This window comes from Parabacteroides faecis, from assembly GCF_014647375.1.
In the GTDB taxonomy this organism is placed as follows: domain Bacteria; phylum Bacteroidota; class Bacteroidia; order Bacteroidales; family Tannerellaceae; genus Parabacteroides; species Parabacteroides faecis.
Genome location: NZ_BMPB01000007.1, coordinates 172,781 through 230,451 on the forward strand (window position 1 = coordinate 172,781; position 57,671 = coordinate 230,451).

Annotated in this window: 39 protein-coding genes (2 of these 39 running past the window's edge); 9 read left to right on the top strand and 30 right to left on the bottom strand. The window is 43.6% G+C overall.

Annotated elements, in window-relative coordinates; all coding sequences use genetic code 11:
* The 3 genes from IEY67_RS11455 to IEY67_RS11465 form a co-directional block, all read right to left on the bottom strand.
* Positions 1-1,429: the start of an efflux RND transporter permease subunit gene (locus tag IEY67_RS11455; RefSeq protein ID WP_183671447.1), read on the bottom strand. Its footprint begins 1,682 nt before the window's first position; the window shows 1,429 of its 3,111 coding nt (coding positions 1-1,429); it begins with the start codon at positions 1,427-1,429; its stop codon lies off the left edge, out of view.
* A 15-nt stretch (positions 1,430-1,444) separates the two neighbouring features.
* Positions 1,445-2,683 carry an efflux RND transporter periplasmic adaptor subunit gene (locus IEY67_RS11460; protein ID WP_183671446.1) on the bottom strand — a complete coding sequence of 413 codons (1,239 nt, stop codon included), beginning with the start codon at positions 2,681-2,683 and terminating at the stop codon, positions 1,445-1,447.
* Positions 2,684-2,776: 93 nt separating this feature from the next.
* Positions 2,777-3,166, bottom strand: a complete 390-nt coding sequence (locus IEY67_RS11465) for a DUF6769 family protein (RefSeq protein WP_183671445.1) — start codon at positions 3,164-3,166, stop codon at positions 2,777-2,779.
* A 528-nt stretch (positions 3,167-3,694) separates the two neighbouring features.
* Here IEY67_RS11465 and IEY67_RS11470 point away from each other — a divergent pair.
* Complete coding sequence (locus tag IEY67_RS11470; protein ID WP_122373433.1) at positions 3,695-4,657, top strand: hypothetical protein; 963 nt, start codon at positions 3,695-3,697, stop codon at positions 4,655-4,657.
* 91 nt (positions 4,658-4,748) lie between these two features.
* Here IEY67_RS11470 and IEY67_RS11475 read toward each other — a convergent pair whose 3' ends face one another.
* From IEY67_RS11475 to IEY67_RS11485, 3 genes are all read right to left on the bottom strand, one after another.
* On the bottom strand, positions 4,749-5,519 hold the full coding sequence (locus tag IEY67_RS11475) for a sulfide-dependent adenosine diphosphate thiazole synthase (protein WP_122373434.1): 771 nt from the start codon (positions 5,517-5,519) through the stop codon (positions 4,749-4,751).
* Between the two features lie 173 nt (positions 5,520-5,692).
* Entirely contained in the window at positions 5,693-6,334 is a 642-nt protein-coding gene (locus IEY67_RS11480; protein ID WP_122351505.1) for a cytidylate kinase-like family protein, read from the bottom strand.
* A 45-nt stretch (positions 6,335-6,379) separates the two neighbouring features.
* Complete coding sequence (locus tag IEY67_RS11485; protein WP_183671444.1) at positions 6,380-7,732, bottom strand: MATE family efflux transporter; 1,353 nt, start codon at positions 7,730-7,732, stop codon at positions 6,380-6,382.
* A 76-nt stretch (positions 7,733-7,808) separates the two neighbouring features.
* On the opposite strand from IEY67_RS11485, the gene msrC reads away from it, so the two are divergent.
* Positions 7,809-8,276: a free L-methionine (R)-S-oxide reductase MsrC gene (gene msrC / locus IEY67_RS11490; protein WP_122351507.1), complete on the top strand. Its 468-nt coding sequence runs from the start codon at positions 7,809-7,811 to the stop codon at positions 8,274-8,276.
* A gap of 119 nt (positions 8,277-8,395) precedes the next feature.
* Here the strand turns inward: msrC and IEY67_RS11495 are convergent, their stop codons facing one another.
* The 13 genes from IEY67_RS11495 to IEY67_RS11555 all read right to left on the bottom strand — a co-directional run bounded on the left by IEY67_RS11495 (position 8,396) and on the right by IEY67_RS11555 (position 31,382).
* Positions 8,396-11,377: a glycoside hydrolase family 2 protein gene (locus IEY67_RS11495; protein WP_183671443.1), complete on the bottom strand. Its 2,982-nt coding sequence runs from the start codon at positions 11,375-11,377 to the stop codon at positions 8,396-8,398.
* Positions 11,378-11,412: 35 nt separating this feature from the next.
* Positions 11,413-12,966 carry a sodium/sugar symporter gene (locus IEY67_RS11500; protein WP_183671442.1) on the bottom strand — a complete coding sequence of 518 codons (1,554 nt, stop codon included), beginning with the start codon at positions 12,964-12,966 and terminating at the stop codon, positions 11,413-11,415.
* 115 nt (positions 12,967-13,081) lie between these two features.
* Complete coding sequence (locus tag IEY67_RS11505) at positions 13,082-13,873, bottom strand: SDR family NAD(P)-dependent oxidoreductase (protein WP_122373438.1); 792 nt, start codon at positions 13,871-13,873, stop codon at positions 13,082-13,084.
* Between the two features lie 5 nt (positions 13,874-13,878).
* Positions 13,879-15,048 (bottom strand): mandelate racemase/muconate lactonizing enzyme family protein, encoded by a 1,170-nt coding sequence (locus IEY67_RS11510; RefSeq protein ID WP_122351512.1) that lies wholly within the window; start codon positions 15,046-15,048, stop codon positions 13,879-13,881.
* A 17-nt stretch (positions 15,049-15,065) separates the two neighbouring features.
* A complete protein-coding gene (locus IEY67_RS11515; RefSeq protein ID WP_183671441.1) occupies positions 15,066-15,758 on the bottom strand; it encodes an RraA family protein in 693 nt (230 codons plus the stop codon).
* Positions 15,759-15,900: 142 nt separating this feature from the next.
* Positions 15,901-16,767, bottom strand: coding sequence for an AraC family transcriptional regulator (locus IEY67_RS11520; protein ID WP_075557960.1), 867 nt, complete (start codon positions 16,765-16,767; stop codon positions 15,901-15,903).
* A 140-nt stretch (positions 16,768-16,907) separates the two neighbouring features.
* Positions 16,908-19,595, bottom strand: coding sequence for a glycoside hydrolase domain-containing protein (locus IEY67_RS11525; protein ID WP_183671440.1), 2,688 nt, complete (start codon positions 19,593-19,595; stop codon positions 16,908-16,910).
* The gene (locus IEY67_RS11530; RefSeq protein ID WP_183671439.1) at positions 19,576-21,795 is read right to left on the bottom strand and encodes an alpha-N-acetylglucosaminidase; all 2,220 of its coding nucleotides are present in this window, start codon (positions 21,793-21,795) and stop codon (positions 19,576-19,578) included. Before IEY67_RS11530 ends, IEY67_RS11525 begins: the two co-directional genes overlap by 20 nt.
* A 27-nt stretch (positions 21,796-21,822) precedes the next feature.
* On the bottom strand, positions 21,823-24,270 hold the full coding sequence (locus IEY67_RS11535; RefSeq protein WP_183671438.1) for a hypothetical protein: 2,448 nt from the start codon (positions 24,268-24,270) through the stop codon (positions 21,823-21,825).
* An 86-nt stretch (positions 24,271-24,356) separates the two neighbouring features.
* Positions 24,357-26,081 carry a RagB/SusD family nutrient uptake outer membrane protein gene (locus tag IEY67_RS11540; protein ID WP_183671437.1) on the bottom strand — a complete coding sequence of 575 codons (1,725 nt, stop codon included), beginning with the start codon at positions 26,079-26,081 and terminating at the stop codon, positions 24,357-24,359.
* A 16-nt stretch (positions 26,082-26,097) separates the two neighbouring features.
* Positions 26,098-29,403 carry a TonB-dependent receptor gene (locus tag IEY67_RS11545; protein ID WP_229801038.1) on the bottom strand — a complete coding sequence of 1,102 codons (3,306 nt, stop codon included), beginning with the start codon at positions 29,401-29,403 and terminating at the stop codon, positions 26,098-26,100.
* 321 nt (positions 29,404-29,724) lie between these two features.
* Positions 29,725-30,723 carry a FecR family protein gene (locus IEY67_RS11550; RefSeq protein ID WP_122351671.1) on the bottom strand — a complete coding sequence of 333 codons (999 nt, stop codon included), beginning with the start codon at positions 30,721-30,723 and terminating at the stop codon, positions 29,725-29,727.
* Between the two features lie 80 nt (positions 30,724-30,803).
* A complete protein-coding gene (locus tag IEY67_RS11555; RefSeq protein WP_122351672.1) occupies positions 30,804-31,382 on the bottom strand; it encodes an RNA polymerase sigma-70 factor in 579 nt (192 codons plus the stop codon).
* Positions 31,383-31,506: 124 nt separating this feature from the next.
* Here IEY67_RS11555 and IEY67_RS11560 point away from each other — a divergent pair, with 124 nt between their 5' ends.
* The gene (locus tag IEY67_RS11560; RefSeq protein WP_183671436.1) at positions 31,507-31,839 is read left to right on the top strand and encodes a hypothetical protein; all 333 of its coding nucleotides are present in this window, start codon (positions 31,507-31,509) and stop codon (positions 31,837-31,839) included.
* Positions 31,840-32,174: 335 nt separating this feature from the next.
* On the opposite strand, the gene IEY67_RS11565 is transcribed toward IEY67_RS11560, so the two are convergent.
* Positions 32,175-32,615, bottom strand: coding sequence for a helix-turn-helix domain-containing protein (locus IEY67_RS11565; RefSeq protein ID WP_122351518.1), 441 nt, complete (start codon positions 32,613-32,615; stop codon positions 32,175-32,177).
* A gap of 535 nt (positions 32,616-33,150) precedes the next feature.
* On the opposite strand from IEY67_RS11565, the gene IEY67_RS11570 reads away from it, so the two are divergent.
* The gene (locus IEY67_RS11570; RefSeq protein WP_183671435.1) at positions 33,151-33,579 is read left to right on the top strand and encodes a hypothetical protein; all 429 of its coding nucleotides are present in this window, start codon (positions 33,151-33,153) and stop codon (positions 33,577-33,579) included.
* A gap of 131 nt (positions 33,580-33,710) precedes the next feature.
* Here the strand turns inward: IEY67_RS11570 and IEY67_RS11575 are convergent, their stop codons facing one another.
* A complete protein-coding gene (locus IEY67_RS11575; protein ID WP_122373445.1) occupies positions 33,711-34,106 on the bottom strand; it encodes an ACT domain-containing protein in 396 nt (131 codons plus the stop codon).
* A 188-nt stretch (positions 34,107-34,294) separates the two neighbouring features.
* On the opposite strand from IEY67_RS11575, the gene IEY67_RS11580 reads away from it, so the two are divergent.
* A complete protein-coding gene (locus IEY67_RS11580) occupies positions 34,295-36,454 on the top strand; it encodes a S41 family peptidase (RefSeq protein ID WP_183671434.1) in 2,160 nt (719 codons plus the stop codon).
* Positions 36,455-36,486: 32 nt separating this feature from the next.
* Here the strand turns inward: IEY67_RS11580 and IEY67_RS11585 are convergent, their stop codons facing one another.
* On the bottom strand, positions 36,487-36,636 hold the full coding sequence (locus tag IEY67_RS11585) for a hypothetical protein (protein ID WP_183671433.1): 150 nt from the start codon (positions 36,634-36,636) through the stop codon (positions 36,487-36,489).
* Between the two features lie 4 nt (positions 36,637-36,640).
* On the opposite strand from IEY67_RS11585, the gene IEY67_RS25505 reads away from it, so the two are divergent.
* The 4 genes from IEY67_RS25505 (at position 36,641) to IEY67_RS11600 (ending at position 41,667) form a co-directional block, all read left to right on the top strand.
* A complete protein-coding gene (locus IEY67_RS25505) occupies positions 36,641-36,913 on the top strand; it encodes a DUF8464 domain-containing protein (RefSeq protein WP_506330613.1) in 273 nt (90 codons plus the stop codon).
* Positions 36,914-37,941: 1,028 nt separating this feature from the next.
* Complete coding sequence (locus tag IEY67_RS11590) at positions 37,942-39,462, top strand: 3'-5' exonuclease (RefSeq protein WP_183671432.1); 1,521 nt, start codon at positions 37,942-37,944, stop codon at positions 39,460-39,462.
* A 2-nt stretch (positions 39,463-39,464) separates the two neighbouring features.
* Complete coding sequence (locus IEY67_RS11595; RefSeq protein ID WP_183671431.1) at positions 39,465-40,139, top strand: DarT ssDNA thymidine ADP-ribosyltransferase family protein; 675 nt, start codon at positions 39,465-39,467, stop codon at positions 40,137-40,139.
* Positions 40,084-41,667 carry an ADP-ribosylglycohydrolase family protein gene (locus IEY67_RS11600; protein WP_221267798.1) on the top strand — a complete coding sequence of 528 codons (1,584 nt, stop codon included), beginning with the start codon at positions 40,084-40,086 and terminating at the stop codon, positions 41,665-41,667. Before IEY67_RS11595 ends, IEY67_RS11600 begins: the two co-directional genes overlap by 56 nt.
* A 358-nt stretch (positions 41,668-42,025) precedes the next feature.
* On the opposite strand, the gene IEY67_RS11605 is transcribed toward IEY67_RS11600, so the two are convergent.
* From IEY67_RS11605 to IEY67_RS11640, 8 genes are all read right to left on the bottom strand, one after another.
* Positions 42,026-44,926: a glycoside hydrolase family 2 TIM barrel-domain containing protein gene (locus tag IEY67_RS11605; protein ID WP_183671430.1), complete on the bottom strand. Its 2,901-nt coding sequence runs from the start codon at positions 44,924-44,926 to the stop codon at positions 42,026-42,028.
* Between the two features lie 277 nt (positions 44,927-45,203).
* Positions 45,204-45,743 (bottom strand): DUF5018-related domain-containing protein, encoded by a 540-nt coding sequence (locus IEY67_RS11610; RefSeq protein ID WP_183671429.1) that lies wholly within the window; start codon positions 45,741-45,743, stop codon positions 45,204-45,206.
* A 33-nt stretch (positions 45,744-45,776) separates the two neighbouring features.
* Positions 45,777-47,654, bottom strand: coding sequence for a RagB/SusD family nutrient uptake outer membrane protein (locus IEY67_RS11615; protein WP_183671428.1), 1,878 nt, complete (start codon positions 47,652-47,654; stop codon positions 45,777-45,779).
* A gap of 21 nt (positions 47,655-47,675) precedes the next feature.
* A complete protein-coding gene (locus IEY67_RS11620; protein ID WP_229801039.1) occupies positions 47,676-50,807 on the bottom strand; it encodes a SusC/RagA family TonB-linked outer membrane protein in 3,132 nt (1,043 codons plus the stop codon).
* A gap of 332 nt (positions 50,808-51,139) precedes the next feature.
* On the bottom strand, positions 51,140-51,364 hold the full coding sequence (locus IEY67_RS11625) for a putative signal transducing protein (RefSeq protein ID WP_122351528.1): 225 nt from the start codon (positions 51,362-51,364) through the stop codon (positions 51,140-51,142).
* Positions 51,365-51,479: 115 nt separating this feature from the next.
* Positions 51,480-53,822, bottom strand: coding sequence for a glycoside hydrolase family 3 N-terminal domain-containing protein (locus IEY67_RS11630; protein ID WP_183671427.1), 2,343 nt, complete (start codon positions 53,820-53,822; stop codon positions 51,480-51,482).
* 14 nt (positions 53,823-53,836) lie between these two features.
* On the bottom strand, positions 53,837-55,222 hold the full coding sequence (locus IEY67_RS11635; protein WP_183671426.1) for an alpha-L-fucosidase: 1,386 nt from the start codon (positions 55,220-55,222) through the stop codon (positions 53,837-53,839).
* Between the two features lie 191 nt (positions 55,223-55,413).
* Positions 55,414-57,671: the 3' portion of a glycoside hydrolase family 95 protein gene (locus IEY67_RS11640; protein ID WP_183671425.1), read on the bottom strand. The gene runs 133 nt beyond the window's last position; 2,258 of the gene's 2,391 nt are visible here — the last part of the coding sequence; the start codon falls outside the window, past its right edge; its stop codon occupies positions 55,414-55,416.

The following is a 57,671-nucleotide window of genomic DNA, read 5'->3' on the forward strand; positions in this document are numbered from 1 at the left end:
CCATCCCATGAAGGAAAAACAAAGGCACAAAACTCACCACAATGATCAACGTCGAGTTCAGGATCGGCATACGCACTTCACGAGAAGCATCATATACAACATCCAGGATCGAACGCCTGTCGTCGGGAGGCAACATCCGGTTTTCACGTATCCGCTTATATACATTCTCGACATCGACAATGGCATCATCAACCAACGATCCGATAGCAATCGCCATACCTCCCAGCGACATCGTATTAATGGTCAGCCCCATATAATGCAAAACCAGGATAGAGACCAGCAATGACAAAGGCAACGCCACCAATGAGATCACCGTTGTGCGGATATTCATCAGGAAAAGGAAGAGCACAATCACAACGAAGATACTTCCTTCAAACAAACTATTCTTTACATTATTAATAGAACTGTCGATGAAACGGCTCTGACGGAAAATATCGGTAGATATATTTACATCGGCAGGCAAGCTCTTTTGAAGGTCAGCCACAATTTCATCCAGTTTATTTGTCAGGTCGATCGTACTGGTATTCGGCTGCTTGGTAACCGTGATAAGGACAGCATGTTTGCCCCGTTCGGATGCCGTACCCAATTTAGGACTTTTGCTTCCTACTTTCACCGTAGCCACATTCTCCAGCAGAACAGGAAAACCGTCCACAGTCTTGATCACACCTTTTGCCAGTTCTTCCGCTTTCGGAGTAGAAAGGACACCACGAATGATATACTCATTGTCGTATTCGTACAAGACACCACCATTTGCATTACGGTTCATGTTACGGCAAACCGTCAGCACCTCATTCAACCCTACTCCATAATGTTTCATGCGGGCAGGATCGAGTAAGATCTGATATTCTTTGATATCTCCCCCAATTACGGCTACCTGTGCCACACCTCCGGTAGATAATAAACGCGGGCGGATTGTCCAGTCGGCTATCGTACGCAGGTCCATCTGTGTCGTCGGGAGAGTACCTTCACCTGAGGCTTTTGTTTCGTCTGTCGTCAGCCCGATGATCATCATTTCACCCAGGATAGAAGACTGCGGCCCCAACGTCGGTTTCCCTACATTCTCGGGAAGACTTTCACTTACAACCGCCAGTTTCTCGGAAACGATCTGACGGGCACGGTAAATATCCGTTCCCCAGTCGAACTCCACCCATACAACCGAAAATCCGGTGGTAGAAGAAGAACGTACACGGCGTACATCCATCGCTCCGTTTACAGCCGTTTCGACCGGGAAAGTAACCAGACGTTCCACTTCTTCAGGAGCCATCCCGTTTGCTTCGGTCATGATAACCACGGTCGGAGCATTCAGGTCGGGGAACACGTCTACATCCGTATGAAAGGCTGTATAAGTTCCCGCTATCATCAGCAGCAATGCACAGATCAGGACTACCAATCTGTTATGCAGCGAGTAATATATTATCTGATTCAACATATTCTGCTCCTCCCATTAATGATTGTGAGTATGAGCCGGAATAGCATTAGAAGCAGAGGCGAGTTTAATCTGATAAGCGCCTTGTGTTACGACCACGTCACCCGGTTTCAAGCCGGATAATATCTGTACTTCAGAACCATTATTCGCTCCCAGTTTTACTTCCTGCTTTTTATAACCTTCTTCATCGAGACGGATAAATACAGAATAAATTCCTTGTTCTTCTATCAGGGAGGAAACAGGGACACTCAACACCTCCTGCATCGGAGTAGCAAGCAGATAAATCTCGACGAAAGAACCGGGAATAACGGCCCCTTTATTGTCAAACTCAAAAGTAACAGGAATATAGAATGAATTGGCATCCGATGCTTTTCCATACGAAAGCAGCCGTCCGTGAAGCTCGGAAAGCTTATATACCTGCTCATCATAAGGAGTACGGAAATTAGCAGACTGAACAGCCGGAAGATATTGATAATACTTTTCCGAAACCTCGGCACGAAGCACCAGACGGCTATTCTGAGAGATAGTTGCCAGCGGTTGCCCCACTGTCACATAGTCCCCTTCTTTTACCTGAAGATTCTTCAAATATCCGTTCATCGGAGATACCACCGACACGCCATTCTCTGTCTGCTTACCGGCAACAGCATCATAAGCAGCCTTTGCGTTTTCATAATTCAAACGTGCCTGTTCAAAATCTTTAGCCGAAACAATCTTATCTCCTACCAACTGCTGCATACGCTCATATTCTTTCCTGGCTGTTTCGTATGCATATTTGGCACGGGCAGCTACATTCCCTTCCGACAGGGAGCTGGAAGCCAGGCTCAGGATCGCCTGCCCTTTCTTTACCGGAGTACCGTCAACAAATGATAAACGACCGAATGTCACAATACCGGGAACAGTCGCAACCACCGTTGTTTCATCCCCCTGTGCTGCCAATACGCTTCCACTGGTTTTTATAACATCCGTAAAAGAAGCCGGTTCCATCACTTTTGTCTGCAACCCGACAGCTTTCGCCAATTCTTCTTTAAAAATGATTTCGTTGGAATGTGCACCTGCTGCAGCTTCGTTCCCATGATCATGGCCTTCATGCTCGTCTCCCTCGTGTTCGTGATCATGACCTTCATGTTCGTGATCGTGTCCTTCTTCATGTTCATGTGCTTCATGATCATGGTTATGCTCTTCAGGCTTAGCAGCTCCGCCACTACAGCTTGCGAATATGTAGGTACATAAAACCCACAATAAATATATCTTTCTCATTGTATTATAATATGTTATAAATGCAAATAAAATAGTTCGGCGTCTTGCTTAAAACACCGGAATGCGAATAAGGTTCGCTCCTATCAGAAACAATTATAACACAGGAGGGGCACGCAGTCCGCCGGAGCACGTGATCCAGGTATCGTGCAGAGACTCAATATAAAAGGCTCGTTCACGATCGAACGTTTGTCCGTACAACAACGGAACAGGAGGGTTAATATAATCAAATAAAACTTGCAAAGGGAAAAGTAAGTGACTTACATCACCATCTGTCACATGTGACAAAAGAGATATAAAAAGGGCCAGATTATGCCCGTTGCATCCGCAATCGTGGGAAGACGAACTTTTATGGTTATGTTCAGTCAACGATTTGAAACAAGGCATACCGTTACTGTGATGATGATGTGGCACCACAACCGAAAGCAGCATGATGATACTTGCCACCAGCATTATGTAACGGATTATATATTTCTTCGCTCTCATGATTTATGTTGCAAAAGTAAAAAGTTTATTTTGCAACTCAAAGGCAAACAGCAGATATATAGAAAAAAAAGACCGGCCGAGAGTCACCTCCCAGCCGGACAGTTGTTCATGGTATTAGCATTAGTGGTCTACTCATTCTGATTATACAAGCAAATGTTTGGTTAGGTCAATAATTTATAAACAAAAAATCTAAGACTAAAATAAAATAAAGTTCATCCATTCTAATGCTATTTCAATTAACATCACTTAGTATTAATATTAAACTGCAATAACTATTCGTTCAAACCATCATTGCCGTCTCTCTTAATTGAGATATGCGAATTTACGAAGCAAATACGGGAGTTCTATTTCGCAAATAAGGTATTTTGAGATGCGTCTATTTCTCATTCAAGTATTTACCGACTCGTCTTTTTCGAAAATAAGTAACATGGAGACACTTTAACGTCTATTGTTGCGTTTTCCGAAACAATACGCATTGTTTATTGTTTAATAATTGAACATATATATTATTTAAAAGGGAGAATTGGAATGAATACAGATGTATTAAATACAAATCTGATCGAGGTAATGAAAGATAAAATTCCGGATGGGGTCAACTTAGCGAACACCCTGATGGATATTCTTTATATAGGAAAAGAAGCCGTATACAGAAGATTACGCGGCGAAGTCCCTTTCACCCTCAATGAAGCTTCTATAATTTCAAAGAAATTGGGAGTTTCCCTGGATCAGATCGTGGGTATAAGCTATACCAATAACGCAATGTTCGACCTGAATCTTTTACATTATTCAGATCCTATCAAAACGTATTACGCGATTCTTGACCACTACGTTGAATTATTTGAATCCTTACGGGATGATCCGACCTCGGAACTTAGTACGGCTTCAAATATGATCCCCCAGACTTATTACCTGAAATACGATAATTTGTCCAGGTTCCGGCTATTCAAATGGATGTACCAGAATGAAAAGGTAAATTGTGTAAAGAACTTTTCAGAACTGAATATATCCGATGATCTTAAGCGTGCCCAAAAGGCATTTGTCGAAGCTAGTTCATATATACAAACAACACATTATATATGGGATAGCATGATGTTTAACTATCTGGTGAACGATATAAAATATTTCGCCAGTATTCATTTAATTACAGAAGAAGAAGTCACTAAATTACAAGAAGAACTCCTCAAGCTATTAGACGATTTGGAAACTATTGCTTCCAAAGGCAAATTTGATACAGGTAAAGATATACATATATATATATCTAACATCAATTTTGAAGCTACATACAGCTATGTGGAAACATCGAGCCTGCAATTAAGCCTGATCCGGATTTTTTCAATCAACTCGATCACTTCGAGGGATAAAGAGATGTGCAAAAATATGAAGGAATGGATTCAGTCCTTACGTAAATTCTCCACGATGATATCCGAAAGCGGCGAAATGCAACGGATACAGTTCTTCAAGAAACAACGGGAGATTGTAGAGAATATGTAAAAAGGCATGAGTTTTTATGTTACTATAATTGAAAAAGGACGGTTATCTTCTATAGATTTCCGTCCTTTTCATATGATATCATTATCTGATCTTACTTATTCAGCTTTTCACAGATAAGTTCTGCGGCTTTCTTTCCGCTCATCAGCATACCGCCGAAGATCGGCCCCATACGGAAACTTCCGCTAACTCCGTTGGCAGCCATACCGGAAACAAATAATCCCGGATAGATCTCTTTTGTGTTTTCAACGGTAGTCTGTTCACCCAGTTCCACATTCAATGAACGTTCACCGATCACACCTCCTGTCGGAGTATTCAGTCGGATATCGTTCTTGCGGGCAACTGTACGGGCTACTTCGCAGTCATGTCCTGTACCTTCCAATACAGCTTTAGCCATAATAGTCAGCGGGTCCACATGCATACCTTCGCGGATTACCGGAGCCCAGTTCACTACAACACCGGCTACGGCATCGTTATGGAATACTACGTCTTCCACCGAATAACAGTTAAAGATAGTAGCACCGGCTTTTGTTGCCTGATAGATCAATGCAGAAGTAGTATGAACCGAATCCATTATATAAGTACCGTTGCCTGCATCATGATAAGAAACACCCAGCTCCTTTACGATCGGCATAGCTTCTTCCTGTACGACAATATCATTAAACATCATAGCACCGCCCCACATACCTCCGCCGGGAGCCAGTTTACGGTCGAAAAGAGCCACTTTCTTACCGGCTTTAGCCAGATAATAAGCTGCTACGATACCGGAAGGGCCACCACCTACGATAGCCACATCAATTGATAAGTTGCTCTTCAGTTTTGCAAAATAAGAGTCAATAATTCCTGTTGAAACGATCTGTTCCATTACATTAAATAATTAGTGTTTAAACATCAGAGAGCACATAGAGGTAAAGCTCTCCTTTATTTAGCAATTCTACCGATTCTCCCTTCACGGCATTACCCGGGCAGGTTCTATGGGTATAATCTCAGCCTGTATATTAAGGCACCCCTATGATAAGTCGCAGCAAAGATAATAAATTATCCGAAATGTGGCGGCCGCTTATTCATTTTCCGTTCAACAAAGTCTTTGATAAACCCTACTGTTTCGTCTACACCCAATACAGATACATCGATAGAGAAATTATAAGAAGAAGCAACTCCCCACTCTTTATTGGTGTAATAATTATAGTAAGCGGCACGCGATTTATCGGTTTTCATCATCAATTCTTTTGCCTGCTCGACAGTTACATCTTGTCTTTCTATAATACGCTGGATACGATGTTCGGGAGTGGTATGAATAAAGAAACTCAGGCAGTCGGGATCGTCACGCAGGATATAGTCTGCACAACGTCCTACCAAGACACACGACTGCTCAGCCGCCAACTTGCGGATAGCGTCACTCTGAAACTTGAATAATCCGTCGTTCGACAAAATGTCGTTGTAAGGTGTAAACATTCCCATATAGGAATATCCCATAGTAAATGCATATGACAGTCCGCTGGAAGCCCGTTCGTCCGCTTTCTCAAAAAACTCCTCACTCAAGCCGCTCTCTTTCGCTGCTATCGCCATCAATTCCTTATCATAATAAGCGATGCCCAGCGCTTTCGCCAACTTCTGCCCTACTTCTCGTCCACCGCTGCCAAATTGACGGCCAATGGTCAATATGATCTTGTTATCCATAAATTACCAGATTTGATTATCCTGCGATAAATATACAATATTTTTTTAGTTTGGTACATGTTTAAACTTCTTGAATTGATTTACCAGTACAATTGCTGTTACGACCGTTGCGATCGTGTCGGCTACCGGCATACTGATCCAGACACCTAACGTTCCGAAGAAACGGGGAAGGATGATCAAACAAGGGATCAGGAACAATAACTGACGGGTAAGCGACAAAAAGATCGCTTTCTTTGACATACCGATCGAAAGGAAGAAGTTGGTTGCCACCATCTGGAACCCCACGATCGGGAAGACGGCAAATACGATATGAAGACCGAACACGGCAGCTTTCACCAATTCATCGTCGGTTGTAAACATATTCACGATCAGGGTCGGGAACAACTGGCATAACAGGAAACCCGTCGTTGCAACGCCTATCGCCCACTTCATCGTTAGCTTGGTCACTTCCGTCACACGAGGATATAAACGGGCGCCGAAATTATATCCGGCAATCGGCTGCATACCCTGGTTGAAGCCCATAATGATCATTACAAACAGGAAGATGATACGGTTTACAATACCATAGGCCCCGATAGCCATATCTCCGCCATACTCCTTCAATCCACGGTTGATCAGGATAACGATCAGACAAGAACAGAGATTCATCAGGAAAGGAGACATACCGATATACAGGATACCTTTTACTATCTCCTTCTTCAATTTATAAATACCTTTCTTAAAATGAAGCAATTGCGACAGTCTGGAAAAATGGATCATCTGCCCGGTCAGTGAAATCACCTGAGAAATTACAGTAGCCCATGCGGAACCTTTGATTCCCCAGCCGAATCCAAAGATAAAGATCGGATTCAATATACAGTTTATCACGACCGAAGCCAGTGTCGCATACATGGCCAGTTTCGGGAAACCGGATGAACGCAATACAGCATTCAATCCCAAATACATGTGTGTGACCACATTTCCATAGAGAATAATCTGCATATAATCGCGTGCATACGATATCGTATTCTCACTAGCCCCAAAGAAATAAAGGATCGGATCGAGAAGGAATAAAAAGACAAAGGTAAAAGCGACGCCGAGAAGAACATTCAGCACTAATACATTGCCGAGAACCCGGTTTGCACCTTCGTAATCTTTCTGCCCTAATTTAACAGACACAAGCGTAGAAGCCCCTACCCCGACCAACGAACCGAAAGCTGCCGCCAGGTTCATAAGCGGAAAGGTCAGAGCCAGACCGGAGATAGCCAGCGGCCCAACCCCATGTCCGATAAAAATACTGTCTGCCATATTATAAAGCGAAGATGCCGTCATGGCGATAATCGCCGGAATAGCGTATTGCGTAAGCAGTTTTCCAATACGTTCGGTACCTAATACCAGAGGAGAGTTTTCTTTTGCCATAAAAACCAATTGATATGCAAAGGTACGGATATTTCCGATTAATTTTTACCTTTGTTCTACTATAATAGTTTAAAAGATGGCAGAGAACTTAATCATAAGCGTTGGAAATAAAGAGCAGCAGTATCAAACACTATTCCCCCAGATAGAGTCATTACTGGCTGGTGAAAACGACACAATCGCCAATATGGCAAATGTAGCAGCAGCGCTGAAACAGACATTCAATTTCTTTTGGGTCGGTTTCTATATCGTCAAAGACGATATGCTGGTGCTCGCTCCTTTTCAGGGACCGATAGCTTGCACACGTATCCGGTATGGCAAAGGCGTTTGCGGTACGGCATGGAAAGAAGCAGCCACTCAAATTGTTCCTGACGTAGATCTATTCCCCGGACATATTGCCTGTAACTCCGATTCGAAATCTGAAATTGTAGTTCCGGTTATTCGTGACGGGAAAGTGGTAGCTGTACTCGATATCGACAGCGATGAGTTGAATAGTTTCGATGAGACAGATGCTGTTTATCTGGAGAAGATATGCCGGTTGATTTAATAACAATAATGAGACCATAATATAAATGAAGATGTGCCAGAATTGATATTTACCGGACGCAGATAACGCAGACGGTTTATTTATTTTGACACATCTTCATTTATAGGCTTTTGTAATATTTAGAAGACAATCTCCACCTTCCCATAACAAGGGTTAGCCTCCAATGTCTTACAATAATTTCCCCAGGCAATTTCCGGATAATCCCAACGATTGTTGACGTACAGGATCAACTGACCATCTGCGCGCTTACTTGAACGGCAGGCAACAGTGGCATCCGGTGAAAGAACCGATAAGCCTTTTCCTGTATTACCGGCATTCAAAATATAGAAATAGATATTTTCTTTCATTCCTTTTGCCATCTGAGTAAGCGGGCGATCGCAATTCGCTCCGGCATCTGCCCAATAATAATAATTGTGCGTATCACTCTGCCAGGGTTGCTCCGGACGGAAACCGTAAGGCACTTTGTTCGGATTATAGAGAGAGGTTTCTCCTTCATTGCCTGCAAAAGCACCGGAAGGATAATAGCTCCAATGTCCCCGGCGTTTCCATTTCAGCCGGTCCATCGTTTCAGGAAGATAAAAAGAAAGACCTGTTTCACGCAGGAAACCATTCGGTTGTCCGTTCGTCAGGTAATTGATCTCCATACGTCCTTCGGGAGAGATCAATAGACGGATATCCGTATCCACATCATTATAACGACCGTTCAGGATAACCAGGACATTATCGCCTTGTTTTGTATAAGTGATGCTCTGCTTCTGCCAGTCGGCATCCGATGTAAGGAACTTGGTTGCACTCTTACGCACTTCGGCTCCCGTCAGATGGTTCAGGTTGATATCCAGATTCAGGAAAGGACCTTTTTCTATAAAGACCTGTCCGTCGGCCGTTGCATGACAGATCAGGCCGGTTTCTTTACTGAACGGGATTTCAAAACGATCGCCTTTTACCACGATACGGTCAGCACTTTCCTCGACCAGTAGCGAACCTTTACGATCCGGTTGCGGCAGTGTGATTTTAGGTTGCCCTAATGTGACAAGCGAGGCATCGATCAAATCTCCCTCCGCTGTAAGGAAACTGACAAGCAGTTCGCCGCCTTCTTTCCAGTCTTCAGCGGGAAGGATCAGGACACCTTTCTGATGCGGTTCGATGGAAGCCATCCGGATATCTTTTTCCATCCCGTTATATTGGTAATGTACTTTTATCTCATTCAGGTTCGTATGATCGAAACGGTTATATACCGGAAGAACCAGACGTTCACCCGTTGTATAATCACTGACCTGCTCCGCTAACAAGCGTACTGGTGAATAGGCTTTCTTGGTAGACCAGAACTCCGGTTTCTCACGACGCCATACATCTACTATTCCCCATTCGCCATATCCTACGCAGTTTCCCTGAAAGTCTTCCGGCTTGGCAGTACGGGCAAACTCCTTCCAGAAAGAAGTACCCATCTTAGGCTCGGGTAACATAAATGTCTCGTCGATATATCCCCAGATGGCACCACCCAAACCGCCGGGAGCATCGAACAAACCGCTCCACATCTTATCGAGGGAGATTCCCCAGAACTCACGGATATTCGGATCATCCTGTAATGTTTTATAGGTATAACAAGCAGGATGTGCCCATTCGTCGAAAAGAGCCGGAATACCATGTCCCTGGAAGTTACGGGTGGCGCGTCCCCATTGGTTCAGGTTTCCATCCACATCTTGATAATGCATGCTCAGAATATCATATATCGGCTTCTTCTCGCCTATCGAACCGGGATAACTGAAGATAACAGGGCGAGTCGTATCCGTCGCTTTCACCCAATCCCAACAAGCCTGAAAATTCTTTCCGTACACACTCTCATTACCGATCGACCAGAAAAGGATCGATGGATGCGAGCGGAACGACTTTACCATTTCACGGCATTGCGACAAATAACGAGGTGTAAATTCTGCACTATCCTGTGTCTTGCCCGGCGCATAATTCTTCTGGCGATAGGTATCGACGAAACAAACAGCCGTTTCACACTCTACATAGATACCGAAGCGGTCGCAATACTCAAGGAACTTTTCAGAAGGCGGATAATGCGAAGTACGCACAAAGTTCATATTCGATTGTTTGAAACGGAGGGCATCGAGACTATCGAGTTCGGCAGTCGTGGTGCGTCCCAATGTGGGATGGATATCGTGGCGGCAAGCACCGCGTAACTTGACCGGCTTTCCGTTAACCAGCATACGGTCTTTTACGATCTTTACATCCCGAAAGCCGACCTTCTTAATGAAGCGGCTGATCTCCTTTCCTCCTTCACGAAGGGCTACGGTAAGGGTATAAAGGTTCGGATGCTCGGCATCCCATTTCAAAGGGGCAGACACCGGAAGTTCATGGATATTATCATTCTCTTTCAGTGCAAAAACAGATTGAGACAACGGAACATTCTTTCCGGAAGGATCGGTCAAGGCATAGGTAACCTCTGTATTTCCCGTGGTCCTACCGGTATAGGATACTTTCAGCACGGCATCGCGGTAAAGCGTATCGAGGTGTGTCTCCGCTGCAAAATCAAAGAAACAGGTTTCCGGCAAAGCAAAAACAGTCACATCACGCAGGATACCGCCTATCGGATGATGGGCGTATCCGGAAGCATAAGAGATATCGTCTATACGGTCGGTTACTTCCAGTTGTATCTCATTTTTCGCACCCGGACGAACATAATCCGTCACGTCCGTTTCCCAACGGGTAAAGCCGCCATGATGCTCACGGACCTGTTTTCCGTTTATTGAAAGAACAGCATGGCTATATACACCGTCGAAACGCAGTATCGTACGTTTGCCTTTATAATCCGCAGGAAGAGTGAATGATTTACGATAAAGGTATGGAGTATCGTGTTGGATGGCATAACCTTGCATAGCCAGTTCGCCGGGAACCTGGACGGTATTCCATTTTCCTTTCGGAGAAAAACGGAATTGCCAATCGCCATTCAATAGCAAAGAGGGTGAATCTACCCCCGCTATTTTACAAGGGATCAGGAAAGAAGACTCCGGAGAGAGTGTCTCCGATGACTCTGCCGCACCTATTCCCTGACTGAGCAGGAAACAACTACTCAAGAGTAATAATGTTTTTTTCATATATGTTTCATGTTTTATAGTTGTTATTTCTAATGTCACCACCAGAACCAATAGAATGCGACCAATATAGCTATCACGACCAACGACAGGATATTGAACAGGCGGCTCGTATGGAATAATCCGGGCCGATGCGTCGTATAGGCATTTTCCATCGGCTTACGGCTACCCAGTAGGATGATCAATCCGCAACAGAGGAAGAAAACGATCATCATACGATCCATCCACGGTAAACCGGGACAGAGGAACTTCATCAACGTAGAGAATACAAACGATCCGAAAGCAGCCGCTAATGCTCCGTTTGCCGTCGCCCGTTTATAGAAGAACCCAGCCAGGAAGATCGACAAAGCACCCGGACTGATAAATCCGGTGAACTCCTGAATATACTGGAACGCCTGATCCAGTCCCGACAACATCGGTGCGATCAATACGGCAACCAGCAACGACCCAAAACTCGCCCATCTTCCAGTCTTTACCAATTCATGCTGCCCGGCTTCCTTCCTGAAAAAGGACTTATAAATATCCATTGTAAAGATAGTGGATATACTGTTCATCATCGAAGCCAGCGAACTGACAATCGCCGCCGTCAACGCCGCAAAAGCAATCCCTTTCACTCCTACCGGAAGCAGGTTGCTGAGTAGCCAGGGATAAGCCTCGTCCGACTTTTCCAACGGAGCATTCAAAGCAAACGCAGCAATCCCCGGTATCACGACCAGCAACGGAACCAACAGTTTGATAAACCCGGCAAACAACATACCGTTCTGCGCCTCTCCCACCGACTTGGCAGCCAAAGCCCGTTGAATAATATATTGGTTGCATCCCCAGTAATACAGGTTTGCCACCCACAGTCCACCGAGAATAACAGAGATACCGGGCAAGTCTTTGTAGCTCGGATGCGATTTATCGAGGATCAGATGAAACTTATCTTCTGCCTGTGCATACAGGTTCGTGACACCCTGCCATACTCCCTCACCAGCTCCCAGCAAGTCCAAGGCAATATAAGTCGTTATCAGTCCGCCTCCAATAAGGAAGATCACCTGAATGACATCAGTCAAAGCAACCGCTTTCAATCCTCCGTAGATAGAGTAGATACCGGCAAAGGCGGCCAGCCCGACTACCCCCCAAAACAGAGGAATACCCATGACCTTCTCGATCGTCAGTGCTCCGAGATACAGTATGGAAGTCAGGTTGATAAAGATAAAAACCGCCAGCCAGAAGACAGCCATGACCGTCTTCACCCGCTTATCGAACCGCTCTTCCAGGAACTGCGGCATCGTGAATATCTTCTTTTCCAGAAATATCGGAATAAAGTATTTGGCTACGATAATCAATCCCAATGCGGCGATCCATTCATAAGTAGCCATTGCCAGCCCGATCGCATACCCGGAGCCGGACATACCGACAAACTGTTCGGCAGAGATGTTCGACGCAATGATCGAAGCACCGATCGCCCACCAAGCAAGTCCGCGTCCGGCAAGGAAATAATCGCCGGCATCCCGTTCTTCGCCTTTCTTCTTTCGTGAGACAAACAATCCTACGAAGAGGATCAGGGCACAGTAAGCAATAAAAACAATCAGATCTATTGTGTTCATGGTATTCATATTCGTTATCTAATTCTTTTGCCATGCCTTTGGCAGAATACTGCCACTACGATGGCAGAGCTCTGCCAAAGGTATGGCAGGGTTCTGCCATCGTAGTGGCAAAACCCTATTCATCTTGCATCAGAGCCGACCGGCCACCGTCCATCAGGATCGTTGTCCCACTAATGAAACGCGCCATAGGCGATGCAAGATAGACACAGAGGTCACCCACCTCCTCTACTGTCCCGATCCGTTTGACCGGATGCAGGTTGATCGTACGTAAACGCTCTTCCCGGGCATCCGGAAAAGAGTCGAACCAGGTATCGTTGCCCGCCGTATCGATGAAGCCCGGAGCGACACCGACCGTACGGATAGCAGGCCCCCACTCGATCGCCAGGTTACGGACCAGGCCGGTGATCGCCGTTTTCGTCACGCTATACGGAAAGCATCCGGGAATCGTTCCGAACGCATGGTTGGAAGTCATCAACAGGATAACGCCTTCCCCACTCTGTTCCAGATAGGGTTTGCATAGCTTCGACAACCGCCAGTGGGATGCCAGGTTCAGATCCAGGTTATACTGCCAGCGTTCTTCCGTACACCCGGCTGCACCCTCGAATACATTCATTCCCGCACTGGAGACCAGAATATCCAACCGCCCGAAAGTACGGATCGTTTCCTCCACCAGCTGCCCCAGTTGTTCGGGACAAGTGACGTCGGTCTGCACATACAGCGACCGGACTCCCTGTGACTCGACAGCCTCCCGGAATGCGGCTGCCGACGGATCATCCGCCGCTTTTCGTGCACATCCGGCGACATGAGCACCCGCCCGGGCAAACTCCCGGGCAGTACCCAGACCGATACCGGAAGATACACCGGTAACAAGTACCACTTTATCTTTATAGTCTATCGTAAAGCTCATACCAATCAGATATAGAAGTTATCAGGCGCGTTCGTCGTAATACCCGGATGTTTTTCCATCTCTTCCTCCACCAGGTCTACGCCCAGTCCCGGACGGTCGGACAGATGCAGATGGCCGTCGTACACCATTTCCGCTATCGGATGGTCGATCACCGTATCCCTCCAGGGAACATCATTGAACATAAATTCCTGACGGAAGAAATTCGGGATCGCAGCACACACATGCGAAGAAGCAAGCGTTGATAAAGGCCCGTTCGGGTTATGGGGAGCGATCAGGACGTTGTAGGCTTCCGCCATCGTCGCCATCCGCTTCATTTCAGACGGTCCGCCGCAACGGGTGATATCCGGCATGATGACATCACATACATGTTTCTCCAACAAAGAACGGATACCGAAGCGGGTATAATGGCGTTCGCCTACGCAGATAGCGACATCGGAAGGGATACGTTCACGCATAGCACGTAAGGTCTGCGAACTTTCCGGTCCGGCAGGCTCCTCATACCAGGTTATATCCAGCTTCGCCAGACGTTCGGCCATCTTCACCGCCACCCGGTAATTCAGCATGGCATGTGTCTCGATCATAATATCGAACTCCGGTCCTACCGCATCACGTACCGCCTTCGATACGTCGAAAGCCAAGTCTTGTTGTTCTGCCGTCAGGGTCAGATTGGAAGCCAGGTCTTCCCCATAGAAATAGTTCGTATGTGCGAACGGGTCAAACTTCAGTCCGGTAAAACCAGCCTCCTTTACTTTCAACGCCTGTTCCGTATAGTCTTTGGCATTATGTCCGCCACCGGTAAACCAGTAGTTGGCATATAATAAAACGTTTTTGCGATAAGCGCCGCCCAGCAACTCATAGCAGGGAACGCCCAGCACTTTTGCCTTCAGGTCCAGCAAAGCCATATCGATACCGCTGATGGCGCAAAGGCTGGCACCGTACGGGCCGATCCAGTTCAGATCGCGATAGAGCTTCGTCCAGATAAAATCCGTCTTCATCGGATCGAGGCCGATGATACGCTGCCCTACATGCTTGGCAGCTTCAAAGACGATCGGGCTTCCCGGCCAGTTGGTCGCTTCGCCCACACCGGTATATCCTTCGTCCGTATATATTTTAAGTAGCGTCCAGTTGTATTTGATACCTTGTACCAACCATACCTTTACATCTGTGATCTTCATTGTCTATTTCGATTTAATTACATGATTCCAAACTGGTCGAAAGCATCGCGGGCTTTCATTCCTTCCTGTATCTTCTTCAATACCATCCGTTCGCCACGGGCTTTTTCAAGGGCACGGGTAAAGACTTCTTCCTCAATAACGCGGGGAACGACACATACACCGTCGATATCTCCTATCAGGATATCCCCGTCGTCGATACGCACCCCATCCATTTCAATCGGAACGCGATAGTCGATCACCTTTCCTCTCGGAGCCTGGTCCTGTGCATAAGGGCCGTAAGAGAAACAAGGGAAGTCGAGTGCCAGAATCCCTTTCGTATCGCGTGAATAACCATTCACCACGGCACCGGCTGCCTTGCACTGCATAGCCCGGGCACTCATCAATTCACCCCATAAGGCATAACAGGGAGACGAACCGGAACAGACATAGACTTCATCTTCTTTCAGATCGTCCAGCGCTTCGAGCATCAATCCGAAAGAACGTTTCAATAACGGATTCTCCCCGCATTCCTTTCCATGTTCCAACACATCTGCTTCCAGCACTGTCATTGCCCGTCCGACAACCAGCATATCGTCACGAAGCGGACGTATTTGCGGGGGAAGAAACTGACGGGTATATCCCATCTTATCCATAATGTCACCGATCACTGCGGTATAAAGCTCCTCTTTTATCAAAGAGAACAACGCTTTATCATCATTCCATTCTTTCATTTTACTATAGTTTATCAGTATTTATATACTCCTGTTACTGATCACAAAGTTAGCCGGAGTGTACAAAAAGTAAGGCTTAAAACAAAGCTGCAACGTATGCAGGTAGGACCTTTTAAGAGGAAAATGTGTACAAAACGGAAAACTATTTGGTAACCTCCCTCGGAGTGATCCCCATCTGCTGTTTGAATACCCTAGAAAAGTATTGCGGCGACTTGAACCCGCAGATGAAACAGATCTCTTTTATAGACATTTCCGTATTCCTCAACAGTTCGATCGCCTTATTGATCCGTATCTGGTTCAGATAATCCAGCGGAGAGAGATTGAGATGCTGGGCGAAGAGTTTGCGCAGGTAACGTTCCCCTATTCCGGTCTGCCCGGCCACGTCGGTGATGGAGATATCTGTCTGATAGTTCATGCGGATATAAGAAATTGCCTTTTTCAGCGATTCATTTGTACAAATCGGCAGGTAGGATTCGTCCATATAGCGGTAGATCAGAATCAGCAGTTCCGCATAGTACATCACGACCAGGTATTGATAGTATTTGTTTTTCAGGTTCATCTCGTTCACGATACGCTGAACGGCCCGCATGATCCGGACATTATTCACGATCTTGATCAGCCGGTTCTCTTCCGAGAAGATAGTGACGGGCGTCAATTCGCCTGTCTCATCCTGGGCATGCGGATTGAAGCGGGAGAAGATCTCCGGCAGAAATTCCAACTGCATCAGCGTCGTCCCTTCCGAACCGGCCTCGAAGGTGTGTTCCACATTCGAGCAGATGATCATCATCTCGTTCTCATTAAAACTGATACTTTCGTTCTCCAGGTGCAGAATGCAATTTCCTTTCTTTACATAGTTGATCTCGATACGCAGATGCTGGTGTGGTCCGAATGTTTCAAATGGCTGGAAAGAGACAAAGCGGAAGACATCCGCCAGTCGTTTGTACTTCAGATTATCCGTTATCCCTTCCAAAAGTCCCCAGAGAGACTGTTCTGTTGTCTTGTTATCCATGGTATTTCCTTTCCCTTATTCAGAAGCAAAGATAGGGAAAAGGCAGTACCGGATTTTACACTTCCGGAAAAAAAGAAGGGCCGAAATGGTATCATTCGGCCCTTTAACTTATACAAAACGGAACTACTCGGTCCGTTCTTTTATTTTTCCAGTAAAATGATCATACCGCCACGTCCCATGATCTCGCATTGGTTCAGGGAAGACAGTTTTCCTTCCCATTGTGTGTTCCGGATCTCCGGCAACAGATAGGAAGACGGCTTGAAGCCAAGCAGTTGTTCATCCAAAGTGATCTTTGCCGTTTGAGGAAGATCGGTCCAGTTTGCCAGTACGACAAGCGCTTTATCTCCGTTGATATAAACGGTAGCCGGGATATTAGCATTATCTGTTTTTACCGGACAACGTTCATCCCAATAGCCTCTCATCACGGCATTCTTCATACCGAAATCGTCCCAAATATGCCAGAACGGAACAGGGTTTCCACTCCACGGCAGGCGGGGAAGCATACCGTAGACCATTCCACGGAACACATTCCGGGCATCCAACGTTTCACTCATCAATCCGAAAGGAATACCGGACATTTCCACCAGCCAGAAATCCAGCGTATTGTTTGCAGGGAAACCTTCACCGATCCAGGTACGATCTACGTAAGGCAGTAACTCCAGATAAAGATGCAGCGAGTTTGCATAGCCGGCCCACTGATTCATATGGTTCCAGGAGTGGATATCGATCAGGCGGCGTTTACCGTCGGCATCCATCACACGGCGGGCACGTTGCAAGGTCTGATGATCCAAAGCACTGTCGTCGATATAGACACCATCCAGGCCCAGGTTTTTAATCATCCAGTCCAGCCCTTCCAGGTAGTAATTGTTCCAACGGGAATCGGGGGTGGTGATAACCGAGATATCCATATCGCCGGCATATTTACCTTCTTTGAAAGCGTTATACCAGGCGGGGATGAAATGAGTTGTCAGGTTCTTGTTCAACCATTCGTGAGGACCGTTGCGATGGATCAGTGTACGGGCATCCTTTCCGGGACCGTCATGAATCACTTCACTGCCCAGGCTGCGCAATGCCCACAACTCCGGTATCTTCACCGTCAACTCACGGGTCGTATAATAAAGCCGGACATCCAAATCCTTGCTGTGTGCATCCGAGATAAAGCGCTTCAGATCCGGAACGGCTTCATCATAATACGGATAGTTAATGAACGGGTAAATATCTTTCTTATGATGTACATTGATCATATTGGCTCCCGCTTTCAGGGCGGCAGGGATATAATCGGCACTTACATCGCTGTTGGAATGGTAGAAACGTTTTTCCGCCAGTTCCGGCAAGTTAAGCGGTTTCACCGGAGTAACCAGCATATTGAAATTATAATGAAGGACATCGCCTTTCTGCATCGAACGTTCACCGCTGTAGGCTGTCATCAGGACCGTGCCGTCTTTATCGGGCTGAATGTCGATACCGCCCTTATTGGCATTTCCCCACGAAGCAGGCAGGTTCAACTTACCTAAACCATAATAGATATTCACCAGCGGACGCACATAGTTTTCATCTTTGAAGCAGAAGTTCAGACCGGCGTTTATATTTCCCATCCAGATCTTATCCTGATGTTTCTCTACATTCCATTGCCAGCTGATCAGAGAGTCGGGGCGCAAACCGCCTTTATGGCCCAATCCCATCATATACTTGGCGGCATACGCAGTATAAGGTACTTCCAGACGGATATCCTTCACCTTCACGTCTCCCAGTGACTTCACCTGTATCCGGTAATCGACCAGACCGTCGAAACCGAAGGTACCTGAACACTGCACTTCAAAATGACGGCTCTTCCGGGTAGCCGTCCAGTTTACCGACGCCTTATTCTGTCCGGTGATCCGCAGCGAACCGCCCTTCAATACTTCTTCGCCATTCTCAGTTTCGATCACGAACCGCATTTCACCTGCCAGGACAGGGTTATTGCTCTGATCGTTCAACTGGTTGCTCCGATCATAGCGGGTAGAAAGGGATTGAGGCAACCCCTCTTTCGATAGTTCCATTGTCCCTCCCAGCCAGGAGATCGTTTGTTTCTGTAATTGAACGGGAATATACGGAGCCGTCGGTTCATCCGCATTACCGATGGAAGAATCCAGCCAGCGCAGACGGGTTTTACGCCACCCTTCGTTATCTCCGTGGTTCGCAATGGGAGAACCTTGTACGGTCAATTCGCAGGTAATCTCTACAGGTTTTGCATCAGCTGCTTTGATCGTCACTTTTCCTTTATAAACACCGTCAGCCGTTACGGGCACATCAGAGCCGATCCATAATGCCTGTACATTTCCTTTAGGAACATTCACTGTCTTCTTAAAAGATTTACCGTTCGTATCGGTTCCTCCCAGATTAAAGCAACGGAAAGCAGCCGCCGGGATCTTGTTCCCTTTTTCATTCTTCCAGTCGGAGAAGGTGACAGACAGGTCCGATACAGTTTCATACGGAGCAAAGACTCCCACCTGCCAGGTATAGAACTCACCCGGTAGACAATCGCCCTGAAACTTTGTACGCGAATCGGCCGACCGTTCCACCCAACGCACAGGTATCGCATCCGTCATACGGATATCGTGTTCCCGGTCTTCCGTAAAACAGAAATAACCGGCTTCCGGGTTTTCCTGTATCAACTTCTTCACCGCATCCGACGAAGCCACACGGCGCATTTCCGAGTCCTGCTCGTTCACCGTTCCCTGTCGTTTCAAGTCATCGAAGGCATTCGTTACATCATCCTGCGCCTGCATCACACAAGGCAGGGTCAGAAGCGAATACACCATCAGGTACTTAATTTGTTTTCTCAACATTGTAGTATTCTTTTGATAATTGTTTGTATTTGTCCAGCATTCGGCGGGCAACGGTCACTTCATCTCCTTCCGTTACCGGAGTACGGGCCTTACCCGGACGATCGACGAAAGCCAACTCCCAGTCAGCCAATGAATCATAAAATTCATTCGCACGGAAAGCCTGGCGGCCTAAATCCATCTTTGCATCTTCCTCCCTGTAAGCCGTTCCGTTATCGAGATGTCCCTGCAACATATCATAGAACTGTTTCCAGCGTTGCAGATAATACCCCTCGATCAAACCGGTCCATTCGCGCCATGAATAATCGAACTGACGAACATCGACCTGTCCGCCCCAGATAGTCACCAGCGAAGAGGCATTCTTTTCAAACAAATTACGTTCTTCGTCGGTCGTACCCCAGGCACGGGCATCCGTCAACCACTGGTCAAAGTTAAACTCTGTACGGGTACGAAGCAAGATATCTACATCTTTTAATAATTCAAGGAAACGTCCGGAGTGCAGGGCAAACGCCTCTTTATCCTTTTTTTTGAATGCTTCCGCCGCTTTTTTATGTATTTCCTGTCCCAGGTTAGACATGATCTGACGCTGCACATCGACAATATCGAAACGATAAGGCTTGGAACCTTTCAATTGTTCTGCATCCTGCAACAAACAGGCTTCGGCTTCTATCAACGATTGAGGGTCGTAAGGGATATTGAAACCGGCATTCGGTCCCGACTTCTTTACATCCACAGCAGGACGGGCACAGATGATCGAACTGGACTCCACCCCGTTCGTCCCCGCACGATAAGGACCGGCAAGCAATAACTCCCAGGCCTTACCGGCAGCTTCAGAAGGTGCGCTGTAACGACGTTCCACATATTTATCCAACCACTCTTTCAGCTTCACCGAGTCCTGGTGAACAGGCATCTCAAATGCTAACTCATAGAATACGGGATTCTGTCCGATCGACTCCATAAACAAACCGGAGCCTACCACATTCGGCGTTTCCTGTTTCGCTTTCATAAACTGATTGGACGATACCAGCGGCAAATCTCCGTGAAGATTGACACGTCCGCCGAAGTTATGCAGATTACCTACCACAAAATCATGGTTGCAGAAATGATCTTCTCCCCCTAACGCACCGTTCAGACTCAATACGAGCAGGTCATGTTTCGGTACGACGGATGCAATATCTTTCCGGAAGCTCCAGGCTTGCATCACCCACATTGCATCCGGGTCGAACGTCTTCATCAATTTGTGGATAGAAGAACCTACTGCATTCAGATATTCAGGCGTATCCACAGGCGGTTTGCTTTCATGGAAAGGATCGGCTGCATAAAGTCCGTAGGTCCCGTATAATTTCTGTTCCTCTTCCAGAAAGGCTTTTCCCAGATCCGTAAACAACGGGTCGAGCGGATCTAACTGGCAGATACCTTCAAATCCGTACCAATCCGGTTGCTTCTGTATCTTGGCCTCCGGAAACTTTTCCATCATCTTACGAGGTACAGCACCGGAAAAACCTTGCTGTATCGGTGTCATTCCCAACTCCAACTGACGGTTTACCACTTGTTTACCCAATGCGATATGCGAATCGATCCATGATTTCGGCAGCGGCCCGCCGAAGCTCTCGATATTAGGCATCCACTGCCAGGCAAAATGGGCAGGATCGACCAGATAAGAACGTGCTTCCTCATCCGTAAAACCGAAACGAAGCAGAGTATTATACCAAACGCCTTCCAGACCGACAACCGATAAAGGTGTATTGATCGAGTTCATAGCCATATAGTCGATCTCACGCTGCCAGCGTTCCCAATCCCACCAGGCACCGGTATAGCTCAACGTACAATAATTAAAATAGACACGATACTTACCGTTAATGATCCGGTGTGTCGTCTCAACCGGAACAGGCAGTGTTTCCGGTAGGTTCAACTGATCGCCGAACCAAGAGACATGGGCGTTGCAATGATATTTCAGGTACTGGTTATAAGCTGTTGCTAAGGATACCGTATTGTTCCCGCGCAACACGACTTTGCCGTTCTCCCCGGCCACTTCATAGACATCGCTCCCGTTCTCCGGCCCGATCAGTTCCAGACAAAACTGTTTGCCATATCCCGGAGTAATACGTTCGATCAAATCATAAGCCGCCTGTATCTGCGGGTCTTTCCGGCAAGATGTAAAAAAGAGAAGAAGAATTAATAATAAATTAAATGTATATTTCATGATGCTAATGATTAATATCTATAATTGTCAGTTATTCTTTTGCCTTGTAGCGGATAATCGAATGCTCTCTCCTACTGTTTTAAACTCCGCCGAAACGTACTTATCCATATTATCCAGCCGGGCAAAGGTACAAGAAAATACCAGTGAGACCTTGCCTTTCGGTACATTCATTTGATCAGCCTTCGTGGAAATGCGTCTCACCTCATTCCAGTTTTTATCGTAAATAAAGAAAGAATCTCCTCCGGCATACTTCAGGTACTGCCCTTCTTCCAGTGCACAATCCAACCGGACCGTAGAATAATTGGCAATCTCCAGCGAGATATCCGAGATACGGTCATTCGCCTTTAAGATGAACTGAACCGGCTGGCGATCATTCTTATTCTCGAACTCCCATTTGGAAACGACCGGCTCACCGGGCTGAAGGATTTTGTTAGTATGTTTGAAACGTTGAACCTGAAGCGGAGATAACAACCAGGATGTCGCAGAAATCTCCGTCAAGGTGTATTCATTGGAAACATGTTCCATTTCCTTTTTCAGTTCCTTCGGGAAAGCTCCGCATAAACGGGCGTTTTCCCATTCGCGGATAGCTTTGATGATCGCATCCGACTCCCCGTTGTTCGCTACATTTTCTTTATTGGTGACCAATGTATAACCGGCATCAAAGGCAGCCGAACGAGCCAGTAGCCATTCAATATCCTCAATACTGGTATTCGCATCGAATTTAAACCATCCCAACATGCAAGGGATCAGGTTACGACGATAAAAATCCTGGTTCATCAGGCGGTAGTTCATCTGGCTCTCACGGAATCCGGTATACCAGGGCTCACCCCAATTCATCCGGGTAAAAGTATGCCAGTTATAATGGGTGGTCATGCTGGCATCGTTAATGCAGTTACGGTATTCGGGCAACAGATTTTCATACCACTCTTTCATCATCAGCGACAATCCATACTGTCCCAGACCGGTAGACCAGGCTCCTTCCAACCCGTCAAAGGAAATCTGCTGCACACCCGTATAATTGAAGATACCCGCTATATTACGGGCGATCTCTTTCGTCAGTTCCGTATCCGACAGAAAGACCTTGTAACCATGATCCATCAGCTTACCGATCGTATCTCCTTTTGAATGAGCTACAGCTTTCGTACCCAACGCCCCACGCTGGCAATTAAGTAATTTCCACGGAGCCGCTTCGCTTACCCGTTCATAACGGATCAGTTCATCACCGATCATTACGCCATGCAGGCTGTTATTTTCCATTTGGTTGAAAAACAAAGGATCGGCTATTTCGACAGTATGCTGATCCGAACTGAGATCGGATACCAGTATCGAACTTCCGACCTTTGCCAGACGCTTATCCGGGACAGGCGTTACATAGGCATCGTTGGTCGTAATAAAATTGGAAAGAGTATGAAATCCCAGTTTAATTCCGGATTGTGCAGCCTTATTCACGCAGTCTTTCAATCCGTCCAGTCCTGTAGGGAACTCCGACGGGTTGAGTTTAAAAATCCCCCATGTCAGGAAAGGACCTCCATGATACAGATATTTCAATCCGGTACGTTTCGTAAAGGCAATCGCCTCTTCTATATTATTCTCATTGAACGGATAGATAATATAGGCCTGTGCCGCTTCAGGCGCACGTTTCATCCAGACACCGTTCAGTTCAGGATGCGGCAGGCTTTCCGTTAATTCTATCTCTTCGATATGATCGAGCACCTTATCCGCCGGACAACCGAACAACGCGATTTTACTGCCGATAATACCACCATCTTCATAGGCCGGAGCCGTATAATGCGTATGTCCCCACATCGGAACGACCCGTTCATGATCCCGGTTACGGCAGTAAGCCTGTAAAATACTGCCGAACTCCGTATGTTTGGCAGTCTGTCCGCGATATAATACCTTCATCGAATCGGCAACATCGACCAGTGATGTCGTTGCAAAAATATCGAATGCCGGATCTATATCATCTTCCGTCGAAGGATAACCGCCGATTGTTTTAGGGTTCAGTGCTTGTATTCCTATTGCAAAAAGACTATCACGCACCACACCGACGCACTCCCCGATCGTTTGCGTAATCGTCGTGGCATACGGTCCCCAGACAACCAGATCGATATCTTTATCAGAACGGACCTCCTGCAACTCGAAAGTAATAAAACCCTTTTCCTGTTTGGTAGTCACCAGTAAGGTGGCCCCATTCTTCGGATAAGTCAATGACAGGATTCCCAGGTTATCATCCCAGGATGCACTTGCCGGATTTTCATATTCCCCGCCGACACGGATAGCCAGCAAAGGTGACAGTTGTCCGTCCGGTAAATATTCCGTCCGGTGTGTTTTATCCAATAAAGAAGAGATATTCCCATTGGCATCGACCTCCAATTTGAATGTATCCGTTTCAAAACTCATTATCTGCTTCCGGCAAGCAGACAACATACAACAGGCTAACAGACCTATTATAAATATATTACGTGTTTTCATACGATAGGTTAGTATTAAAAAAAACGGATCCCGGCATCTTATCAGTAAGCTAAACCAGAATCCGTTCTATATGTTTTACAATCTAATTATAACACAGGGTCGAAACTGCCTCCCCAGTCTTTATTCTGATCGAGGTTCGGATTCTTTTCTATTTCATCCTTGCTGATCGGGAAGAAATAGTAAGACTCAGGCATATACATGGCATCTTCACTCGTAGGATTCTGGAAGATCAGGTCGATCACTTGATAATCGAATTCCTCCGGCATCAAGGTGTAGCTAGCTGCCCGGTTCATTGCGTCAGTCATATCGATACCGGCTTTCAGGTTAGCCAGGATCCCGTACTTATGCTGTCCGTTCAAATAAGTATGCAGCATACGGTGACGGCGTAAATCCCAGAAACGCTGGCCTTCGAAGCAGAACTCGATACGTTTCTCATCCAGTAAAGCCAAGCGCATTTCCTCCCGTGACATTCCGGCTTTCAACCCATACAGATTGTTTGCTCCCGGTTCGATACCTGCCCGTTTACGGATAGCCACCAGCGTTTCATAGCCTTCAGCCGTACTTCCGTTCTCATTGGCAGTTTCCGCTAAGTTAAACATAATTTCCGGATAACGGATCTCGAGCCAGTCTACATCATTCAGAGTAACCTGTGCAACCGGAAGTTCTTCCATGATCCCTTTCTTACAATATAAACCGGTACGGTTATGATGTTCGCCTTGTATATTATATCCGAAAGCATCCAGCGAATTAGCGATGTTGGGAGTCGTATATTGACGACGTCCGGCTTTACCGCTCAATTCATAAATATCTCCGTTATAAACAATGACGGCATCGAAACGCGGATCTCTGTTTTTCCAGAATTCCTGTACATTATAAGAATATTTATCAGACTCACCGACTTTCTTACCATCTTTCATCGGGAACGATTCAACCAATCCCCAGGTCGGTTGGTCGCCACCGGTCGCATTCTTCGATTCCGACAACGGACGGACTGCATCTTCCGCACGTCCGTTCACTTTGGTTGGATTAGAATATATGATCGGCAGGATCGCCTCCGAATGTTTTTTCGTTTCAAAGACATCCGTATAGTTATCGATCAGTCCGTAACCATTCTGATCCAGCAACTCTTTTGCCGATTTCGCTGCGTTATAAGCATCTTTCCAATAACTGTTATTGTAAGGGCTCGACGGGTTAAACTGCGGACTTGCCTTATATAACAAGACACGGCTTTTAAACGCAGCAACGATACACTGGTCGATACGTCCGTAATTATCTCCGGAATTCTTGACAGGAAGAAGTTTAGCTGCCTCATCCAGATCGGAAAGGATAAATTCAAAACATTCGGCAGTAGAATTTCGCTTCACATTCAAATCATCTTCCAACGACTGAGGTTCTTTGACAATGGGAACACCTCCATGCAGACGGACCATCTTGAAATACTGGAACGCACGCATAAAATAAGCCTGCCCCTTCATCAGATTCTTTTCACCTTCAGGCAACGTCCCTTCATCTATATTCTTCAACAACGTATTGATATTACGGATACTGGCATAAGGCCAGAACTTAAACGACGTATTATTCGGTTGTACGGCATCTTTTCCCATAATGCCCAGACATTCATCCGAATTTGAACCGTCACGGGGCCAGGTTAAATTCAAAACATTCCCATATATGTCGGTCAGGAACGCCGATGTCAGCTTCGAATCATTCCATACATCCGGACCATAATTACTCAAATCTTTCGTATCCAGCACATTACAACCGGAAAAAGCTAAAAGGCTTGCGGCTATTACTGCATATATCTTTTTCATATTACTAAATAATCTATTAGAAATTAATACTTAAACCACCTGTAAATGTTCTCATCAGAGGATAAGAATCCAACGTATCCTGTTCCGGATCCATTTCGTCCATGCCTGAGATACAGAATAAGTTGGTTGCATTAACAAACACCTGAACATTATTCACTCCTAGTTTCGAGAACCATGTACGAGGCAATGTATAGCCGATATTCAGATTCTTCAAACGCATATAAGCTCCGTTCCTCATCCAGTAAGTAGAACCGGCTGCACCGTATTCTTCCTGCCATTCACCACTTACACGCGGATATTTCGCATCTACATTGTCCGGTCTCCAGACATCACCGGTCCACAACTCGAAGTATGGTTTGTCACCTACCTGGAATACACCGTCGCCATTCTTGGTCTTCAACATACGGTCGTAAGCTCCTACTCCCTGGAAGTGAGCATCCAACGTGATACCTTTCCATGACAGATTGAAACCGAAACCATAGTTGATACGGGGAGTTCCCTTATCGGAGAGATACGTATTATCGTTACTGTCGATCTTTCCGTCGGCACCTTCCGAATAGTTGGAACCGCGAATATCCTTGTACAGAAGCGTTCCCAGGATCGGCTTACGTCCAAACTGCGTAAAGCCTTCAGGAAGAGCATCCAGTTGTTCCTGTGTACGGATAATACCCTCACAAAGATATCCCTGCAGACGAGTGTTCGGATGACCGATCGCACTTCTCCATGCTTCCAGCCCTTCAGCCTCATCCAATACCTTCCAGGTATCTTTCACATAACCCAGATTAGCATATACGCTGTAATCCAGAGAACGATATGTATCCGACCATTTCAAAGAAACTTCAGTACCTTTCCAATCCTGCTCTGCATAATTCTCGTTACTCAGGCTGGCGCCATAAGTACCCGGGATGACACGGTTACGGGCTCTAAGGATATGATTCTTATTCTTATAGAAGTAGTCGAACTCACCACTCAGGCGGTTATCGAAGAAACCGAAATCAAGACCGATATCATATACTTCCAGTTTTGCCCATGAGATATACGGATTAGCCGTACTACCTACCGTCAGACCATTCTGGTAGTTATCACCGAAGATGAAACCTGTACCGTTCTTATACGATTCGCGCCACAAGAAAGCAGCGATGTTATCTTCACCGTCCCAGTTATTATCATCACCGGTCGTACCGTAAGAACCACGGATCTTCAGGTTGCTCAGCCATGAGATATTCTTCATAAAGCCTTCTTCCGACATACGCCATGCCACAGAACCGGAAGGGAAGAATCCCCAACGTTCACCCGGAGCGAATTTATAGTTACCGTCTTCACGGAAAGAGAATTCAGCAATGTATTTATCTGCATATGAGTAGTTGAAACGTCCGACAACAGACTGGCGGGCCTTTTCCCATTCACTACCGCTGAAGTAACGACGCTGTGTATCGCTGGATGTTACAAATATCTGGTCGATCGACGTAGTAAGCATGTCGTCGGCTGTACCGTTCAACGTCTTACCGCCTGATTCAGACTGTTCATATACCAATAAAGCAGATACGGCATGTTTTTTATTGAATACCTTGTCATACTGCAGGAACCAGTTGATCTGATAAGAATGATCCAGTTTGACCATCTCACGGATTCCTTCATAATTGGAACTCAGGTTGTGAACTACCATATCATTCGGATCGACCTTAGTCGGGACAAATTTATTATCCGCACTTGCACTCTTAAAACGATATCCTTTGTTATGGGTCAGGAAGCCTTTCAGATTCTCATCATAAGCCGTGTACTGGGCCAGGAAGCTGGTTTTCAATCCATCGACAAACTGTCCCAGGTCGAGATTAAAGCGAACCTGTCCGTCGATCGTCCGTCTTGTCGTTTTCTGATAACGATTACCAAGAACCATATCGACCGGATTCCATGAACCGGCTGTCACCGGATTGGCATTCGTATCGGTCGTCGGGTTACCGTTATCGTCCACATAAAATGGGTATAAACGAGTCCAGTTGAAAGTTGTACGATAAAAATCAGGCACATTAAAGTCGTCCACCTTATCGTACGGCCAATAAAAACGATTATACTCCTTCTGGTTACCGCTCAGGTTAAAGTTCACATTGAAACGTTTGGATACTTGAGCCGTAATATCGGAACGGAAATTGTATTTCTTGAAATCCAGTTTCTTATAAGAGCCATTCTCGTCATGGAAGCCCAGCATCATATAATAAGTAATACGATCGCTACCGCCATTGACACTGATATTATGTTGCTGAGAAGACGGATTTCTCCATACGTAATCATTTACATTATAACTCTTATCCGCAAAATAATCGAATATTTCCTGTCCGTAAGGAGACGGAAGCCCTTTGGTTTCCGCTACACGGTTTGCCCAGATCAGCTCATCGGTTGCCGAGTAATCCTGCAAAGGGCGGGTCGTATTGGAGACACTGAAAACACCCTTGTACTGAAATTCCGGTTTCTGGTTCTTACCGGCTTTCGTTGTTACCAATACAACGCCGTTACCTGCCTTCGAACCATAGATAGAAGCACTGGCCGCATCTTTCAGGAAGCTGATATTATCTACCTCATTCGGATCCAGAGCATCGAAAGCTGCTTTGTCTTTAATTACATTATTAATAACGAACAAAGGTTCACCGAAGCTACCACGCATACGGATCTTGGAAGAAGCCCCCGCCATACCGGAAGTAGTAGTTACCGTTACACCCGGAGCACGTCCTGCCAGCGTATTAGACAAGTTGGAGGTCGGGATCTTATTCAGATCGTCCGTCTTCACGGAAGTGATGGCACCGGTCAGGTTCACTTTCTTCTGCGTACCGTAACCTACTACTACCACCTCATCGATCAACTGCGTATCTTCTTTCAGTGTGATCATCAAATTCGTCTGGTTTCCCACTTTTTCAAGAAAACTCTGGTATCCGATATAAGAAACCTGCAAGGTTGCATTATCCGGAACCTGTAATGCAAAATTACCATCGATATCCGTTACCGTACCGATCGTTGTTCCGGCAACAGCTACAGCAGCACCGATGATCGGCTCGTTGTTATGATCCACCACTTTACCGGTCAGTTTCTTTCCCTGCTGTTGTGCGGTAGCGACATCTTCCAACGCTTTCGGAACAATGATGATCTTTTTGTTTTCTACTTTATAAGAACATTCAGGCAAAATCACGGTCAATATTTCATCGATCCGTTTCTTTGCCACATTGATACTAACCCGACGATTGGTATCGATCGCGTTGTCATTATAAAAAAAGGTGAATTCACTTTTACTCTCGATATCCTTCAAAACTTCTTTGACGGTAGAGTTTTTCATGTTTAAATCAATTCTGGTGCTTTGGGCGTAAGTTTCTACAGCAGAAACTTTAAACAGCACGACGGTTAACAAAATCAGGACTATTTTCATTCCCCGAAAGTTTATTTCTGTTAAGAAAGGACATAATAAGCCCTTCCCATAAAATTTATTCATATTTTTACATGGATTTTTCTAGTTAGACATTTATCCCATTCCCTGCCAAGAGATGTGATTGTTTAATTAAAATCTTCGGAATAGGTGAATGTTACCGCATTCGCCTATTTTCTTTTTCTCTATATGTCTGGTCTCATAAGCATTCTTTTTTTTAAGGTTAATACTCTATTACTTAGGCATAATAAATGCCTTTCCGTTTTTTATCTGATAACTGATCGGAATAATAAAACTCATCGCCCTCAATATCTCGTCGATGTCCTCCTGACGGATCGTAAATGACATATAAGTCGATTCAGCAAATTTTTCCGGACACACTATATCTATATTATACCATCCTTCCATACTGATCAGAATATCGGAAAGAGGGCGGTTATCGAAAACAAGCCGGTCTTTGATCCAGTCGGCATATAAACTAGCATTGGCCGATTTCACTGTTGCAGCCTGGAGGTCTTTCTTATACTCAAAAACCTCATTGGGCTTCAAATAAACTTCCCGGTGAACGGAAGGACCGGATATTTTTACGCTTCCGCTCAATAAGGCCGTCTCTATATTCTCTTTAAAAGGATAACTCGATATATTAAAACTCGTACCTAAAACTTCCACGTCCACATCACCCGCCTTTACGATGAACGGCTTTTCTTCGTCCCTTACCACTTCAAAGTAAGCGCCTCCGACCAGATTGACCGTTCTTTTACCATCAGCGAACTGATCAGGATAGACCAGGCGGCTCTCCGAATTCAGCCAGACAACCGTCCCGTCCGGTAAAGTAAATTTACCTTTACTGCCTTTGGCCGTTATCAGCTGGTTCTGCACCATCAGTTTCGGTTCCGTCTGTTCAATACTCAACCAGAAGTACAATCCGAACAAAACAAGCAAAACAGCAGCAGCCTGATACCAACGGATAAATGACCGCCGGGTTTTCTTCTCTATCCGTTCATGTTCGTTCAGAATACGCATCTTCAACCTGTCGAGAGCGATATCCACTTCCAACTCATTGTCGGCAGAAGCATTACACGAAAGCCACAGATCTCTCGTATCCGTAAAATCACTTCTGTTCTTTTCCGATTCCTTCAGCCACTGAAGTAATTGTCTTTTCTCTTCCAGGCTTGCCGAACCGTCCAGGTAACGGATTATTATAAGATTTATATCAGTTGTGAAATTCTCCATATTTTCCATTCTATTAGTAGTACAAAATTTCGGGGTTTTACCCTACCCCCTATTTGAAATATTTTTTATTTGCCTTTATGTTAAGATATTCCCGACAATAAAATGAGCAGTGAGATCAGCCCTTCTTCAGTCAAATGTTTTTTCAGTCCTGACAAGGCTTTACTTATCTGTTTCTCAACCGCTTTTATACTGACTTCCAATTGTTCGGCTATTTCACGGTTCTTTAAACCGTATGAGCGACTGAGTAAAAATATTTTCTTGCATTGCGGTGATAATGTGTCTATAAATAAGGTTATTTCTGCTTCCAGTTCTTTCAAAAGTAAACTTTGCTCCGAGTTCAGGATATTAGCAGACATATATTGTTCGAGAATGTCGCTTTCATTACTCTCATCCAATGAATATTCTTTATTCTGATATTTTTTATGCATCACATTGATGGATCTGTTATATACCGATTTGAACAAATAGGATTTTACTGCACCTTCAAATTCAATCGAATCGCGCCTTTGCCAAAGTTCGAAAAAAGTATCCTGCACAATGTCTTCCGCCAGGTCCGTATCATTTACGAAACGAAAAGCATACGTCCGTAAAGGCTTATAAAAACGTCTGAAGAGCGTCCCCAAAGCTGCTATCTCATATATATCTTTCTCTGAACTCATGCTTTTGAAAGGTTTAAGAGTCGTGAACAAAAAATAGGAACACACCAAAAACCGCAACAAGTCAGAGGACATTTCAGCCATAGTTCATATAGAACTATGTACTATATTAATATTCATTGGCTGTATGAAAAACGAATATGTTGTCAAAAAGGAGAGTTTTTTCCGAAATTACGGGGATTTATTACCTGAAAATTATAAAGCATGGTATAAATTTATAGAACCAGATACCACTTTATCCGGATTTACGGACAAAGTTCTCTATTATACTCACTATAAGACCGGATTAATAAGGAAGTTAACAAGGTTTTCACGCCAAATTACCAAAGTTCTATATGAACCGCGTTTTGGACAGAAAGCTCAGACAGAAAATAAAAAGAGGCTACACAACAACAATATATCGCCAATAGAGGACAAAAGAAAACTCCCGGAACTAAAGAACGAACGTCAAAATGGTTAAAATTATCTATTTCATACGGTTGAATTTCTACCTTTGGATACTGCCTGATAACTTCCGGTAATTTGTGTATATTAAAACATGGAACCATATTTCTCTTTAAAAAAAACGGGACATGAAGCCCTAATCCGGTCTGATTTATCACCCCGAATTCTACCCTTCCATTTTTATCACCAAAATGCTCAGATAAATAGCTATAAAAACAGGTGATAATTTCCCTCATATCTCTAAAGTATGATTAAATTTTATTTCGTAAAGATATGTATTTTTTTATCTTTCCTAAAGATGAAACGAAATTATTCTCATTTGTCCGGTCCATTCGGCTGCTATAAAACCTTTCAGTTTCCGTAAAGATTATCGTTAAATTGTCTTCCATTCCTCTTCCGGGAATCATCTTTTACTCCCGGAGCTGCGATCAGGCTTGTATAACCGTGTACTTTTATTAAACTTCCTCCCTGTATTTTAGTGACGGAGATCAGGTGCAGGGCTTCCAATTTACGTATCAAGCGATTGATCGAACCGATATTGATACCTGACAGGTCGGCTAATTCCTGTTGTGTACCGACGTACTCTCCTCTTTTGCACGGAACCTTCCGTCCGTTCAAATCAGTATAACCATCGGCAAAAAAGCAAATGTCGAATAACAACAAATGAAGCTGTCCCAACTGGCGGGTAGCCGGACACTTTAACAAATCCAGGGTATAACGTGGAATTTTTACGTAAGGCAATCCCATTAAATCGATTGCCAGCTTCTCATTAACAGACCGGAACTCATCCATAGCATCAAATTTATTAACAAATATTACGATGTAACTCCCGATGTAAAAGTGCAATTTACTATTCATCTTTAATCGTCTATCAATAAACCCTTTACACCACCCGGTGAAATTAGTTATATTTTTGTCCGATGTAACAAACGCGATTCCTTATATTATATATAATAAATATCTTATTCTTTAAAATAAAATATAAAGATACCAACATTTTTTTTTGAAAAAACAGAATATGCATCCTTTAAATCAATTGTAAAGATATAAAACACATTACAAAGACAACGTTGTTTCTTTGATTATTTCTTCTGTATTCCTTGTATTTTCTATAAAAGCGTTATATTTGCAGTACTCAACATATATCTAAGATGTGGGATAACCTGCTTCTGATCAGTTGCAGGCATTTTTTTGCCTGCAACTCTTCCCATAGGCGGTTTCGTACCCCCGTGGAGAGCATTAATGTGCCTCCAGCATCTTAGATGTGTTGAGTAACGGGAAGGGCGGAACCGTTTTTTTCCACCTGTGCTTTAAAGAAAATACTACCATGAATGAAGCAGAAAACACATCGACACTCCCGAAAGAAATCTCTAGTGAAGTCTTTTTCAAAGAAGAAGCCCGCCGTATACGGGAAGCATTCAACAGCAAAAGTAATGAGCTGGACCTCGAGTATCTCCGTCACCAATTGAAATGTATGAAAAGTCTGGCAACAAGCCTTGAACTTCCGTGGGATCGCTTTATTCCCATCCTCTTTCGTAGTCTTACCCTCTACATGCAACAACCGGACATAAATATAAACAAACGAAAAATGGCCCAGTTAACTGCACAATTAATTGATTGTATCACTTATCTGTCACAAAACGGACGGGAGATTAATGCTCTGGCTGTTTATTTCGACCACCAAATCAATGATCTTGACAACCTATTGGCAAAAAATGAAGAACAACAGGGTAATTCCGCGATAGTAGAATCCTAATAAAACAGGGCATAACTATCTCCGAAAAAATAAGGGACTTTTGAATTCAAAAGTCCCTTATTTTGTAATTAAAAGTCCTGTCTTAACATTTCAAAAGACCTGACCTTTCAAGCAGGTTGTATTCCTCCTGATTATTGTAGTTCACAAATTGCCATCAAAGCTTGTTCTGCTTTTTCTTCAGGTACAAAAATATGGTCGTGATAATAGGCTGCAACAACATTCGCACTAATATTCTTTTCTGCCAGTTTTGCAGAAAAAGCGGCTGTCAATCCAACAGCATCCAAACTGGAATGAACATTCAAAGAAATAAGCTTATAAACAGATTCATAGTCGATATGACTGTCAATAGCCTGCTGCTTTGTTATGATTAATGTCACTCCCTCTTTTTCTTGAAACATTCCTATCGGATTCAGACGGCAGATATCATTGCTATTAAAATCCGGGAAAGTACAAAAAACAAAACTCCGCTCATCCAATACCGGATCTACATTCGCTAATAATGTCTGCAATTCTTTAATACCTGTCATAATGTATTGATTTTAAATTAACATAATTCTCAAAGGCTTATAAACATATATATCACTATTTCCGTATATTTGTAATTGAACAAAGTTACAAACTTAATCAGACTAGCATGAAAAATTCCTCTTTTTTTATTTGTATACTACTCGTATGGATATGCTCTTGTTCACAACAAGGCACACAATCCGATTTGATGTCATTCGACAACAATCCTCGTATAAAAAAGGGCCATTTATCCTCTCTTGAGTTGAATGGTTGGTTTGTCTCCAATGGAAATGCGTCAATCGATTCGGTTGAACTATTCAATGACCGGAAGTCATTGAAGTTACAAAACGATCCGGCTGACAGCCTTAAAATATCCCAGGTTTATTATTACGCCAACACCAGAGATATTACCGGCGATTCTATTTATTTTTCCGGAAAGTTTAAATACAAAGGAGCCGACAGCACCTCTATCGTTTTCGGTATACAACAAATGGGACAGGATACTATGGCTAATGCCATGACTGAGATAGGGAAACGCTCCGGAGATTCAGAGTGGAATGATTTTACCATTAAAACAGCCATGTCTTCATTGACATCGGGTATCAATTTCTTCGTCTTCACTACCGGAAATATCGAATTGTGGACAAGCAACTGGCAGGCCCAATTAGATAAAAAACCGTTAGGGGCATTTGTCAATCACGAATTTTCAGTAGAAAAAGATAAAGAATTTGATTACGGATCGTCCTTCTGCCTATCCGCCCCGACCACACAAACATATGAAAATTTGGAGGTACTGGGTAAGGTCTGGGGGTTCCTGAAATATTACCACCCAGAAGTTACCCAGGGTAATTACAATTGGGACTACGAATTATTCAGGATATTACCTCAAATAGCCAAAGCTCCCGACAAAGACAAAAGAAATAAATTACTGAATGAATGGATCGACAAATACGGAAAGATAACCCAAACTGTCTCCTACGCAATAGAAGATTCCAGTAAATATTCACGTATCATCGATACGGACTGGATAAACGACGAAAATTTATTCGATGCCCCATTAATATCCAAATTGAATACAATCAAGAATGCAAAACGCAATCTTAAATTCAATTACTATCTGATCCCTTATCAAAGTGGCGGATCTTCTTTATTCGACCGTGAAAAAGAATATCCTCTGATTCCCTGGAAAGACCAAGGTTACCGTATCCTGACTTTATACAGGTTATGGAATGCCGTTGAATATTGTTTTCCATATACAGAAATGACAGATAAACAGTGGGATACATTACTAGGGAAATTCCTTCCCAGATTCGTGTCACCAGTTGATAACGAAGAGTATAAACTGGCTATTCTGGAATTACTCACTTGCATTAACGATTCACATGGTTTCGTTTATATACCCAGAGAGGACTTGGAAAAAACGATTTTGAAAAGACAATCCGACAGTTTTGTGGTCCCTGTTACATTAACAGAGTCGAAAAGCGGTGACATCGTGGTCAGGGATACACGGACATTCGAGTTGGAAAGAGGAGACATTATTCGTACGATCGATGGTGAGGATGTAAAAAAGATTATAACAGATCTTAGTCCGTACGTCCCCGCCTCCAACCATCCGACATTGGTCAGAAACGTATTGCCCTGGTTACTGCGGACCGATACAGGATATATGAATATCACTTGTATCCGCAACGGAAAAGAAATACAGATAGATATCAAAAACTTCGGACAAAACAGGCGTAGACAGCCCCATGAACTCAGCGACATGAAATGGCCGAAAGATTACAATCTGTCAGCCAAAAAAATTATATATATAGATGTGTCGACGGCAGAAAGCGATGCCATTACCGATATGATTCAAAACAATAAGAATGCAAAAGGCGTAATACTCGACATGCGAAAATATCCTTCCATGGCGGCTTACGGTACTTTACCCAATTTACTGCTTCCTGCTCCGCAAGAATTCATGTGGTTTTCATTTAACCGGAATGAAGCTCCGGGCAACTATAAATTATGTTCCATAGCAAAAGCAGGCTCCGATAATCCCGACTATTTCAAAGGGAAAGTAGCCATTCTGGTAAATGAAGGAACTCAAAGTCATGGAGAGTTTTCCTCCATGGCTTATCGCAAAGCTCCGCAAAGTGCCATTATCGGCAGCACGACAGCCGGAGCAGACGGCAATATCGGAAGTTTTTATCTGCCAGGTAAAGCCACCTGCATCTACACCGCTTTGGGAGCTTATTACCCGAACTGGGAACAATGCCAGCGCAAAGGCGTTAAGATAGACATCGAAGTCCGCCCGACAAACCAGGAGATCCGTAACGGACAAGATGTATGGATCGAAAAAGCAATTGAATATATATTAAAATAAACCAACCCCATAACAAGTGATACGATTTTAGTTTAGGCAAAGAGGGTGATATAATATCGTGGCAATGCAGTTGCACGAACAGACAGTATGGTATACGCTCTGAATGCCATCGAAAGCAATGCAGCCAATCTCAAACCACAATCTTTCTCTTTTCGCCAGTGAGAGAGTTTTGCCAGTTTCAAGGATATAACTGTTAAGCCATTCAGCAACGTTACATTACTCCAATTCCTTTCTGAACAACAGAGACCAGTATCATTGGCACAGCAAGCTTGCCAAGAGGTGTATTACAAGCACAACGGCAAACTCTACTTTGCCATCTCCTTTGGCTATGAACAGGAAGCGTATGAACTACGCAATAAGTATTTCAAAGGGTACTTTGCCCTCAAAACGGTAACCGCCATTAACGACAGTACTACATCGTGTTGTCCGTTTGAGGGTTTTATGGACTATCTATTCTAGATGATGCTAAAGTAGCGCAATAACCCTACGCCATCTATAATCAAGGAGAGGGACTATTTGATTTTGAACTCCACCAGCAACACATCCAAACTATCGGATTGGCTTGCAAAGTATGAGCAGATTTATTGCTATTGGGACAATGACGTGATAAATCGTTTAAAACTCAAAGAGTACCAAAACAGCTATGCCGAGCAGATGGCTAAGTATAGTTTACAACGAAGTGTTGACGGTTCAGAGGCTATACACGTTGCTACATCTCAATATTATCGGGGCTTATATGCGCAAAACAAGATACAGGAAGAGAATATTGAATATCTCCAAGAGCTAAAGCAAAAAGTATATGATAGTGTCCGATACTGGTATGACCAAAAGGATGGAACGTAGAAGAAGTTCCTTAATTTACACGACTATATCCAACAAAAAGAAACGAAAATATCCAACCTTGAAACCCATATAAAATAACTTAAGCAGGACTATGAGCCACACAAGACGCAAAACGATAAAACGTATCTCCACTTTCAAATGGACGCTTACAGATAGCGCAGCTATGAAAAACAATAGGATTAAAAACAAATGCCATTAAGCAGCTGTTCAAAAGAGATATGGTAGCGATTACGGGCAAAATCCATTTGTCCGAACACAAACAATCATTCAGTGTACAGGAAGTCAAATTGTTGGCTATTTAAGGAGAACAAGGATTCAGACAGACTGAAACTATCTATCAACGGGTAGAATATTTTCAACTAGTTCAAACAGAAATATCAAGGGATTAAGCAAGTGATAAGGCCACATATCAAGCCCCCAACAAAGTCAGAAATGGATAAAAACAAAAGTTTTAAGAGATAAATTAGGTCTGTTAGTCAAATATTTATAAATTTGTTGACGAAACGAAATTCTCATGAACTGAAGCACTTTCTCATGTACTGCTCATGTGGCAAATTTATGCGCTTATTATAAACTCTGTGCCGATTAGGATTGATGTGCATGTTATAAAAGGAAGAATTGAGAGGTAAATAAACAGCAAAGTTATGGCATTAAAACCGATTACTCTAAAAGGAGAGCAAAAAAGGGTTCTGTTTTTACAGGTTACTGAACCTATACAAATCAAGGGAGTTGCAGGAAGTGGCAAAACAACTGTTGCTTTATATCGAGCTAAACATTTGCTTGATACTCAATCAAATTTATTTCAAGAAGCAAAAGTTGCAATTTTCACATATAATAAAACTCTTGTAAAATACATCAATGCCATAACTCCGCATATTTCAGGAGGTTATCAGGCAAATAGTGACGAAATTAAGCCTATAAAACCCAAAGGGATGAATGTCTTTGTAACAAGTTTTCATAAATGGGCTTTTTCATTTATAAAATCACATGGAAACAACCTGTATGGTAGAACAGTAATGGGTGATTTGCAAAAATCAATCATTGCAAAATCTATAGCCAAATTTAAATCCCCTAATTTATCAATTACGGGTAAATCTTCCGATTTTTTCCTTGAAGAAATATCTTGGATGAAAGGTAAGGCCTTTCAATCCAAAGATGAATATTTTGATGCAAAACGAACAGGTAGAGGTACAAGTGATAGAGTAACGAAGCCAGACAAGGAGATAATTTGGAGTATTTATACAGACTACAACAATCAATTAAGAGCAAATTGCCAAGTAGATTTTGATGATTATGCTTTATTGTGTTTGGAAATTATTAACTCAAAACCAAATTTCACAAAACCGTTCACTCATATTATTGTTGATGAAGCACAAGATTTGAGCAAAGCTCAAATTCTCGTTATCTCACAGCTTGTTTCTGAGGAAACAAAAAGCATTTCTATCATTGCCGATGCCGCCCAACGAATTTATAAAAGCGGCTTTACTTGGAGTGAAGTTGGATTAAATGTAAGGGGAGGAAGGACTATTGAGTTTAAGAAAAATTACAGAAATACAGTACAAATAGCAAGAGCAGCGTTGTCGCTCCTTGACAAAGAAGACGACAAAAGTGATTTTACAACTGTTGAAACCGCAAGGAAAGGGGAAGAAAAGCCAATTGTTGGATATTTCCAAAATTGGGATGAACAATGTGCCTATTTGTTGCAGGCTCTAAACAAACTGAAAATAAGCAATAATATAAGTTCAACCGTTATTCTACACAGAAGTAGAAGCGGGCTAAATAACATTGAAAGTTTTTTAGCGGCTAATGGGTATCCTACACAAATCCTGTTAAACTCGGAAGACATTGACTTTGAAAGCGAATCAATAAAAATTTGCACATTATCATCAGTGAAAGGACTTGAATTTGAAAATGTGTTTATCTTTGATCTTAACGATGATGTTATTCCTTATCCCCCGGGATTTATTGACATAAACGATGAATTTCATATTTCAACAGAGAGACGGTTGCTGTATACCTCAATGACAAGAGCAAGAGAGAGACTTTATTTGTTATCTAGTGGAAATCCAACAAGATATCTATCTGAAATAGATGAAAATTTGCTTGATAAAATTGGGAATAAGAGTGCTTTAGAAATAGATTTAGATGACGATTTACCTTTTTGATAATGAAACGAGATAGTATAGAATTTCAAGAAGAAATAGCCAGTAGAGGGATTGAACATTTAATTCACTTTACACCGACAATCAACTTATTAAGTATTTTTGAGCAAGGTAAATTGCTATCAAGATCCTTGCTTGAACGGTTTGATATTGACCAAACCGATATTTTTGACTATGTCGAATTTACGGACAATATCAGATTTGATGATAAAAGTTATATAAATCTGTCTATTCAACACCCAAATTCGTTTTTATTCAGCCGTTTTCGACAAAAAACGGTTGACGAGAGCCATATTTATTGGTGTGTCCTGAAAATTGACAAAAAATATGTGTATCATGCTGATACCTTATTTTCGGTTACAAATGCTGCAAATAGCCACAATAAGAGAAATGTCGGTGTAACAGGTGATATTAACAAGTTCCGAATGATGTTCGCAAATTCATTGCCTATTATCACTTCATATAGCTCAAAAACAATTACAAGAAATGACTTAAAGAACAAATATCCCACCGATGAACAAGCTGAAGTTTTAGTCAAAAATGAAATTCCTGTATCTGATATTTTGCAAGTTTGTTTCAAGGACGAAAAAGATTTAGCCACAGGAAAAGCCGCGTTAAGCGATTATGATACAAGCAACTTTGCCGTTGATGCCTCATTATTTACCAATTCAAGAATATAAGATGAAACCAGAAACAAAATATAGAGGAAGTATTAAATTATCAGCCATTGGAGATGCTTTGGGGTGGATGACCGAGTTTGAAAAAAGTGCACAATCACTGAAAGAAAAATTTAAAATCGACCGAATCGATAATTTTTATACTTGGAAAAAAAATGTTGGTGGTAGATTTTATGGTTATGTAGATATTATCAAAGCTGGCTCTTATTCGGATGATACACAATTACTTCTTTCAGTAGCTCGAAGTATAAGAAAAGACGGGAGTTTAGATCATGACTATTTTGCAAAAGTCGAACTTGCCAATTGGTTAGATTATGCGAGAGGTGGGGGTAGGACTGTAAAAACAGCAGCAGATAAAATCAAAAGAAAATCAGTAAGATGGTTTAATAATTTTTATTCTTTCAAAGTAAACGGAGAAATTTACGATTATCGGCAAAGCGGTGCGAATGGTGCGGCAATGCGGATTTTGCCAATTGCATTAGCTAACCTTGGAAACGTTGAAAAAATCAAAGAAGAAATTTTTTGCAATAGCATAGTAACTCATGGACATCCAAGAGCGATTTTAGGGGCAATGTTATATGGATATGCCGTTGATCAGATTATTGTTTTTAGACCAGAGGATTTTAATTGGGAGAATTACATTACCCGAATCGGTTTGGATTTTCCTAAAAAGTTTGAACTTTCATTTGTCGATAAAGCAGAAATAAAAGAATGGATTAAAGAGTGGAATAATTCAAGCGATAAAACATTTGAGTATGTTTATGCAGAAACTATTGCAGAAACTCAAAATTATTTACGCTTTGTTTTTCAAAGCATAAAACAAAATTCACCTACTCAAGAAACACTAAAAAAGTTAGGATGCTTTGACCCAAAGACAAAGGGATCTGGAACTTCAACCGTTATTGCTGGAATTTATTTGGCTGCAAAATTTCACGATAAACCATTGAATGCAATTATAGAGGCTGTCAACTCATTAGGATCTGATACAGATAGTATTGCAGCTTTTACAGGAGGGCTTGTTGGTGCATTACATGGGAGTGGCATTATACCTAATAAATGGAAATCAGTTCAAGATAATGAATATTTGGACAAAATTGCAGAAAGACTTTTGTCCATTTCTGAAGACAGATTTGTAGAAGATACATTTGTTTTGACTTCAAACCTAAAATCGCTCAACAATCTAAGTAAAGATAATTTTTCTCTCGACACAGAAATAAAATTTATTCCATTAGGGAAAGGCAAAATCACTTTCATCGATAGACAACCGACATTGACAAAAGGCAAATACAATTTGATACTTGAAGCATACTTTGAAAACGGACAAAGCATTATAGTTTCAAAACTATTTGATAATTCCAGTGACACAATCACGATAGACAAAAATAATGATACTGAAACATTATTTCAGATAGCAGAGGATAAACTCAATCCCAAAGCATATGAGAAACTTAAAGCATTTATTGACAAACAACAGAAAATCACGAAAGAACAAATTGAGATTATAGTGACAATTTTAAAAAATGAAGATTAGAAATTTTAATAGATGGAATAACACCTTATTTATCAGAACACAAAGGTATATTCCAAGAATAAAACGTTAAGGCTGAAATGAATTTTATCGGAAATCATCCATTCTCATACCCTGAAAGAGTATTTCCGATAAAAGTCTTATCCTATTTTTCTTTCCATAGGAGAGGTACTTATCAGATAAAAAAAGGAAAAATGCATTCGAAATTCCAAATAAATTGCCAGCCTTTGTCCCTGAGTAATTTGAAGAGACAGCACTACAAATCACTGAAATACGGATAGTTACCAAATCGTTACCACTGCTTTTTGAAAACACTGTGAATTGTTTATTTATCAATCGGTTAAATCAAACCGTGAATAATCTAAAATACCAGTTTAACAATCCCTTCTACCTTATCCCCTCTTTTGAGTGGCCTGTATCCCTTTTCTGCATGAGGAATCAGGAAGTTCTCTCTTCCCGGATTATTATAACCGGCCACCAACAAGCGAGTGGCCTCTTTTTCTATCCATGGGCGGACATGTTGCGTACCATCGGAAATGACGGTAACAGAATTGCCCTCCTTACTCTTCAGACCTGCCCGGTAGATATTCTCTTTGGTAGAACGAAACAGATTTGAACCCGCTGCCGTCTGATCGTATGACCAGGGTTTCAATGGTTGTTTGGATGGCCCGGCCAATCCGGATACCGGTAAAGATTTATCAAAAGCCTCGGCCTCTCCTTTCAGGGCATCTATATTATCCTCGGGATACACAGTCCAATACCCTTTACGCTCCCAATCCAAATGAGTGAAAGAAGAAGGTAGCGTGAAAACCAATCCGGTTTGCCGGGGTGAAATATCCTGAAGCATCGTAAAATCATAAGTAAAAGTGACTTCACCATTCTTATGGAAACGATATTCCAATACACCTTCTGCTTCTTTATAATTTCCTTTCACCTTTACGGAAACAACCTCTTCGCCGGGTACAAAAGTAACCGACTGGGCCAGCCAGTCCTCGCAAACGGGGTTATAAGGCTCAAATTTCTGATCCTTTCCTACCATCTGAATCCCTTCGCCTTCTCCGTTCAAAGGTAACACCATCAATGAAGGAGACTGATGCAAAACAGTCTTTCCGTTACATTCGGCCGATAACAAACCGGTTCGTCTGTTTATAGAAAAATGTCCTTTGCCGGATTGTATTTCGATCGCATTCGGTCCTTCCTGCCAGGAAAGAGTTCCGGTCTGATCCGGTGTCTGTTCCTTCAATTGTTCAGGTAAGATGCGGAATCGATATTCATCGATGACAAAACCGCGAACACCAATCACCGCCAGTTCCATGATCTCCGCATTACGCAATTCTTCCAGTAAACGGACCTCTATATCGCCTTCAGTACGGGGAGCGATATCCGCAGTGATCTTACCGCTCTTCTTTCCTACTTTCCATTCAATGGAACATTCGGAAAGGTTACTGAAATTATGACGGTTCTCCACATAGAAACGGACAATGCCGTCGGCCGTCATATTACCTTTCTGCATTATCTTAACCGGACTGAAGGCTTTCTTCATTCCCCAATATTCCGGTTTTTCACGTCGCCATCCGTCTATCGGTCCCCAGGTTCCGTAACCGACCGCCTTTTCTCCCGGCAAGAAGAAAGTATCGTCGATACCCGCCCATATCGCACCACCCAGAACACCCTGGCTATGATACATATCATTCCACATCCGATCCAGCAACGGTCCCCACATCGAACGAAGTCCCGGATCGGCAGCCAGCTCCAAGCGGTTATAAGCATTCAGGTGGCAAAACTCATCGAATGTGACAGGGCGTTTGCTATTACGGTATTTATCCGGTCCGGTAGGTCCGGGATAGTGATGATTGGTCACCTCCAGTTCCCCGTTATCCGCATCCGGTCCCCACTGGCTAAAGATACGGGGACGGGTGGGGTCTATAATCTTCACGACTTCCGACGCCTTTTTGAAATATTCGGTAAACAGTGTCGATTCATTTCCCATCGACCACATGATGACGGAAGGATGGCTCCGGTTCAGGTTGACCATTTCCACGTGCTGATTTACCAGAACGACATCGTGTTTGTCGTCCGATACTTTGGTATTATGTGCCCAACAGAAAGGGGCCTCCACTTCTACTAGCATTCCCAGTTCGTCACAAGCCCCCAGCAAAGCCTCATCCGGCGGATAGTGGGAAGTACGGATATAATTCACATTGCCACGACGGAACAACTCGACATCCCGACGCCATATATCCCCATTTACCGAACGTCCGCGTAACGGCATTACCTCATGGCGGCAAACACCCCGAAGCTTCACCGGCATATTATTTACATACATCTGATTACCCCGTACCTCTATCTGACGGAAACCGATACGGCGGGTAGTCTCATGCAATATTTGTTTCCCGCTCTTTAACTGGCAGGTGAAAGTGTACAGAACAGGATGTTCCGAATCCCATTTATCCGGTTCCGTAACAGGAAATGAAAGCGTCATCTTCTCAAATGTCCCCACCCTGACAACACCGACCGGAGTTGTATTTTGTTTTAACGGGATCTCCTTTCCGTTTCTATCTTTCAAAATGAAATGAAGGGACAATCCTTTAGCTGCATCCGAAGATTCATTCATAACCTCTACTTCAGCCTTTAGCGTAGCATCCGTATAAGTCGAATCGAATAAAGTCGCAGCATGGAACATCGACAAATTCACTTCCGGCAATGTAAACAGATACAGATCGCGCGTAATCCCTCCCAACGGGTGTACGGCATACTGAGATCCGCTCGACGTGGAATCCGCCAGGCTCTCCGATATGACTGAAACTGCTATCCTGTTCTCTTTTCCGGCTTCTATTAGTCCGGTCACATCCAGTTCGAAAGCAGTAAAACCACCCAAATGGGAACCCGCCTCCTTACCGTTTATAAAAATCCGGCTGTCGCTGTATATCCCGTTACAACGTAACTTGATCCGTTGTCCGCTCCAGGAAGCAGGGACAGTAAATGTCCGAAAATAACCGGCAGGCTTCCCTTTCTCCACTTCAAATCCCTGCATTACCCATTCACCGGGAACTTCTATGCTTTTCCAACCTGAAACATTCCCTTTATTCCAGAATTCACTTTCCGGTGAAGGATTGAACAACCAATTTCCTGCCAAAGAAACTTTCTGTTTCTCCATCTTCGCAGGTAAAGGGGAAAGGCGTGGAACGATAAAATCATTCGCGAAAACCGATGGTAAGAATAAAATCGAAATCATCAGGAAAAATAGTATCCTTACTTTCATAATGTATTTGTGTTTTAATAAGATTGATAATCTTCTCTACATACGCAAATTAACAATAATTATTCGTATGCTTTTCCTCTTTGTCAAAACAAAAAAACTTCAAATCGGAACCTTCACAAACATAATGTATAAAATTAGGAACTAAAAAGCTTCGTACCACACACAGGAAACAACCGTTATACAGAAATGCCGGGAACCAGTCAGCTATACCAGCTACCGATTCCCGGCTGTATTTTAGAAATAAGATCAAAAATAAATCTTCAAACGCAGCTCATTTTCAGAAGTCCTTAACAGTTTTCAGGATATAGTCCTGAAAAGAACCGTCTGCAGCTGTTACGCGGTAAAAACGATCCTGAGAAAAATCGCCGGGAGCTCCCAGCCTGGGAGCCTCATCCAAAGGTGAAATGGTTGCAGCATCCGAAATAGAGACATACACCCACAACTTTGTCAAACCGTCTTGCGCAATCTGCTCCTTAAACATATCATACAACATCTCCTTCGTCACAGAGCCAGACGGACCAGCCTTCTGGATACTGTTCAGGCTATGGCTTAAAGTCGTTTTGAAACCAGTCTTGCCATTTTCCTCAACCGCTTCCATCTTTTTATTAAATATCACCTCACAAACACGGCCTTCTTCTATTTCCTGGTTAGCAGTTCCTTTCTGGATCGTATCATTATATAAGAAACGATAAGAATAGTCGACATTCGTCATTACCTTATCCGACGAATTTTCCAGGTCTTGCAAATTGTGATACAGGCAACTGTTCATAACGAACATCAGCAAACATCCGATCAATATATTATAAACTCTTTTCATTGTACTTGTTTTTTTAGTTACTATTTTACATGATCATTCCCATCCCGGATTCTGTTCGACTCCCGCTTTCAGGCAGAATTTACGGTTCAAGGGGACTAAATAACGTTTCGGTGTGAACCGGGCCTCTCCTATCGCATTATTAACAGTAAAGAAATTGTAGGTCTGCCCGTCACGTGAGATACGGATACCACGCAACGAACCTGTCAATTCAGGGATAATAAAACCTCCGGTTGCATAAGTACCATTACCGACACCACCACTCTGACGCATTCCCCAGCGCAGCAAAGACCAGTAACGATCGTTACATTCATACACCATTTCCACATTCCGCTCACGTTTGTAAGCCTCGAAGAGCGGATCGTTCCAACCATTTCCACTTTTCGAATTAAGGTATTGCGCCGCTTTTTCCGCACTGAATCCACCATGTTTCACCATTGTCGGAATCATATATTTCCGTGCATTGGCAAAATCTCCCTTCATCAGATAAGCCTCTGCCATATTCAGATAAGCTTCGCCATAACGTAATACCGAATAGCAATAGTCCAATTTCTGTGATCCCGGATCAGGTAAAGAAACCACATGATCGTAATGATACTTCACCATCGCATAGCCGGTCGAAGAATTATAATTATCCAGATCACCTGCCCTGCGTCCATATTCATCTTCCGCACCAGCATTTATCGGGCTGTTCGAGTTTGAACAGTTTCCGTCACGACGGAAGAATATACGTTCCTGTCCGTTGAAATACAGACAACTGTCATACAAGATAGTCGTATAAAAACGTAAATCCCTCTTCTTATCTTTACTGAAATACATTTTCTCATCCACATTGGAACCAGTCTGTACATAAGAAGCATCTTCCCAGTATTTGACGGAGCCGTCCACATCTTCAACCAGATAATCATCGACCAGATCCTGGGTAGGCCATGAACCGCCATCCATTCCCCAATAGTTCATCGTTGCGTGGATAGGATAATTCTTTTTAGCATACTCCGAAATATTACCGGCATGCCATAATCCCTGGTACTGCATAGGTGTATCATGTAAAGAAGTATTCAATTTCAAACGTTCCACAACCAGTATCTGTTCCTGTGCAGCAATAGCAGTTTCATAAGAACGGAACATGTCATAATAAGGGCTTAACCGGCTACCTTCGACATCCAGTCCCAAAGCCGTACCGGCAGCTATCACCTTATCGTAATATTCACTCTGCGCCGTTCCTCCGTCTACATAAGCGGCTGCCTGGTTCGCAACACGCATTAACAAAGCATAAGCGGCTGTACTGCTCGCACGTCCTCTGGCTACTTCACCGGTAGTCGGCAACGCGTTTGCCGCATCTTGCAAATCCTTAATAATAAAGTCGTAAGTGTCTTTAATGGAAGAACGAGGTATCTGCAGATCATCTTCCACAGACAATACGCGATCTATGATCTGTAAACCGCCATACTGACGGGCAAACAGGAAATAATGGGCTGCACGTAAAAACTTCAACTCACCGATCGTACGACTCTTAAACTCATCCGAAAAGATCGCACTTGCAGAAATCTCATCGATAGCAGTATGGATACGCCATAAGACGCTGTAATCTAGCCATTCATAATTATCATCCGCCGTAACTCCTTCCGAACGGTCTCTCGACCAGTAGGAGCTATTCAAGGTTCCCGTCATGGCATTCTTGGTAGAACTTTCGGAATGACATGAATAACGATGGCCGTAAGCACCCAGCCATAAACTTTTTTGCAGTACAGTGGAATAAATGGAATAGACATAAGACTCAGCCAATGTCTCACTGGTCCATGTATCGTCTCCTATGATCTTGTCATACGGTCTCGTATCGAGAAAATCCGAACATGATGTAGTTGTAAAAGCAAGGCATAAAGAAACAATGCCTGTATATAATATTTTTTTCATGATTTACTCTTTTATCTATTATTAAAATCCTAATTGAAATCCCACAGAATATGTACGCATCATCGGGTAAGCATATCCATCGAAGTTAGATGCTTCGGGATCGGCATATTTTACCGACGGTCCGATAGCGAATAAATTCACACCGGAAGCAAATACCGTCATATTCTGCAGCCAGGAAAGATTTCTCAAAGCGGCATATTTCAAATCGTATGAGATTGTCAACGATTTCAAACGTACATAATTGGAATTACGAGCCCAGAAATCAGAGGCGACATAGTTATTATTTTCATTCAACGAAGTATTACCAGGGCGTGGGAAAACGGCATTCGTATTGGTTGGTGACCAGGTATCAAGCTGATAAGTGAAATCCAGACGTCGCTCACCTTCCTGCGCCATAGCGACATTACTCATATAAGTTTGCCGACGACCCGTTCCCTGAATATTAGCCAACACACTCAATCCTTTCCAATCAGCTGACAGATCGATACCGAAAACAAAACGCGGACTTGCATTATGTCCGTATTTCCGTTGGTCCTGATTGGTAATCTGACCGTCACCATTGACATCAGCATACCACAGGTCACCCGGACGCAGGTCTTTCGAGTTGATACGTTTCGGATTATTCAAAACATCTTCAGGCGTCATATAAAACTGTGTACCGATAAAACCCGTACCAAGATATCCGAGTTTATACCCCTGTTCACGGGTATAAGGATTCGACAAGGTTACTTTATCTTCATTGGTGATCGCTTTGATGGAACGGTACCAGGTAAAGTTAAAACCGGCAGAGAAATTAAAATCTCCGACCTTATCCGAATATTTTACAAAACCGTCCAATCCTTCCGAACGGTCTTCCGCATCAGAGACGATCAAAGGCAAATCGTAACCGATCGGATCGGTGTATTCATATTTGGGAGCTACCAGATATCCTTTCGTACGTTCATAGAACCAGTCGAATGATCCTTCCAGCTTGTTTCCCAAAGTGGCGAAATCGAAACCGACATCTGTCTTATCACGTTTATACCATGTCATATTAATACTCGGAGTTGCACCCGGAGTAATAGAATTGACCAAACTACCGCCAATCACATACGCATTGGAATTATAGTTAAAAGTGGTCAGGTAGGCATAGTCATCATGTTTGGCTCCGTTCAGACCAATCTCCCCATACGAACCACGCACCTTGAAATAGTCAAATATCCCTAGTTCCTTCACAGGAGAAAAGAATTCTTCTTCCGAAATAGCCCATCCTAAAGAACCGGAAGGAAAAAATCCGAACCTGTTTCCTTTAGGAAAACAATCGGAGCCGTCATAACGACCGGAAAATTCCACCATATAACGATTATCATAGTCATAACGAAGGCGACCTACATATCCCATCGAAGCCTGCTCACTCTCTTTGTTACTTGCCGTTATACTGGAAGCATCACCATTCTGTATCTGATGGATCGTCGACAAATAAAACGTATTTGATCCTGCACTGAGCGAAGTACCATGATAATATTGACGGTTATGTACCAAAGTCAGTAATACATTATGTTTATCGTTGAACGTGTTTTTATAATCGACACGTACGTTGAAATCATATCTGTTATGCTGATAGGAAGAGCGGGTCATGCTGATGTTGGAAGGATCTTCCAGTGTTGCATTCCCATCGGCATCATAATAAGTCGCATTTTCATACCAGTCTGCCCGGTCTTGCGACTCGATATTATAGTTACCGTCAAAACCCAATTTCAACCCTTTCACCCAGGGTACAGCCCACTCCAGGTTCACCGCCAACTGATTATAAACAGTACGATACTTGATTTCACCCGGGCCATCCAGCTGCAAAGCCGGATTGTCAAATTGATTGGAGACCGTACCATCCTCATTATAGGGTCTTTCAAAAGGAGTCCTGTCTTTTAAACGGGAATAAAGGGTATATGCACTGGCACTCGGATAAAGTTCATCCCGCACGGTACCGTTCACATTTAATCCGACAGTCAAGCCTATTTCGTCAAAATTACTACTGATATTCGTCCTGTAATTATAACGGTCATAGTTCAGTTTATCGGCTTTGTAAATACCTTTTTGTCCCAAATAGTTCAAACTACCGAAATACTTTAGTTTGTCATTACCGCCGCTGATCGACACCGTATGTTCGTTCTGGGGGGTATAATTACGCAACAGTTCATTTTCCCAATTCGTGTATGAACCTACATTTGCTGCAATCTCTGCCAGTTCTTGCGGGGTTCTGAACGAATTGAGGCCATTTCCCAAAGATTGATTCAGTTTGTTGATTGCCGTTGCATATTCATAGGCATTCATCCGTTCCGATGGATAAGAAGGTGTATTGAAGGCAAAATTCGCCTGGTAGTTTACACTCAGTTTCCCTGCTTTTCCCTGTTTGGTTGTGACTACAATGACTCCGTTACCGGCATTCATACCATAAACAGCTGTAGAAGCCGCATCCTTCAATACGGTCATCGATTCGATATCCGATTTGTTCAATGCCATGAAACGGCCGCTTGAAGAAACAAATCCGTCGATTACATACAACGGATCTCCATTCCCACGTATGGAGACACTAGCTCCGTTCTGCCCCGGTTCTGCAGATCCCTGCTGCACGATCACTCCGGGCACACGTCCCTGTAAAGTCGATCCCATATCGGAAAAAGGTACTTCTAAAACCTTCGTATTATCGACCGAAGCCAACGCTGCCGTATTTTTCCGAACACTGGTCGAACCGTAACCTACAACAATCACTTCATCCAGCTTTTGAGTATCTTCCCGAAGTGTAACTTGAAAAGAAGATTTATTACCTACCGGTACCGACTGAGTTAAATAACCTATATAAGAAATTTCGAGAACAGCCCCTTCCGGAACTTCCAAAGAGAATCGTCCATCTATATCCGTTATGCTACCATTTGTAGTACCTTTTTGAACTACATTGGCCCCAATAACAGGTTCGCCGGTTTCATCGACAATCGTTCCTGTAACTTTCTTCCCCTTTTTCTGATCTAAACTATTATTCAACTCGGTTACTACCGAGTTGAACTGATCATGATCAGTTCCGGCATAAATATGACTTGAGAAAGGACCTGCGCCTAATAAAGTCGCAATAAACAAGTATCCCCCTCGTTTCCACACACACATTTTTTTGCTTTCCATAATAATAATGCTTTAATGAAAACTACTTTACACAATGCTTTAATTTGATAATGTTTTACGATTACAAAGTAAGTTATGTTCTCATTATCAGCGGGTATTATACTTATGGCAAGAACTTTTAAATACGGAACGGATTTCTAAAAAATGTATCAAAATAGGAACAGAACAAAATATTCAATGTAAACTTCTTTGTCGACGCAACAGGTGCAAAAGAGTAAAAAATCAATGATGATGCAGAATTACATAATTAAGTAAAAACAAATACTTAAAATAAAAGTCGGGGATGAACTTAATCACACCCGACTTATATTTACAGAGCAATAGCTACTCTTTTATTCTTTTCCCACTAATTCAGGGAATGCTTGCGTCAGTATTTCTTTTGCCTTTTCATAATCCTTCTCCATCACATATATCTCTATCTGAAAACCAGGGATATTCAGTACGGAAGAAATGATCTCATTTTTCAGAAAAGACTCGATACCGTCATTTCTCAACAAATCCGACAACAGAGTTGCCTGGAAATCGTTATCTAATGTTGCCAAATAAACTGTTTCCATACCTTTATAAATTTAGGGTTTCTTATTTCTCAAAGATATGCTTTTTTCTTTAGAAAAACAAGCTTTATTCCCAATTTAGCAACAGTCTGTTCACAACGATACAGATAAGGATTTGTTATAGTGTAAACTCACCTTCCAGGCGGATATCATCCGAAGCAGCACCGACCATAACTTTAAAATCTCCCGGTTCTACGACCTGTTTCAAATCCATATTATAAAGAGACAACTCTTCTTCACCCAATGTAAATGTAACTTTCTTACTTTCACCTTTCTTCAAAGTAACCCTCTCGAAAGCCTTCAACAGGATCGGGGCCTGGGAAACAGAAGCTACTTTGTCGCAAATATAAAGCTGGACAACCTCTTCCCCATCACAGTCACCCGTATTCGTTACCGTACAACTTACTGTTTGCAAAGCATCTTTACCATTTCCCTTCTGCATTTCCAGCTGACCGTATTCAAAGGTGGTATAGCTCAGCCCATAGCCGAAAGCGTACAGAGGAGTTCCTGCTTCTTCTACATAGGCACGTTGCTTTCCCTGCGAATAGAATAATGGTAGCTGCCCTTCGCTACGGGGAATAGAAACCGGCAAACGTCCGGCCGGGTTATAATCACCGAACAAAACGTCAGCTACAGCCGTACCACCCTGTTCACCCGGATACCAGGCTGTCAGCAAAGCCTGTGCTTTTTCTGATGCCAGATTCATGTTCAGGGTACGTCCCTGAATATAAACGACCACCAATGGCTTACCGGTAGCGGCTACCGCTTCCAGCAACTTTTCCTGATCGCCCAACAGGCGCAATGTGCTACGGTCGAAACCCTCACCGCAATCCATATCCGAAAGGATTTGGTTTCCCTCATTCGATACGGTAGCCGCACCTGTTCCGATATACTTCGTTTTAAAATCGCGGGCACTGGAACCACCGACTACCAGAACGACAGCATCAGCCGCACGGGCAGCTTCTACCGCAGCAGGAATATTACTGGTCGTTACATCACGGATGGCACATCCTTTTACATAATTGACTTTCGTGGAAGGAGACACCGCTTTCCGGATGCCATCCAGGACAGTCACTATTTCCTCCCGCTCCTGTGGAGCCGTATAATCGCCTAACTGGTTATACATCATATCGGCATTCGGGCCGATCACTGCAATACTTCCGATATTTTTCTTCAATGGCAACACCCCCTCATTCTTCAGCAGGACGATACCTTCACGCGCTACTTCACGAGCCAGCTCCTTATGCGTCTTCGAACGCACTACCTGTTTGGCCTGTTCGGGAGAAACATACGGATTTTCAAACAATCCCATACGGAATTTCAAACGAAGCACATTAGCTACCGCCCGGTCGAGATCATTCATTGTGATAGCGCCTTCTTCCAATGCTTTCCGGAGATTCTTACCATAGGCATTTCCGCCCAGATCCATATCGAGACCGGCCTTCAATGCCAACACGGCTGCTTCCTTATTATCCTTTGCAACCCGGGCTCCTACGATCCCTTCGATACTTGTCAAATCAGAATAGACAAATCCCTTAAATCCCCACTGTTTACGAAGTACATCGTCCAGCAGATATTTATTAGAAGTACAAGGGATACCGTCGATTGAATTGTAAGAGGTCATGATCGTTCCCACACCTGCTTCGACAGCTTTCTTGAAAGGAGGCAGATAATCGGAAAAGAGCTGGCGCATACCCACATTGGCACGTGCCCCGTTATGTCCGGCTTCAGGTATTCCATAAGCGGCAAAATGCTTCAAAGTGGAAAAAAGATGTTTACCGTCACTCTGGTTGTTCCCCTGCATGCCTTTCATAAAAGCAACACCTAAATTAGATGTCAACACAGGATCTTCCCCGAAAGTTTCCTCCATACGCGACCAACGCGGTTCACGGGCGATATCCAATACCGGACCATAGCCGATGTTAGCTCCCTGCGAACGGGCTTCCAGAGCGATCGCTTCTCCCATTTTATACATCAGATCCTCATTCCAGGTACTTGCCTGTGCCAGTGAAGTCGGAAAAACAGTGGTCCCGATAGCCATGTGTCCGTGCGGACATTCTTCGGCAAACAGCACCGGTATTCCCAAACGGGTTTCTTCCACAGCATATTTCTGTAAAGCGTTCAAAGCCTTAGCCGATAATTCGGGGTTCAAACCCGTCTCCAATGTCTTTTGTGTCCAGGGATCGGCACGTAGAACAGCCCAGAAGGAACCGATAGGCATCGCCTGCATCCGCTCCTTATATAATTCGGAAGGAACAACGCCGTTAGCTGTTTTCGTATACATTTCCCAACCCAACGGACAACATAGTTGCCCGACTTTCTCTTCGACGTTCATACGTCCTATCAGGTCATTTATCCTGTCTTCAATAGGGGCCGTCGCTTGCTTATATACCGGTTGCTGGGCCATAACCTGCCCGGCGCAAGCAATCAGGCCGATCAATAAAGATGTTGTTTTACTCATATAATTATATTGTTCTATTTTTTAACAGTAAACTGCAGAGCAATCGGTTCATTCTTTAATCCTTTCGGTAGAGAGACTTTTACTTTGCCGTCTTTGTTTGTATACTTCACCGTTTTGTTTCCTTTCAGCATTTTCATCTTACCTGTCGGAATGTTTCCGGACCACTCGATTGTTTCAGGTAAGTTTTCTCCTTCCGGCAAAGCGTAAACAGCATATAAGGTCTTACCGTCTTTATCGGCAGTAAACCAAACATTGCCATCATTATAAACCGGAGTGATGCGGGTATTATAAATCGCTTTTCCATTTACTCTCAACCAGTCACCGATAACATGCAGGCGTTCTGCTACTGCATCTTCGATAGTTCCTTGCGGAGTCGGACCGACTCCCAATAACAAACAGCCACCCTTCGCAGTAATCTCTGCCAAAAGTCCAATCACTTTAGTTGGAGATTTATATGGCGCATTAGGAACCCATCCCCAATCATTACTCAATGTAATACAGCTTTCCCACGGATTATTCAATTGCGTTTCGGGGATGCTACGCTCCGGAGTCTGATAATTCTCATTTCTTCCGCGGATCGTACGGTCAACAGAGATCAACCCCGGTTGTGTAGAAGTACGTACTTTCGCCAGCAACTTATCCAGATTGACATCCTCACCGGTCACCCAGCCGCCATCCAGCCAAAGGATATCGAAATTACCATAATCGGTCATCAGTTCATCCATCTGATTATATGTAAAGTCCTGATAGTTTTTCCACCAGTCCGGATGGTTTTCCTTCTTATAATTCTGACGACGGTTCGCTGTTGCGAAATAAGGATTCCAGAACCATTCGCAATGCCAGTCCGGCTTAGAAAAATAACATCCGATCATAAAATCTTTCTGACGGAAAGCATCGAAGACATGACGCGCCACATCTTTTTTCGGATCAGTACCGAAAGGACCGTTTGCTATGGAAAAATCCGTATACTTCGAATCGAACATACAGAAGCCATCGTGATGTTTCGTTGTAAAAATCATATATTTCATTCCTGCATCCTGCATGATATCCGCCCATTTAGCGGGATCGAACTGTGTCGGATTTAAAGAATCCTTCAAGCCATAATACCACTTCTTGTATTCATCGTATGTCATATCTTTCTTGCGGGAGATCCAGTCTACGTCTTCGGAACAGATGGACCATGACTCTACGATACCGGGAACAGAATAAAGTCCCCAATGGAATAAAACACCGAACTTTTGATCTTGCCATTTATCCAGTTTATCCAAAACCTTTTGATCTGTAGGCCATTCATAGTCGGTTGAACGTTCGTGAACAAAACCTTGTACCTGTTGGGCGTTTACATTCATCGTCAAAACCGCCCCAGTCAGACAGCCGAATAGTGTTTTCAGGATTTTCATAAAATAACCGTTTTAATTATTGTACATTATTAATTTTTCGTTTAAGTCTACTCTTAACGGGGATTAAAAAAGCACGGCAAGATACAGAAAATATCCTAAAAACCAAAAATGTAACTCTGACAATATGTAACAAAAAAGATGTACGGATCTCATTACCGATCCGTACATCTTCACTCTATTAGCTATTCTATTTATTCCAGAGAACCGTCCAATATAACAGTTTCTCCTTTTGCCAGTTTTACCGCTTTAACGATACCGCCATAGCGGACAGGAATAACCTCATCCTTCTTCGTCCGGTCTGCTTTTATCACAGCTTTAGTCAGTTTTCCGTCTTTCCAGAAAATATCCACTTCGTAACCTCCACGAACCCGTAAGCCGGTAACGGAACCGGCAGGATATTTAGCCGGTAAAGCAGGCAACAGGCTGATCTCACCGGCATGACTCTGCAACAGCATTTCAGTTATAGCCGTTGTTATCCCTAAATTACCGTCTATCTGCCAGGACTTCATAAACTCACAAGTCAGGTTGGGAGATAATGCCAGATCGAAATGGCGGTCGATCACACGTTGTACGCTGTCCGGTTCCTCAAAACGAGCCCAATAGACAGCAGGGAATGTTCCCGTCCAACTACCGCTATTATAAGAATAACCGGGGCGACGGTAATCGATCGTTTTTCTAAAAGCCTGAGCCAATTCCGGAGTCCCTCGCAAGGTAATCTGATTACCGACGGCGAATGCCCATCCATGTCCTACCTGGCCGCTCGCCGGATTGGAAGGTTCCCAATCATCGTTCCATTCCTGTAATTGTCCTGTTCTAGGACTGATTTTCATAGGAGCCAGTTTAGCATACGCTTTGGAAACATCTTCTTTGAAAGCACCGTCATTCAAAATATCAGCCGCTTTCATGGTATTCTCAAACAATGCACGGATGATCTGCATATCCTGCGCCGAACCGATACAAGCCCAACCGGTCTCTCCGTCCGGCTTCACAAAGCCATTCTCAAAGGATTCGGAAGGACTTGTCACCAGATAACCATCCCTGTCGGTCTGAATATTATCCAGATAAAACAAAGACGCATTCTTCAACAGGTCATAATGGTCCTTTAGAAAATCTTCATCCAACGTAAACAGATAATGTTCCCAGATATGCTGGCAAAGCCACGCACCGCCCACTTGAAACAAGGAGTACAATCCGGTTCCTCCTACCATCCAGGTAGTCCGCCAGATATCCAGGTTGTGATGTGCCATCCAACCGCGGGAGTTATACAAGTTTTTTGCCGTTTTCGCTCCGTCGACCGATGTTTCCCGGATCATATCGAACATCGGGGCATGGCATTCGGACAAGTTCGTGATCTCTGCCGGCCAATAATTGATTTCCGCATTACAGTTGATCGTCCAGTTCGCACTCCAGGCGGGTTGCATATCCTGATTCCAGATACCCTGCAAATTAGCCGGTTGCGACCCGGGACGGGAAGCGGAGATAAGCAGATAACGTCCGAACTGGAAATACAAAGCAGTAAGAGCCGGATCCATGCTCGGTTTGTAGTCTGCAATCCGTCGGTTTATTGGTAAAGCAGCTTCCGCCGATTCTCCCAGGTCAATGCTTACCCTCCCGAACAAAGAAGCATAATCAGCCACATGTGCTTTATACAGGTCGGAATACTTCTTTGCCTCCAATGAAGTAAGATATTTCCGGCAAATCGCCTTTTCATCTTTTCCATTCGTATAAGGGTCTTTGTCAAAACCGTTAAAACTGGTTGCCGCCATAAAAGCCAGAGTAGCGGAAGTTGCATCTTTCACATGCAGCTTATCGCCCGAAGGAGTAAGCGATCCGCCTTCCTGTTTAACCAGCAACCGCCCTTCAAAACGCATTCCTTTTCCCTCTTTATATACCGGAGGATGGACGCCCGTATAATTAGGATCTGTATGATAAGGAGCCTGTCCGTCAATCACAATCTGACCGTCTTCTACTTTTACTCCGCTCTCGATCTGGCTTCCCAGACCGGCAGTAAATTCAATAGCATTCTTCTTATCAGTCGAGATATTCATCACAATAGCCTGATCGGGATACGAAGCAAATAACTCCCGTTTATAATTTATCCCGTTCTGTGCATAGGTGATCGTCACCACTCCACGGTTCAGATCCAGTTCCCTTCTGTAACCAGAAACGTTCCCATCTCCCGGCCATTCCAACAGAATATCGGCAAGAGGCATATAATTCTGATTCCAGGGACCGAGCAAATTGGCGTCGATCACATTCTGTGCTTCCTGATTCTTTTCTTCCAACAACAACTTGCGTATCTCCGGAAGGACCTTGTAGGTTCCTGGCCGCTGCAAATCACGCGGTTCACCACTCCAGAACGTATCATCGTTTGTTCGGATAGTATCCCGGGTAACCCCGCCATACACCATCCCCCCCAAACGTCCGTTCCCTATCGGGGTCGCTTCAT

Excerpts from the sequence above, each read along its gene's own strand:
- IEY67_RS11475 (WP_122373434.1), bottom strand. The coding sequence starts at position 5,519 with ATGGAACAGATCGTTTCAACAGGAATTATTGACTCTTATTTTGCAAAA.
- IEY67_RS11590 (WP_183671432.1), top strand. The coding sequence starts at position 37,942 with ATGGCATTAAAACCGATTACTCTAAAAGGAGAGCAAAAAAGGGTTCTG.
- IEY67_RS11615 (WP_183671428.1), bottom strand. The coding sequence starts at position 47,654 with ATGAAAAAAATATTATATACAGGCATTGTTTCTTTATGCCTTGCTTTT.
- IEY67_RS11510 (WP_122351512.1), bottom strand. The coding sequence starts at position 15,048 with ATGAAGATCACAGATGTAAAGGTATGGTTGGTACAAGGTATCAAATAC.
- IEY67_RS11530 (WP_183671439.1), bottom strand. The coding sequence starts at position 21,795 with ATGAAATATACATTTAATTTATTATTAATTCTTCTTCTCTTTTTTACA.
- IEY67_RS11495 (WP_183671443.1), bottom strand. The coding sequence starts at position 11,377 with ATGAAAAAAACATTATTACTCTTGAGTAGTTGTTTCCTGCTCAGTCAG.
- IEY67_RS11470 (WP_122373433.1), top strand. The coding sequence starts at position 3,695 with ATGAATACAGATGTATTAAATACAAATCTGATCGAGGTAATGAAAGAT.
- IEY67_RS11500 (WP_183671442.1), bottom strand. The coding sequence starts at position 12,966 with ATGAACACAATAGATCTGATTGTTTTTATTGCTTACTGTGCCCTGATC.
- IEY67_RS11630 (WP_183671427.1), bottom strand. The coding sequence starts at position 53,822 with ATGAGTAAAACAACATCTTTATTGATCGGCCTGATTGCTTGCGCCGGG.
- IEY67_RS11635 (WP_183671426.1), bottom strand. The coding sequence starts at position 55,222 with ATGAAAATCCTGAAAACACTATTCGGCTGTCTGACTGGGGCGGTTTTG.
- IEY67_RS11505 (WP_122373438.1), bottom strand. The coding sequence starts at position 13,873 with ATGAGCTTTACGATAGACTATAAAGATAAAGTGGTACTTGTTACCGGT.
- IEY67_RS11555 (WP_122351672.1), bottom strand. The coding sequence starts at position 31,382 with ATGAGTTCAGAGAAAGATATATATGAGATAGCAGCTTTGGGGACGCTC.
- IEY67_RS11565 (WP_122351518.1), bottom strand. The coding sequence starts at position 32,615 with ATGGATGAGTTCCGGTCTGTTAATGAGAAGCTGGCAATCGATTTAATG.
- IEY67_RS11525 (WP_183671440.1), bottom strand. The coding sequence starts at position 19,595 with ATGTTGAGAAAACAAATTAAGTACCTGATGGTGTATTCGCTTCTGACC.
- IEY67_RS11625 (WP_122351528.1), bottom strand. The coding sequence starts at position 51,364 with ATGGAAACAGTTTATTTGGCAACATTAGATAACGATTTCCAGGCAACT.
- IEY67_RS11540 (WP_183671437.1), bottom strand. The coding sequence starts at position 26,081 with ATGAAAAAGATATATGCAGTAATAGCCGCAAGCCTTTTAGCTTTTTCC.
- IEY67_RS11515 (WP_183671441.1), bottom strand. The coding sequence starts at position 15,758 with ATGAAAGAATGGAATGATGATAAAGCGTTGTTCTCTTTGATAAAAGAG.
- IEY67_RS11550 (WP_122351671.1), bottom strand. The coding sequence starts at position 30,723 with ATGGAGAATTTCACAACTGATATAAATCTTATAATAATCCGTTACCTG.
- IEY67_RS11465 (WP_183671445.1), bottom strand. The coding sequence starts at position 3,166 with ATGAGAGCGAAGAAATATATAATCCGTTACATAATGCTGGTGGCAAGT.
- IEY67_RS11605 (WP_183671430.1), bottom strand. The coding sequence starts at position 44,926 with ATGAAAGTAAGGATACTATTTTTCCTGATGATTTCGATTTTATTCTTA.
- IEY67_RS11620 (WP_229801039.1), bottom strand. The coding sequence starts at position 50,807 with ATGGAAAGCAAAAAAATGTGTGTGTGGAAACGAGGGGGATACTTGTTT.
- IEY67_RS11485 (WP_183671444.1), bottom strand. The coding sequence starts at position 7,732 with ATGGCAAAAGAAAACTCTCCTCTGGTATTAGGTACCGAACGTATTGGA.
- IEY67_RS11580 (WP_183671434.1), top strand. The coding sequence starts at position 34,295 with ATGTCATTCGACAACAATCCTCGTATAAAAAAGGGCCATTTATCCTCT.
- IEY67_RS11575 (WP_122373445.1), bottom strand. The coding sequence starts at position 34,106 with ATGACAGGTATTAAAGAATTGCAGACATTATTAGCGAATGTAGATCCG.
- IEY67_RS11570 (WP_183671435.1), top strand. The coding sequence starts at position 33,151 with ATGAATGAAGCAGAAAACACATCGACACTCCCGAAAGAAATCTCTAGT.
- IEY67_RS11595 (WP_183671431.1), top strand. The coding sequence starts at position 39,465 with ATGAAACGAGATAGTATAGAATTTCAAGAAGAAATAGCCAGTAGAGGG.
- IEY67_RS11535 (WP_183671438.1), bottom strand. The coding sequence starts at position 24,270 with ATGAAAACACGTAATATATTTATAATAGGTCTGTTAGCCTGTTGTATG.
- IEY67_RS11610 (WP_183671429.1), bottom strand. The coding sequence starts at position 45,743 with ATGAAAAGAGTTTATAATATATTGATCGGATGTTTGCTGATGTTCGTT.
- IEY67_RS11560 (WP_183671436.1), top strand. The coding sequence starts at position 31,507 with ATGAAAAACGAATATGTTGTCAAAAAGGAGAGTTTTTTCCGAAATTAC.
- msrC (WP_122351507.1), top strand. The coding sequence starts at position 7,809 with ATGGCAGAGAACTTAATCATAAGCGTTGGAAATAAAGAGCAGCAGTAT.
- IEY67_RS11520 (WP_075557960.1), bottom strand. The coding sequence starts at position 16,767 with ATGGATAACAAGACAACAGAACAGTCTCTCTGGGGACTTTTGGAAGGG.
- IEY67_RS11460 (WP_183671446.1), bottom strand. The coding sequence starts at position 2,683 with ATGAGAAAGATATATTTATTGTGGGTTTTATGTACCTACATATTCGCA.
- IEY67_RS11480 (WP_122351505.1), bottom strand. The coding sequence starts at position 6,334 with ATGGATAACAAGATCATATTGACCATTGGCCGTCAATTTGGCAGCGGT.
- IEY67_RS11545 (WP_229801038.1), bottom strand. The coding sequence starts at position 29,403 with ATGAAAAACTCTACCGTCAAAGAAGTTTTGAAGGATATCGAGAGTAAA.
- IEY67_RS11600 (WP_221267798.1), top strand. The coding sequence starts at position 40,084 with ATGATACAAGCAACTTTGCCGTTGATGCCTCATTATTTACCAATTCAA.